Annotated in this window: 31 protein-coding genes; 15 read left to right on the top strand and 16 right to left on the bottom strand. The window is 72.6% G+C overall.

Annotation, left to right across the window (positions count from 1 at the left end):
• From ACGFZ2_RS31595 to ACGFZ2_RS31580, 4 genes are all read left to right on the top strand, one after another.
• Nucleotides 1-1,611 (top strand): condensation domain-containing protein (locus ACGFZ2_RS31595; protein ID WP_393460060.1); only part of this gene is annotated, 1,611 nt, incomplete at its 5' end.
• Between the two features lie 116 nt (nt 1,612-1,727).
• Nucleotides 1,728-5,474: an amino acid adenylation domain-containing protein gene (locus ACGFZ2_RS31590; RefSeq protein WP_393460057.1), complete on the top strand. Its 3,747-nt coding sequence runs from the start codon at nt 1,728-1,730 to the stop codon at nt 5,472-5,474.
• A gap of 307 nt (nt 5,475-5,781) precedes the next feature.
• Nucleotides 5,782-9,543 carry a S8 family serine peptidase gene (locus tag ACGFZ2_RS31585; protein ID WP_393460072.1) on the top strand — a complete coding sequence of 1,254 codons (3,762 nt, stop codon included), beginning with the start codon at nt 5,782-5,784 and terminating at the stop codon, nt 9,541-9,543.
• 137 nt (nt 9,544-9,680) lie between these two features.
• Nucleotides 9,681-10,661 (top strand): transcriptional regulator TrmB, encoded by a 981-nt coding sequence (locus tag ACGFZ2_RS31580; RefSeq protein ID WP_393460054.1) that lies wholly within the window; start codon nt 9,681-9,683, stop codon nt 10,659-10,661.
• 290 nt (nt 10,662-10,951) lie between these two features.
• Here ACGFZ2_RS31580 and ACGFZ2_RS31575 read toward each other — a convergent pair whose 3' ends face one another.
• From ACGFZ2_RS31575 to ACGFZ2_RS31565, 3 genes are read right to left on the bottom strand one after another with little or no spacing between them, the layout of a single operon-like run.
• Nucleotides 10,952-11,668, bottom strand: a complete 717-nt coding sequence (locus ACGFZ2_RS31575; protein WP_393460051.1) for an HAD-IA family hydrolase — start codon at nt 11,666-11,668, stop codon at nt 10,952-10,954.
• A gap of 37 nt (nt 11,669-11,705) precedes the next feature.
• On the bottom strand, nt 11,706-12,839 hold the full coding sequence (locus ACGFZ2_RS31570; protein ID WP_393460048.1) for a Gfo/Idh/MocA family protein: 1,134 nt from the start codon (nt 12,837-12,839) through the stop codon (nt 11,706-11,708).
• The gene (locus ACGFZ2_RS31565) at nt 12,836-13,999 is read right to left on the bottom strand and encodes a DegT/DnrJ/EryC1/StrS family aminotransferase (protein WP_393460045.1); all 1,164 of its coding nucleotides are present in this window, start codon (nt 13,997-13,999) and stop codon (nt 12,836-12,838) included. The genes ACGFZ2_RS31570 and ACGFZ2_RS31565 overlap by 4 nt, the downstream gene beginning before the upstream one ends.
• A gap of 334 nt (nt 14,000-14,333) precedes the next feature.
• Here ACGFZ2_RS31565 and ACGFZ2_RS31560 point away from each other — a divergent pair, with 334 nt between their 5' ends.
• From ACGFZ2_RS31560 to ACGFZ2_RS31545, 4 genes are all read left to right on the top strand, one after another.
• A complete protein-coding gene (locus ACGFZ2_RS31560) occupies nt 14,334-14,765 on the top strand; it encodes a type II 3-dehydroquinate dehydratase (protein WP_393460042.1) in 432 nt (143 codons plus the stop codon).
• A 91-nt stretch (nt 14,766-14,856) separates the two neighbouring features.
• Nucleotides 14,857-15,210: a DoxX family protein gene (locus ACGFZ2_RS31555; RefSeq protein WP_393460039.1), complete on the top strand. Its 354-nt coding sequence runs from the start codon at nt 14,857-14,859 to the stop codon at nt 15,208-15,210.
• 114 nt (nt 15,211-15,324) lie between these two features.
• Nucleotides 15,325-16,233, top strand: coding sequence for an ROK family protein (locus ACGFZ2_RS31550; RefSeq protein ID WP_393460070.1), 909 nt, complete (start codon nt 15,325-15,327; stop codon nt 16,231-16,233).
• A 12-nt stretch (nt 16,234-16,245) separates the two neighbouring features.
• Nucleotides 16,246-16,806, top strand: a complete 561-nt coding sequence (locus ACGFZ2_RS31545) for an NADPH-dependent FMN reductase (RefSeq protein WP_393460036.1) — start codon at nt 16,246-16,248, stop codon at nt 16,804-16,806.
• Nucleotides 16,807-17,036: 230 nt separating this feature from the next.
• On the opposite strand, the gene ACGFZ2_RS31540 is transcribed toward ACGFZ2_RS31545, so the two are convergent.
• The 5 genes from ACGFZ2_RS31540 to ACGFZ2_RS31520 are packed head-to-tail and all read right to left on the bottom strand — an operon-like array spanning nt 17,037 to nt 23,821.
• Nucleotides 17,037-18,533 (bottom strand): MFS transporter, encoded by a 1,497-nt coding sequence (locus ACGFZ2_RS31540; RefSeq protein WP_393460033.1) that lies wholly within the window; start codon nt 18,531-18,533, stop codon nt 17,037-17,039.
• Nucleotides 18,530-20,341, bottom strand: a complete 1,812-nt coding sequence (locus ACGFZ2_RS31535; protein WP_393460030.1) for an IucA/IucC family protein — start codon at nt 20,339-20,341, stop codon at nt 18,530-18,532. The genes ACGFZ2_RS31540 and ACGFZ2_RS31535 overlap by 4 nt, the downstream gene beginning before the upstream one ends.
• Nucleotides 20,338-20,943 carry a GNAT family N-acetyltransferase gene (locus ACGFZ2_RS31530; protein ID WP_393270423.1) on the bottom strand — a complete coding sequence of 202 codons (606 nt, stop codon included), beginning with the start codon at nt 20,941-20,943 and terminating at the stop codon, nt 20,338-20,340. The genes ACGFZ2_RS31535 and ACGFZ2_RS31530 overlap by 4 nt, the downstream gene beginning before the upstream one ends.
• On the bottom strand, nt 20,940-22,238 hold the full coding sequence (locus tag ACGFZ2_RS31525; protein WP_393460028.1) for a lysine N(6)-hydroxylase/L-ornithine N(5)-oxygenase family protein: 1,299 nt from the start codon (nt 22,236-22,238) through the stop codon (nt 20,940-20,942). Before ACGFZ2_RS31525 ends, ACGFZ2_RS31530 begins: the two co-directional genes overlap by 4 nt.
• 26 nt (nt 22,239-22,264) lie before the next feature.
• Nucleotides 22,265-23,821, bottom strand: coding sequence for a pyridoxal phosphate-dependent decarboxylase family protein (locus ACGFZ2_RS31520; RefSeq protein WP_393460026.1), 1,557 nt, complete (start codon nt 23,819-23,821; stop codon nt 22,265-22,267).
• Nucleotides 23,822-24,190: 369 nt separating this feature from the next.
• Here ACGFZ2_RS31520 and ACGFZ2_RS31515 point away from each other — a divergent pair, with 369 nt between their 5' ends.
• Entirely contained in the window at nt 24,191-26,305 is a 2,115-nt protein-coding gene (locus ACGFZ2_RS31515) for a penicillin acylase family protein (protein WP_393460023.1), read from the top strand.
• Here the strand turns inward: ACGFZ2_RS31515 and ACGFZ2_RS31510 are convergent.
• Together ACGFZ2_RS31510 and ACGFZ2_RS31505 are read right to left on the bottom strand one after the other, a co-directional pair.
• Nucleotides 26,226-27,002, bottom strand: coding sequence for an ABC transporter permease (locus tag ACGFZ2_RS31510; RefSeq protein ID WP_393460020.1), 777 nt, complete (start codon nt 27,000-27,002; stop codon nt 26,226-26,228). The genes ACGFZ2_RS31515 and ACGFZ2_RS31510 overlap by 80 nt on opposite strands.
• A 187-nt stretch (nt 27,003-27,189) precedes the next feature.
• Nucleotides 27,190-28,428: a S8 family peptidase gene (locus tag ACGFZ2_RS31505; RefSeq protein WP_393460017.1), complete on the bottom strand. Its 1,239-nt coding sequence runs from the start codon at nt 28,426-28,428 to the stop codon at nt 27,190-27,192.
• A 626-nt stretch (nt 28,429-29,054) separates the two neighbouring features.
• Between ACGFZ2_RS31505 and ACGFZ2_RS31500 the strand changes: the two genes are divergently transcribed.
• Entirely contained in the window at nt 29,055-29,906 is an 852-nt protein-coding gene (locus ACGFZ2_RS31500) for a hypothetical protein (RefSeq protein WP_393460014.1), read from the top strand.
• Between the two features lie 212 nt (nt 29,907-30,118).
• Here ACGFZ2_RS31500 and ACGFZ2_RS31495 read toward each other — a convergent pair whose 3' ends face one another.
• Entirely contained in the window at nt 30,119-31,756 is a 1,638-nt protein-coding gene (locus ACGFZ2_RS31495) for an MDR family MFS transporter (RefSeq protein ID WP_393460011.1), read from the bottom strand.
• Nucleotides 31,753-32,232: a MarR family winged helix-turn-helix transcriptional regulator gene (locus ACGFZ2_RS31490; protein ID WP_393460009.1), complete on the bottom strand. Its 480-nt coding sequence runs from the start codon at nt 32,230-32,232 to the stop codon at nt 31,753-31,755. The genes ACGFZ2_RS31495 and ACGFZ2_RS31490 overlap by 4 nt, the downstream gene beginning before the upstream one ends.
• A gap of 97 nt (nt 32,233-32,329) precedes the next feature.
• On the opposite strand from ACGFZ2_RS31490, the gene ACGFZ2_RS31485 reads away from it, so the two are divergent.
• Entirely contained in the window at nt 32,330-32,953 is a 624-nt protein-coding gene (locus ACGFZ2_RS31485) for a TetR/AcrR family transcriptional regulator (protein ID WP_393460006.1), read from the top strand.
• Nucleotides 32,954-33,057: 104 nt separating this feature from the next.
• Here the strand turns inward: ACGFZ2_RS31485 and ACGFZ2_RS31480 are convergent, their stop codons facing one another.
• Nucleotides 33,058-34,329 carry a WD40/YVTN/BNR-like repeat-containing protein gene (locus tag ACGFZ2_RS31480; protein ID WP_393460003.1) on the bottom strand — a complete coding sequence of 424 codons (1,272 nt, stop codon included), beginning with the start codon at nt 34,327-34,329 and terminating at the stop codon, nt 33,058-33,060.
• Nucleotides 34,322-34,867: an RNA polymerase sigma factor gene (locus ACGFZ2_RS31475; RefSeq protein WP_393460000.1), complete on the bottom strand. Its 546-nt coding sequence runs from the start codon at nt 34,865-34,867 to the stop codon at nt 34,322-34,324. The genes ACGFZ2_RS31480 and ACGFZ2_RS31475 overlap by 8 nt, the downstream gene beginning before the upstream one ends.
• 238 nt (nt 34,868-35,105) lie before the next feature.
• On the opposite strand from ACGFZ2_RS31475, the gene ACGFZ2_RS31470 reads away from it, so the two are divergent.
• Together ACGFZ2_RS31470 and ACGFZ2_RS31465 are read left to right on the top strand one after the other, a co-directional pair.
• Nucleotides 35,106-35,321, top strand: a complete 216-nt coding sequence (locus ACGFZ2_RS31470) for a transposase (protein ID WP_393459997.1) — start codon at nt 35,106-35,108, stop codon at nt 35,319-35,321.
• A 1,100-nt stretch (nt 35,322-36,421) separates the two neighbouring features.
• A complete protein-coding gene (locus ACGFZ2_RS31465; protein WP_393459995.1) occupies nt 36,422-37,795 on the top strand; it encodes a cation:proton antiporter in 1,374 nt (457 codons plus the stop codon).
• On the opposite strand, the gene ACGFZ2_RS31460 is transcribed toward ACGFZ2_RS31465, so the two are convergent.
• Both ACGFZ2_RS31460 and ACGFZ2_RS31455 read right to left on the bottom strand, forming a co-directional pair.
• A complete protein-coding gene (locus ACGFZ2_RS31460) occupies nt 37,783-38,778 on the bottom strand; it encodes a prenyltransferase (protein WP_393459992.1) in 996 nt (331 codons plus the stop codon). The genes ACGFZ2_RS31465 and ACGFZ2_RS31460 overlap by 13 nt on opposite strands.
• A 582-nt stretch (nt 38,779-39,360) precedes the next feature.
• The gene (locus tag ACGFZ2_RS31455; RefSeq protein WP_393459989.1) at nt 39,361-40,044 is read right to left on the bottom strand and encodes an MFS transporter; all 684 of its coding nucleotides are present in this window, start codon (nt 40,042-40,044) and stop codon (nt 39,361-39,363) included.
• A gap of 451 nt (nt 40,045-40,495) precedes the next feature.
• On the opposite strand from ACGFZ2_RS31455, the gene ACGFZ2_RS31450 reads away from it, so the two are divergent.
• Together ACGFZ2_RS31450 and ACGFZ2_RS31445 are read left to right on the top strand one after the other, a co-directional pair.
• Entirely contained in the window at nt 40,496-41,428 is a 933-nt protein-coding gene (locus tag ACGFZ2_RS31450) for an ABC transporter ATP-binding protein (RefSeq protein ID WP_393459986.1), read from the top strand.
• A complete protein-coding gene (locus ACGFZ2_RS31445; protein WP_393459983.1) occupies nt 41,425-42,255 on the top strand; it encodes an ABC transporter permease in 831 nt (276 codons plus the stop codon). The genes ACGFZ2_RS31450 and ACGFZ2_RS31445 overlap by 4 nt, the downstream gene beginning before the upstream one ends.
• Nucleotides 42,256-42,634 lie beyond the last annotated feature (379 nt).

Here is a 42,634-nt window from a genome sequence, read left to right as displayed (position 1 = left end):
ATCGACCGACGGGCACTGCCCGAACCCGGCTCGCAGCGCCCCGACCTGGACGTGGCGTACGTGGAGCCGACGACGAACGAGGAACGGCTCGTCGCGGGGGTGTTCGCGGCGGTGCTCGGGCTGGACCGGGTGGGCGTACGGGACGGCTTCTTCCATCTCGGTGGCACGTCGTTGCAGTCGGCGGCGGTGGCCGCGGGCATCGACGAGGCCGCGGACGTCGTCGTGCCCGTGTCGCAGATCCACCGCACGCCCACCCCGCACGGGCTGGCCCGCTGGCTGGCCACCGCTCCCCGTCGTCCCAGGGTCGAGCCGGCGCCGGCCGTCACCGGCCGCTCCGGCCCCGCCAAGCCCGTTCCGCTGACCCTGTCGGTCGCCAAGTGCGTCTGGCTTCCCTTCGAACTGGTCTGCCCGACCACCTGGTGGATCGAGGGCGAGCTGGACCTGCGCGCGCTGATGGCCGCGCTCGGCGACGTGCACCGCCGACACGAGGCACTGCACGCCCGCTACCGACGCGTCGACCCGCCCGTCGCACTCATCCCGCCAAACCCCGGCATGCCACAACTGCGACTGCTCACCGACGCCACCAGCGAACAGGAAGCCCTGGACCAACTCGCCGAAGCAGTGCAACAACCACTCGACTACACCCAGGGCCGCAACTGGCGAGCCGCCCTCATCCGCGAGAAATCCACCAACCGGACCCTGTTCGGCATCGGCATCCACCACATCGCCTTCGACGGCTGGTCACACTCGCTGCTGGTGCGCGACCTCGGCCACGCCTACGCCGCCCGGCTCGCCGGGGCGGCCCCGGTGTGGGCGGGGCCGGCGACCACACTGCGGCAGTCCTACGACGAATACACCCGGCTGCGTGACGCCGCCGACCTCGAAGCCCAGCGAGCGTACTGGCGCGAACAGCTCCGCGGCCTCCCCCGCCAGGGCCACGGCCAACCTCAGGCGCCCCTGGAACAGGCCCTCGCGTGGGGCCCGAAGGCCGGACACATCGTCACCGTCACCCCCGAGGTCATGCGCCGCTGGGACGACGCCGCCCGGCAACACCGGTTCAGCCGCTCCAGCTACTTCGTCGCCGCGTACGCCTCCGCGCTGCGCGCCATCCACCAGCAGGACGACATCGGCCTGCTGATGATCGTCGCCCGGCGCGGAAGTCGCATCCTCGACTCCGCCTTCACCACCCGGATCAACTCGAACTGCGTCCGGGTCCGGTTCGACGGGCCGGAGTCGGGCCTGCTCCAGCACGTCCAGCAGACCGTCGACGAGCTGATGGCCGCCCAGGACATCCCGTTCTCGGAGACCGCCGCCGACCCGGCCGTCGGCCTGCCCGGCGAGGTGGTCGCCAGCGTGCCCGGCTTCGCCTACCAGGACAACGTGGTGCTTCCGCTGGAACTGCCCGGCTGCCGCACCGAGGAGGTCGTCGAGCCGTACGCCCGGGAGGTGATGAGCGGCCTCACCGTCGAGGCGATCCCCCGGGACGACGACGCCCTCCTGCGCATCACCATCCGCACCGACCTGATCCCGTTCACCATCGCCGAGCAACTGGGCGCCCACATGCTGCGCTTCCTCGAAGCCGGCCCCACGGTGCCCCACACCACCGCCTGAAGGTTCGCCCGTACCCCTCATGCCGTGGACGCGGACGGCCGCGCCGACGGAGTTCCTGGTTCCTGACCCGGCCGTTTCCCGTGCGGGTGACGCCGGTCCTGATCGGAGGTTGGCCCATGTCTGTCGAGTTCCTTCCCGCGCGGGCACAGGCCGCGGATGTCGGCGGGACCGGAACCGACTTCGAGGTCCTCGACCTGGTGGGTGACCTGCGTCGGCCGGCGGTGTGGCCGGCTCGGGCGGCGTCGGTGTTCCGGGCGCTGTCCCCGTCGTTGCCTGGCGGGGCGGCCGGTGAGGTGGTGGTGGCGGGGCTCGTGGCGGTTCTGGCGCGGTGGACCGGTCAGGGCGAGGTGGTGGTGGGCCTGTCGTCGGGTGGTGTGTTGCGGGTGGGCGTGGCGGGTGATCCGGGGTTCGGGGTGTTGGTGTCGCGGGTGGGTGCGGCGTTGGCGGCCGGGCCGGTCGCGGTCGATGCCGGCCTGGTGGGTCCGGTGGTCGTCGGGTTGGTGGACGCTCCGGTGGCCGAGACGGGACCGACGGCCGTGGACGTGGATGTGGTGGTGACCGTCGCCGGGGACGGGTCGGCGGTGCGGGTGGACTACGCGGCGGACGGATTCTCGACCCAGTGGGCGCAGGGTCTGCTGGACCAGGTGGTCCTGGTGACGTCTGCCGGGCTGGCCGCCCCCGAGGATGCACTGTCGGGGTTGCCGCTGGTGGGCGACGCGCAGCGGGAACGGTTGCTGGAGTGGGGCCGGGGCCCGGCGCGACAGGTGCCGGGCCAACCGATCCACGAACTGGTGCTGGAATGGGCGCGGCGCACCCCGGACGCGGCAGCGGGCGTCGCCGACGGCGAGGTGTTGACATACGGCGAGCTGGACCGCCGCTCAGAAGCGCTGGCCCGACATCTACGGTCCCTGGGCGTGCAGACCGGTGACGTGGTGTCGCTGGCCCTGGACCGCAGCCTCTGGACCTTGATCGCCACCATGGGCGTAATGCGAGCCGGCGCGGCATACACACCGATGGACGTGTCCTGGCCGACAGAACGAATGCGCATGCTGCTCGGCGACCACGGCGCACGGATCGTGCTCACCGTCAGCGCCGTCGCCCCCCACGTCCCCGCCGAGAACGGCGTGACAGTGGTCGCCCTCGACGACGACTCGCCCACAGTCGAAGCAACCCAACCGGTCGACCTACCGGTGGTGGACACCTCCGCGCCGGCGTTCGTCATCTACACGTCGGGGTCGACCGGGAAGCCGAAGGGCGTGGTGTTGACCCATGCGATGTTGACGAACTTCCTCAGCTGGATGCGCGAGGAGTGCGAGGTCGGCCCGGACAGCCGGATGCTGCACTGCTGCGCCCCCGTCTTCGACGTGGCCCTCGGCGAGATCTACACCGCGCTGACCTCCGGCGCCCGCGTCGTGGTCTGTTCCCGCGACGACCTGCTCGACGCCCGCCGGTTGACGGAGCTGATCGCCAAGGAGCAGACCAGCCACGCGTTCTGCCCGCCCACCAACCTCGCCGCGGTCGACCCCGCCGACTGCCCGAGCCTGTCCTGCGTGACCCTCGCCGGGGAACCCATCCCGCCCCACATGGCCCAACGCTGGCTGGCCGCCGGCACCCGGCTGATCAACGCCTACGGCCCGGCCGAAGCGTCCGTCGCCTGCACCTGGTACGACGCATCCTCCGGCTGGGGCGGCGCGTACGTGCCGATCGGACGCCCTATGCCCAACCGGCAGATCCGCGTCGTCGACGCGCAGTTGAACCTCGTCCCGATGGGCGTCCCCGGCGAAATCCTCATCGCCGGGAAGGGCGTAGCCGACAGCTACCTCAACCGCCCCGAGCTGACCGCACAACGCTTCGTCACCGACCCGCACGGCGGCGGCCTCGCCTACCGCACCGGCGACCTGGGCCGATGGAACGCCACCGGGGCACTGGAGATCCTCGGCCGCATGGACCACCAGGTCAAGATCAACGGCATCCGCATCGAACTCGGCGAGATCGAAGCCGTCCTCGAACAGCACCCCGACGTCGGCACGGCCGTGGTCGTCCGTCGGGAAGATCAGGGTGTCGCCCGGTTGGCGGGCTATGTGACCGGACGGGACGGCCGGACGCCGATCGTGAGCGAACTACGCGCACACGCCGCGATCGCCCTGCCCTCGTACATGGTCCCGGCCGTGATCATGGTCCTCGACAGGTTCCCCGTCGGCGGCACCGGGAAGATCGACCGCCGAGCGCTACCGGAGCCCGGCTCCCAACGCCCCGACCTCGGCGTGGACTACGTCGAACCCGCGACCGACGAGGAACGGCTGGTCACGGGCGTATTCGCCACCGTGCTGGGCATCGAGGGCATCGGCACCCACGACAGCTTCTTCGACCTCGGCGGCACCTCCCTCCAATCCGCCGCCCTCGCCACCGCCATCGACGAAGCCGCCGGCGTGGTGGTACCCGTCTCCCAGATCCACCGCACCCCCACCCCGCACGCCCTGGCCCACTGGCTCACCACCGCACCCCGCCGCTCCCAGACCCAGCCGGAGCCGCCCGTCGCCGGACGCCCCGACCCGTCCGGGCCCGTCCCGCTGACCCTCTCGGTCTCCAAGTTCGCCTGGCTCCCCTTCGAACTGGTCTGCCCGACCACCTGGTGGATCGAGGGCGAGCTGGACCTGCGCGCGCTGATGGCCGCGCTCGGCGACGTGCACCGCCGGCACGAGGCGCTACACGCCCGCTACCGACGCGTCGACCCCCCGGTCGCCGTCATCCCGCCGAACCCCGGCATGCCCCAGCTCCGGCTCCTCACCGACGCCACCAGCGAACAGGAAGCCCTGGACCAACTCGCCGAAGCGGTGCAACAACCACTCGACTACACCCAGGGCCGCAACTGGCGAGCCGCCCTCATCCGCGAGAAGTCCACCAACCGGATCCTGTTCGGCGTCGGCATCCACCACATCGCCTTCGACGGCTGGTCACACGCCCTCCTCGTCCGCGACCTCAGCCACGCCTACACCGCCCGGCTTTCCGGCGAGGCCCCGATCTGGGAACGGTCCGCGCCCACCCTGCGCCAGTTCCACGACGAGTACACCCGGCTGCGCGACGCCGCCGACCTCGAAGCCCAGCGGGCCTACTGGCGCGGGCAACTGCGCGGACTCTCCCGCCAGGGCGAGGGCCGGTCCCAGGCGCTCCTGGATCAAACCCCGGCCTGGGGCCCGAAGACCGGGCACACCGTCACCGTCACCCCCGCCGTGCTGGAACGCTGGGACCGCGCCGCCCGCGAACGCCGGTTCAGCCGCTCCGCCTACTTCGCCGCCGCCTACGCCGTCGCGCTGCGCGCCATCCACCAGCAGGACGACATCGGCCTGGTGGTGATCGTCGCCCAACGCGGCAGCCGCATCCTCGACTCCACCTTCACGAGCAGGATCAACACCAACTGCCTCCGGGTCCGGTTCGACGAGCCGGGGAAGGATCTGGTGCGGGCCGTCCAGCAGACGCTGGACGAGCTGATGGCCGCCCAGGACATTCCCTTCCTGGAGAGCGCCGCCGACCCGGCCGTCGGCCTGTCCCGCGAGGTGGCCAACAGCCTGCCCGCCTTCGCCTACCAGGACAACGTCGTCCTTCCGCTGGAACTGCCCGCCTGCCGCACCGAGGAGGTCGTCGAGCCGTACGCCCGGGAGTGGTCGGGCGCCTGCCTCGTCGAGGTGCTTCCCGGCGAAGAGGACGTCCTCCTGCGCGTCACCGTCCGCACCGACCTGGTCCCGCCCCCTGTCGCCGAGGTGTTGGCCGCGTCCATGCTGCGCTTCCTCGAAGCCGGACCCCAGGTCGACGACGACCCGACACACCGAGCGGGCCGTCACGACCTTCGCACATCTCACCTGTGAGGGAAGCCAGCATTGTCGCCCGGATGGCCGATCGCCAACGGCGTGGCCGAAGAAGCCTGCCGGCATCTCATCAAAGACCGGATGGACATCACCGGCGTCCGCTGGGGGCCTGGCCGGTGCCGAAGCCGTCCTCAACCTGCGGGCGCTGAACAGCAACATCTCGCCGCGATCACAACGTGGCCGGCGCAATGATCGGAAAAGTGGCGAAGTAGCGCCAAGGCGCAGAACCGCCAGCCGTGATCCGTTTTCCGCGAGACGATGCGCTGCCACGATCCGTGCAGACCACGCATTCGCGGAAGGAAATCCCATGTCTGTCCACCACCGATGGGCCCGGTTCGGCCGGGCCGTGGGTGTCGTCGCCTTGACGGTGGGCGTTGCCGCCGCCGCGGCGCCCGCCGCCGCGGCGGCGCCGCAGCGGCCGATCGTCGGCTCGGCGTCCGGCACGGCGACCCCGGCCGGCACACCGGTCACACTGATCACCGGCGACCTCGCCGTGTACTCCGTCGACGCCACGGGCCGCCCGTCGGCGTCGCTCGTCCCGGGCCCGAACGCCGACCCGGACGGCTACATCACGCGCGTCTTCCGCGGTGACGTCTACGTCGTCCCAGCCCGCGCGGTCCCGATGATCTCCGAGGGAATTCTCGACGAGCAGCTGTTCAACGTCAGCGCGCTGGTACGCCAGGGCTACGACGACCGGTCGGCCGCGGCCCTGCCGTTGCTCGCCACCTACGGGGGCGCGGTGACGCGTACCCGCCAAGCGCCGCAGGCCCCGCAGGGCGCGACCGTCGAGGCGACCCTACCGGTCGCGGACGCCGTCGCCCTGTCGGCGGACAAGGACCGCGCCGCGGAGTTCTGGCGCGACCTGACCGACGGTGACGGGCCGGCCATCGCGAAGCTGTGGCTGGACGAGCGGGTCAGCGTGGCGATGGCCGAGAGTGCCGCGCAGATCCACGCCCCGCAGGCGTGGGCGGCGGGCTTCGACGGGACGGGCACCACGGTGGCCGTCCTCGACTCCGGCTACGACGGCAAGCACCCGGACCTCGCCGGGCAGGTGGCCGGCGCGAAGAACTTCACCACCGACTCCGGTGGCGCCGACGTGGACCTGCACGGGCACGGCACACATGTCGCGTCAACGGTCGCGGGCACCGGCGCTGCCTCCGGCGGTGTCGAGAAGGGCGTCGCGCCCGGCGCGAAGCTGCTCATCGGCAAGGTGCTCAACGGTTACGGCCAGGGCCAGGAATCCTGGATCATCAACGGCATGCAGTGGGCCGTCGACCAGAAGGCCGACGTGATCAGCATGAGCCTCGGCGGCAGCGTCGGCACCGACTGCACCGATCCGATCGGCGTCGCCGCGCAGGCGCTCGCGCAGCAGAGCGCCTCGCTGTTCGTGGTCGCCGCCGGCAACGCGGGCCCCACGCTCCAGACGATCAGCGCGCCCGCGTGCGCGAAGGACGTTCTCACCGTGGGCGCGGTGGACTCCGCGGGACAGACCGCATGGTTCACCAGCCGTGGCCCGGTCGCCGGCACCCACACCGTCAAGCCCGAGATCGCCGCGCCGGGTGTGGAGATCCTCGCGGCCGAGTCCGGCACCGGCGGGTACACCCGGATGTCGGGCACGTCGATGGCGACCCCGCACGTCGCCGCGGTTGCCGCGTTGCTGAAGCAGAAGCACCCCGGCTGGACGGCGCAGCAGCGCAAGGCGGCGCTGATCTCGGCGGCGACGCCGAGCACCACGGGCCGGGTGCACGAGGTGGGCGCCGGTGTCGTCGACGCGCTGCGCCCGTTGACCGCGACGGTCGTCGGCCCCGGTGTCGTCGACGCGGGATCGTACGCCTGGCCGCACCTGCACCAGCCGAAGACCACGACGACGGTCACGCTCACCAACACCGGTGACGAGGCGGTCGCGTTCGACCTCGCGATCGCCGGAGCGACCGCCGAGAACGGAGCGCCGCTGCCGAAGCGGACGTTCGCTGCCGGGATCGGCACGGTCACCGTCCCGGCGCACGGCACGGCCGAGGTGCCCGTCGTCCTCGACCCGGCCGTCAATCTGAGGGCCGCCGAGTACGGCGCGATCGGGGCCCGGCTCGTCGCCACCGCAGCCGACGGCAGCACCGTCGTCACGGCGATCGCGGCGTACCTGGAGCCGCACGCGGTCACGGTGAAGCTGAAGCTGATCGACCGCCGCGGCGAGGCGCCGGCCACTCCGTCGTTCGTGGACGTCGTGGACGCGGACCGGCTGACCGCCCTGCGGTTCGCGTCGTTCACGACCGAGCCGACGCTGCGGCTGCGCGAGGGCCGCTACTCGATCAACGCCGTGATCGCCAGCCGTGACGCGGGCACCACCGGGGCGGACGGTCTGGTCCACTCGGTGACGTTCATGGGCGACCCCGAGTTGGTGGTCAACAACGATGACGTCGATCGGACCATCACCTACGACGCCCGGACGGCGATCCGGCAGAAGGTCACCGCCGAGCGGCCGATCGAGGCGCAAAGTGCCGCGCTGGAGTACGGCCGCTGGTGGGACACCGCGTACATCAGCGGCGGCTACACCGGCGGGAAGTCCGTCGACGAGGTCTACGTCGGCCGGACCACGCCGGTCACCGACGGCGGCTTCCAGCTGGGCAGCTACTACCGGCTGTACGCGCCCGAACTGGTCCTGCGCACTACCGGCGGGATCGCTCTCAACCCCGTCTACATCGGGCCGAGCCGGCTCCAGGCCGGCGTGCCGACCCGTTTCGACGGGTCCGGAACCGCCGAGCTGGTCGACGCCGGAGCAGGCAGTGAGGCGGAGTTGGCCACGGCGACCGGGAAGATCGCGCTGGTGCACTCGACCGATGTCGCGAAGGTCCTCACCGCCGCCGCGGCCGCAGACGTCAAGGCCGTCCTCTTCGGGCGGGACGCGCCGGGCCGCTGGTCCGCGGTCGCCGCGTCGGCGATCCCGGGTCTGACGGTCACCGCCATGGAGGAGTCCGCCCTGCGGACTGCGCTGGCCGCCGGACCGGTGACGCTGGCCTGGGACGCGGTCGTCACGAGCCCCTACGTCTACAACGTGGCGTTCGCGGACGAGCGGATGACCCAGCCGGACGTGCCGCTGCAGGTCAGAGAGAAGAAAATGGCCCGGGTCGACGAGCGGATCCATTCCACCCGCACCGACCGGGTCATCGTCGACGGAATCCAGTTCTTCCCGGCGAACTACCCCAGCGCCGTGTCGCTCGTCTCCGACACCTTCGCCGTTCCGGTCGAACGGGCCTCGTTCGTGACCGCCGGTGTGCAGACCCAGCGCCTCATGGCCGGGGCGAGCGTCCGGGACGAGACGATGTTCGCCGCGCCGCGGACCGCCGAGGCGGGGTCCGTCCGGTCGGAGGACTGGTACCGCGGCCCGATGCGCTCGACCGGCATCCGGCGGGCGGACCTGTCGCCGGAGCGCATCGCCGAGAGGCAGGAGGGCCAGATCGGCGCGGCGATGCTGGTGTGGGGTGACTCCGACCCCGACCATTACGGCATCGGCGGCTTCGGCGACGTCGGCAACGCGGAGCTGTTCGCCGACGGCGTCAGCCTCGGGCGGAGCGCCTGGCCGCAGGGGATCTGGGACGTGCCGGACGCCGACGCGGCCTACCGGCTGCGGGTGACGACCACGCGGTTCAACCCCGGGCCGCCCAGCCATCCGAACTGGAGCCTCTTCTACGGCACCGAGACGGAGTTCCGGTTCCGGTCGCAGCGGCCGTCCGACAACGGCCTCTACGCCCTGCCGATCCTGGTCCCGTCCTACGGCATCGCCGTCGACACGCGGAACCTGACCCCGGCGACCGCCGGGTTCGAGATCGGCTTCGGCGGCGCCGGTCAGCGCGACTACGACGCCGGGCAGATCACGGCGGCGCAGGCGTGGGTCTCCTTCGACGACGGGACGACGTGGCAGGAGGTGACCGTCACCCGGAAGGGGGCCGGATTCGTTACCACCGTGGACCAGTCGGCGGCCGCCGGTAAGAACGTCTCCCTGCGCGTCGACCTCACCGACGAGCACGGCAACGGCGTGCGCCAGACGATCATCCGGGCCTACGGCGTGCGGTGATGTGGTTGGCGGGGCTCCGGGACGCAGCTCGTCCCGGGGCCCCTTCCGGCCACCCGGACGGCACCCGGGACTGTTCAAGATCCATGAGCATGGCCCATACTCTCCGCGTCGTCTCGGGCGGAGGGAGGCAGCCACCGATGCTGGGCGCGTTGGGCCTCGGCCCCGAGGACGAGGCGGTCTACGGCCTGCTGGTCCGGCGCGCGCAGGCCGGCCCGGACGAGTTGGCCGCCGCCCTGCGGATGCCCACCGCGGCGGTCGAGGCGGCGCTGTCCCACCTTTTGGCCTGCGGCCTGGTGAAATCCGGACCGGACGGCGCGTTCTCGGTGGCGCCGCCCGCGGTGGCGCTCGGCGCGCTCATCAGCGAGCAGCGCAACGCGCTCCGCAGCGCCGAACTGGCGCTCGTCACGCTCGCCGAGGAGTACCGCGGGGCGGTCGCGGGGCGCACCATCGACGAACTGATCGAGGTGGTCACCGGCGTCGACGCGGTCCGCCACCGGTTCGCCCAGGTGCAGCAGGCCGCCCGCACCGAGGTACGCAGCTTCGTCACACTGCCCTTCATCGCCGTACCGCCGGGCAGCAACGCGGTGGAGTCGACAGCGGTGAACCAGGGGGTACGTTTCCGGGTCGTGGTGGACCGCCCGGCGCTCGCCGAACCCGGGGTGGTCGCCGAGACCCTCGAGTCCCTGCGCAGCGGCGTCCAGGTGCGGGTCGTCGAGTCGTTGCCGATCAAGCTCATCCTGGCCGACGCGGAACTGGCCCTGGTGCCGTTGACCGCCACGCCAGGCGGCGAGCCCGCGGCGGTGCTGCTGCACCGCACCGGGCTGCTGGCCGCGATGGACGCGCTTTTCGAGGTCGTGTGGCGGCACGCCCACCCACTCGAACCGACCGACCTCGGGGGCGTGACCGAAGCCGCCGGAGACGGCACCGACGGCCCGACCGACCTGGACCGCAGGATCCTGGCGCTGCTGCTGGCCGGGCTCACCGACCAGGTCGTCGCCGCCCAGCTCGACCTGTCGCTGCGTACCCTGCAACGGCGCCTGCGCCACCTGATGGACCTGGCGGGTGTGGAGACCCGGATGCAGCTCGGCTGGCACGCCGCCCGCCACGGTTGGGCGTAGGGCGCCGCACATCCCGTGCCGCCTGGCCGCTGTCATCGACTTCGGCGCACTCGGTGTCGGCGATCCGGCGCCGGACGTGGCTCCGGCGCTATGCCAACCCGCAGGGGTCGGCCGCCACCTACGGGACATGGCCACGCGATGGATCCCGAAGGCTCAGCCCCTCGGGCTACCCGACCAACACAAAGATCGTCTAGCCGGACGTGTAACGAAGCATCTGTGCGCAGTCCGTCACATGCGTCAACTGGAGCCCGACGCCCGGCGGCTGGCTCGAAGTGCCGCCCAGCGCGACGTCAGGGAACGAGCGCCGCCGGGCAGTGTTCGAGCAGGTCGCCCGGCGCGTGCGCGACCAGGTCCGGCCCCGCCGCCAGCAACCCACTCACATCCCCGCCGTGCCATGTCGTGGCCACCGTGGTGGCCCCCGCCTCGCGCCCGCTCAGCAGGTCGATCACCGCGTCCCCGACCATCATGGCCTGGTTCGCCGGCACGTCCATCAGCCCCAGCGCCTGGAGCACGATGTCCGGCGCCGGCTTCGGGCGGGCCACCTCGTCGGACCCGATCACGTGGTCGAACAGGCCCAGCACCCCGAGAGTGTCGAGCAGCGAGCGCGCCCGCGGCCCGCTCTTGCCGGTGGCGATGGCCATCCTGATGCCCCGGGCGTGCAGCGTCTCCAGCGTCTCCCGTACGCCGGGGAACAGCGGCACGAGGTGCGCCATCCGGTAGCTCTCCCGGACGAAGGGCTCCTCCATCTCCAGCGGCAGCCCCATGAGCCGCATGATGTCCGGGAAGTACCGGCCCATGTGCCGGTTGTACTCCTCGAACGGCGCCGGCCCGGCGCCCACCACCTCGGCGTACGCGATGCTGAACGCCTCCCGCATCACGGCCGAGCTGTCGACCACGACGCCGTCGAGGTCGAACACGACCGCGCGGATCGGCCCCCGGGCCGGCGCCGGGCGGGCCACGTCGACAAGAGCCGGTGTCGCGTCGACAGTGGGCGGTGACTGGGTCATGGCTGCTCCCCGGGGCGAGTGAGGTCGCCGGTGGTTCTCACCGGCCGCTGTCGCCCGCGAGGGCGTGCTGCCGCTCCGGCGTGGTGGGCCGGGCGGAGTCGTAGATCCGTTCGATGATGTCGATGGTGCGGCGCGCCTCGGCGACGGCCGCGCCCCGGCTGGCGGGGTCGGCGAGCAGGCCGGGGAGGGCGTCGAGCTGGCGGGCGTACTCGGTGCCGATCGGCTCGGCGGGCAGCGGCAGCCGGACGGTCTCGCCGTCGCGGGTGCGGGTCAGCACCGGCTCCGGGTCCCGGTTCGGGCTGAAGCCGAACGTGCAGCGCAGGGTCGCCGAGCCGGCCGCGCCGTGCACCGTGATCGTCGTACGGTCCAGCGCCTCGTGGGAGGCCCAGCACGCGTGCAGGGTGACGGACGCGCCGGTGTCGGTGAGCAGGAAGCCGCGGGCGGTGTCCTCGACGTCGCCGGGGGTACGGCCGGCGGTGTCGGCGTCGCTGCGCCAGGCGGCGTGGGCCGCGCTGTCGTTGACGAAGTCGTCGGAGACGCTGCCGACGGCGTGGGTGATCCGGGTCGGGCCGAGCATCGGCAGCACCGTGTCGAGCAGGTGCCAGCCGAGGTCCACCAGCGCGCCACCGCCGGAGAGGTCGCGCCGGGTGAACCAGCCGCCGGCGTCGGGCACGCCCCGGGCGCGAACCCAGGCCACGTCGACGTGCCGGATCGGCCCCAGCTCGCCGGCCGCGTCGGCCAGCGCCCGGACGTCGGCCCGGTAGCGGGCGGCGCTGCCGGCGAGCAGCACCGAGCCGCCCGCGCGCTCCGCGTCCGCGAGCAGGGTCGCCTCGGCGGAGGTCAGGCAGACCGGCTTCTCCAGGAACACCGGTACGCCCCGGCGCAGCAGCCGGGCGGCGACGGCGGCGTGCAGGTGGTTGGGCACGGCGACGACCACCAGGTCGACCGCGCCGGCCGGCAGCTCGTCGACGTCGGCGTACGCGGCGGGGACGTCGTGGCTGTCGCGGGCCCGGTCACGGACGCCGGGCTCCGGGTCGACCACGGCGGTCACCGTGAACCCCGGGTGCGCGGCGAGCCGGGGCAGCCAGATCTCCCGCCCGGCCCACCCGAGGCCGGCGACCGCGACCCGCACCAGGCGGTCGGTCGCGGCGGCCGGGGGCAGGCCGGTCATCCGGCGAGGATGTCGGCGAGTACGGCGGCGATCTCGTGCATCTGCTGCTCCGTGCCGAGCAGGGTGCGGTGGTGCAGCCAGATGCAGTCGGAGTGGATCTGCTCGACGTTGGGGCAGCGGGCCGCGATAGCCTCGACCGACTCGTCGGGGGCGCCGGCCTTCCAGAAGCCCTCACAGCGGTAGATCGCGCGGAACGCCACGAACGCCGGGATGCCCCGGGCGATCAGCTCGTCCACCACGGCGCGGCGGTGCTCCAGGGTGATCCCGGGGACGCGGAACATCGCCATGTAGTGCGGGTTGCGGTCGGTGCGCGGGTCGGTGGCCTGCGGGACGACGCCGGGGATCTCGGCGAGCAGGCTCGCCAGCAGCGGCCAGCGCTGCTCGCGCACCGCGATCTGCTCGTCGAGCCGGCCCAGCTGGGCGCGCAGGACGGCGGCGGTGAACTCGCCCATCCGGTAGTTCGAGCCGGTGGTGCTGTGCAGGTAGTCCCGGTCGGTGCGGGGCCGGCCGCAGCTGTGCACGAGGAACGCCCGCTCGCGCAACTCCTCGTCGGGGAAGAGGATCGCGCCGCCCTCGCCGGCGGTCATCAGCTTCCCGTTCTGGAAGCTGAACGCGGCCACCGAGCCGAGCTCCCCGGCCCGCTTGCCCTGCCACTGCGCGCCCTGGGCGTGCGCGGCGTCCTGGAGCAGCGCCACCCCGGCGTCGGCGGCGACCTTGCTCAGCGCGTCCATGTCGGCGAACTGGCCGGCCATGTGCACCGGCATGATCACCTTGGTACGCGGGGTGATGGCGGCCTCGACGGCGGCCGGGTCGACGCAGTAGGTGTCCAGGTCGACGTCGACCGGCACCGCGACCGCGCCGAGGCGCTGCGCGGCCAGCGAGGACGAGATGAACGTGAAGGCGGGGACGATCACCTCGGTGCCGGGGCCGGCGCCGAGCACCTCCAGGGCGACCTCGAGGGCGTGGGTCCCGTTGGTGACGGCCAGCGCGTGCGGCGTGCCGTGGTAGGCGCCGAACTCCTGCTCGAAGGAGTCGACCTCGCTGCCGCCCATCCGCCACCACTGGCCCTGCTCGAGGGCGCGGATCAGTCCGGCGCGCTCCTCGTCACCGAACTGCGGCCACTCGGGGAACTCCGACACCGTCGAGGGCTGACCACTCATGACTTCCCACTTCCCAACTCGGGCAGACCAGGGGCTTCGCCGGACATCGGGCAGACGACCCGGGACCGCCGGTACGCGGTCCGGGCACACCGGGGCGCCGGATGGCCGGTTCGAGGTAGGTGACGCCCCCGTGGAGCCGGCGGCATCGCCTCAGCAGGAGGGACGGTAACCGAACCGGGCGCCGGGTCACCGCCCCTAACAGCCCCTACGCACCCCTTAGTCCACCCGCCCCGGGGCCGCCGCCGGGTCGCCCGACGCCGGCCGCGTAGTAAGACTGCGGAGGACCAGTCATCGGGTCCTGTCGGGACAGGGCCGCGCCCCCGCGAGGTGAAGCGTGTCGGACGTGCTGCTGCTGAACGGCCCGAACCTGGGCATCCTCGGCAGGCGGGAGCCGGAGATCTACGGCACCGACACCCTCGACGACATCGAGCGGGCGGTCGGCGAGGAGGTCGCCGCGCGGGGCTGGCGGGTGGTGGCCGAGCAGCACGACTGCGAGGGGGCCCTGATCCGCGCGATCCAGAACCGGTACGACACCGTCGGCGCCATCGTCAACCCGGGCGCGCTGATGATCGCCGGCTGGAGCCTGCGCGACGCGCTGGCCAACTATCCGCGGCCCTTCGTCGAGGTGCACCTGTCCAACGTCTGGGCCCGGGAGAGCTTCCGGCACGACTCGGTCATCGCCCCGTTGGCCAGCGGCGTCATCGTCGGGCTCGGGTCGCTGGGCTACCGGCTGGCCGCCCGCGCCCTCGTCGCGACCGTCCGGTGAGGATTCGGCGCGCCGCCCTCCGCCGCCGACCGCGCCGATCCGGCGCCGGTACGGTCGTCCGCATCCTGCCACCTCACCGTAAGGACCTCACGTGCACATTCCCGTCATCGTCCTGACCGCCATCCTCGCCGCGGTCTTCCTGGGCACCGCCGTGCCGAAGCTGACCGGGCAGGCGCAGATGCGCGAGCGGATGGACCACCTGGGCGTCTCCCCCGGCCTGACCCGCGTGCTCGGGGTGCTGGAGCTCGCCGCGGTCACCGGTCTGCTGCTCGGGCTGCTCTGGGCGCCGCTGGGCATCGCGGCGGCCGTCGGCCTCGCCCTGCAGATGGTCGGCGCGGTGGTCTACCACGTCCGCGCGAAGGACCCGGCCCCCATGACCCTGACGCCGGTGATCTTCGCCGTCGCCGCGGTGGCGCTGGTGGTCCTCCACGTGCTCAAGGGCTGAGCCGTCGTGCCCGACCCGCAGCGTCCCACCGTCGGGCTCGACCCGCAGCGTCCCGCCGCCGGGCTCGACCCGCAGCGTCCCGCCGCCGGGACCGACCGGCAGGGCTCCGTCGGGGTGCTCGGCGTCGACGTCGGCGGCACGAAGGTGGCGCTGCGCGCCGAGGCGGCCGGCCGGCCGGCGTACGACCGGACCTTCCGCTGGCCGCACGGCGCAAACGCGGCGGCGGACCTGGCCGCGCTGGCCGCCGAGGTGACCCGGCTGCGCGACGCGTGGGGGCCGGTCGGCGCGGTCGGGGTGGCGATGCCGGCGACCACGGACACGGCGGGCGCCGTCACGACGTGGCCCGGCCGGCCGAGCTGGGCCGGCCTGGACCTCGCCGGCGCGCTGCGTCGGCTCTTCCCCGGCGCGGCGACGGCCGTGGCCGACGACGGTGACCTCGCCGCGCTGGCGGAGGCCCGGCACGCCGGCCGCGACGACGTGGTCTACCTGGGCGTCGGCACCGGCATCGGCGGCGGCGTGGTGCTGGCGGGACGGTCCGTGCCCGGCCGCTCCTCGGCCGAGGTCGGGCACATGGTGGTGGATCTCGACGGCCAGCGCTGCGACTGCGGCCGGCGTGGCTGCCTCCAGTCCGTGGCCGCCGGCCCGGCCACCCTCCGCCGGGCAGCCGACGGTCGGGGGGCCGAGGTGAGCTTCGACGACCTGCGCGACGCGCTGCGCGAGGGCCGCGACTGGGCGGTCGACGCGGTCGACGTGAGCTGCCGCGCCCTGGCGGCGGCGGTGGTCAGCCTCGGCGAGCTGCTGGACCCCGCGGTGGCGATCGTCGGCGGCGGCTTCGCCGCCGGGCTGCCCGGCTTCGTCCCACTCGTGGCCGAGCACGCCCGGTCGGCGGGCCGGGCGGGCCGGCCGACGCCGCCGGTGCTCCCGGCCGCCCTCGGTGCGCTGTCGTCCCTGCACGGCGCGGTGGAGCTGGCCCGGGGCCTGAGCGCCGTGCCGGCCCCCGCCAGCCCCGTCCCCACCCCGTAGAGGAGATCAACCATGGTCAGGATCGGTGTCATCGTCGGCAGTACGCGGCCCGGACGCAAGGCCGACGTCGTGGCGCGCTGGGTGCGGGACCTCGCCGCCAAGCGGGCCGACCTCACCGTCGAGCTGGTCGACATCGCCGACTACCGCCTGCCGCACTTCGACGAGGTGCTGCCGCCGTCGATGGCGCCGTCGACGCGTCCGGCCGTGCGCCGGTGGGCGACGACGGTGGCCGGGTTCGACGGCTTCGTCTTCGTCACCCCGGAGTACAACCACTCGATCCCGGGCGCGCTGAAGGACGCCGTCGACTTCCTCTTCCAGGAGTGGCAGCACAAGTCCGCCGGTCTCGTCAGCTACGGCGTGCACGGCGGCACCCGTGCGGCGGAGCACCTACGGCTGGTGCTCGGGCAGCTCGGGGTGGCCGACGTCCGGTCGCAGGTCGCGCTCTCCCTGGCGACCGACTTCGTGAACTTCCGCGACTTCCGGCCGGCGGCCCACCACGAGGAGGCCGTCAGCACCATGCTGGACCAGGTCGTCGCCTGGGCCGGCGCGCTCCGCATGCTCCGCCGACCCTGACGCCGGCACCCGCCGACGTAACGCCGGCACCGCCGGCTTGACCTCGACGCCGCCGACCCCGGTGCCGACGCCGACCCTGACCCCGACGCCACCGGCTGACGCCGACGCCGCCGGCCTGACGCCGACGCCGACCCTGACCCCGACGCCACCGGCTGACGCCGACGCCGCCGGCCTGACGCCGACGCCGCCGTGCGTGGCGGCGTCGGCCCGGTCGGCAGGAGGACGCGGGCTCAGCCGGCCCGCTCGGCCCGGCGCAGCAGCGTGGCGGCGACGCAGCCGCCGGCGAAGACGGCCACCGCGCCCACCGTCTGGCCGGTCTCCAGGGCGGAACGGAACGCGTCGGCGACAAGCCCGCGTTCCGCCTCGCTCCCGGCGGCCGCCAGGGCGGCGGGGAACGACCCGGCGCCGGCCAGCGCGGCGGGCAGCAGGGCGGCGAACCGGGCGTTCAGGATCGCGCCGAGCACGGCGACGCCGAGGCTGCTGCCGACCTCCGTCATGGTGCCGTCCACCCCCGCCCCGGCCCCGGCCTTCTCCGGCGGGATCGCGCTCATCACCGCCTCGACGATGGCCGGGTTCGCCACGGCGCAGCCGGCGCCCATCACGAGCAGCCCCGGCAACAGCACCCCGTAGCCGTCCGTCGGGGCGTGGGTGACGAGGGCGAGTCCGGCGGCGAGCAGCGTCATCCCGAGCGCGATCGACCGGGGCAGCCCGAGCCGGCGGATCACCCGGGCGGCGACGCCGACCACGTTGAGCAGGACGATGGAGAGCGCGAACGGCACCATCCGCAGCCCCGCCTCCCAGGCCGGGTAGCCGCGCACGAACTGCAGGTGCTGGGTCAGCAGGAACAGCGCGCCGGTGGCGCCGAAGGTGATCAGGACGACCCCGGAGACCGCGCCCACGAAGCGCCGGTTGCGGAAGAAGTGCATGTCCAGCATCGGGTCGGCGACCCGCCGCTCCCAGGCCACGAAGGTGGCGAGGAGGAGCACTCCCGCGCCGGCCGCGCCCAGCACCGGGGCGGCCGTCCAGCCGCGCTCCGGCCCCGCGATGATCGCGTAGACCACCGCGGTCAGGCCCGCCGTGGAGAGCAGCACCCCGCCCAGGTCGAGGCGCCCGCCGGTCGCACGGCGCGACTCCGGCACCAGCGCCCACGCCGCCACCAGGCAGACCAGCACGATCGGGACGTTGACCAGGAAGATCGCCCCCCAGGGCAGGTGGGCGAGGACGAGCCCGCCGAAGGGCGGCCCGGCCGCGAACCCCAGCGCGCTCGCCGCGGCCCAGAGCCCGATCGCGCGGGACCGCTCGGCGTCGTCGAAGACCTGCATCGCCACCGCGAGGGTGGCGGTGACCAGGAATGCGCCGCCGATCCCCATCCCGGCCCGGGCGGCGATCAGCTGGCCGCCGGTCTGCGCGAGCCCCGCGGCCAGCGACCCGAGCCCGAACAGCACGAGACCGGCCAGCAGCATCCGGCGGCGGCCGTACCGGTCGGCGGCGCTGCCCGCCGTGAGCAGCAGGCCGCACTGGACCAGGGCGTACGCGTTGATCATCCACTGGACGTCGGCGGTGCTGGCGGACAGCTCGGTCGTGAGCACCGGGATGGCCACGGTCAGCACCGTGTTGTCGAGCACCACGGTGACCTGGGCGAGGCAGAGCACGCCGAGGATCAGCCACCGGCCCCGCACCCGGCCGACCGCTGTCCCGCCGGCGGGCGCGACAGTCGTGGCGGTCACCGGGTCGGCGCGAAGCGGGCGATGGGGTTGGCCAGGGTGCCGACCAGTTGCAGCGCGGCCGACGGGTCGGCGAGGTCGACCATCTGCCGGTTGTTGCGCAGCTGGAGCCGGTTGAGGCAGGACAGCGCGAACTCCGGGGCGAACAGGTCGTAGCGCCGCAGCCGCTCAGCCAGGTGCGGGACGCTGTCGGCGTAGTCGGCCGCGCACCGGGCGACGGTGCGCCAGAAGGCGTCCTCGTCCAGCACGCCCTCGGTGACCAGGATCGCGTTGAGGTAGCGCAGGAAGCAGTCGAAGACGTCGGTGAAGATCGACAGCAGCCTCATGTCCTCGGGCACGTCGGCCCGCACCCGCCCCACCTGCGGGGGCAGGTCGGCGTCCGGGTCCATCACCACGATCTCCTCGGCGATGTCCTTGAAGATGGCCCGCTCGACCGTCCCGCCGTCCAGGACGAGGATGACGTTCTCGCCGTGCGGCATGAAGGCCAGGTCGTGGGCGTAGAAGCTGTGCAGCAGCGGGGTGAGGTAGGCGTCGAGGTAGCGGCGTAGCCACACCTGCGGCGCCAGCCCGGACTGCGCGATCAGCGCGGCGGCGAACGACCGGCCGTCGCGGTCGGTGTGCAGCAGGGACGCCATGGTGGCCAGTCGCCGGCCCGGCTCCAGGCCGGGCACCGGGCTCTCCCGCCACAGCGCGGCCAGCATCTTCCGGTACGGGGAGTACCGGTCTGTCGCCGCCTCGTACTCCAGGTGCCGGTACCCGATGGCGGCCCGCTCGCGGATGATCGTCAACCCGGTGCGCTTGAGGATCTCGTCGCCGTCGATCAGGTCGGCGAGCCAGTCGTTGATCGCCGGGGTGGCCTCCATGTACGCGGCGGACAGCCCCCGCAGGAAGCCCATGTTCAGCACGGACAGCGCGGTCTTGACGTAGTGCCGGGTCGGGTCGGTGACGTTGAAGAAGGTGCGGATGGACTGCTGGGCGAGGTACTCGTCCGGGCCGGGGCCGAGGCACACCAGCCGGCGCTGCGCCACCTCGGCGGCGAACGTGACGGAGATCCGGTTCCACCACTGCCACGGATGCACGGGGATGAGCAGGTAGTCGGCCGGGTCGAGGCCGAGCCCGGTCAGGGTGCCCGCGAAGGCGGCGAGGGTGTCGTCGCCGAGTTCGGCGCGGAGCAGGGTGTCGTAGTCGAGGTCGGCGGCGCAGGTGAAGGTCGTCCGGTCCCGGTGCCCGGCCAGCCAGACCAGCCGGACCGGGCGGGCGGCCTCCGGCGCGTACGCGCGGTATTCGTCGATGCCGAAGCCGATCCGGCCGTTGTTCGCCACGAAGCCCGGGTGGCCCTCGGTCATCTCGGTCTCGATGGTCTGGAAGTCGGCGCGGGCGAGGTCGGCGGCGCGCACCGCCGGCTTGTCGAGCTTGTACGCGGTGCTGGCGAGGGTGGAGCTGATCTCCTCCAGGTAGACGGGGAGGATCTCGTCGCGCAGGCCCAGCGCGCCGCGCAGGTCGAGGCAGAAGTCGAGGGCGTCCAGCGGCAGCTCGGTGTCGCCGCGGTGGCGGGTGATGCTGTCGGCGTCGATCCGCCAGTGGTCCAGGGCCAGCAGGCTCGCGGTGAACCGGTAGACCACGTCGCCGTCGTCGCCGCGCACCTCGTACCGGCGCTCCCCCGCCGCCGGGCCGTCCGCGTCGGCGGGGACCGGCTCGGGTGCGAGCAGCCGTTCGTGGGCGAACTCGGCCAGGGCCTTGCGGACCAACAGCCGGTTGGCGCGGGCCCAGCTCGCCGGCGTCAGGTGGGCCACGGATGCGGAGGGGTTCACGTGCGCAGGTCTCCTCGGGTTGCGGCGGGGTGGGTGTCGGTCGCGCCGGTCGCGGCCTCGAACTGGGCACGGGTGCAGACGCTGAGCAGCGCGTCCTTCTCGGGCTTGGCGATCGGGCCGACGACGGTGAAGCCGACGGCCGCGTTGAGCCGGTGCACCGCCGTGTTGCGCACGTCGGGCTCCACGACGACCCGCCGGGTCGCCGGGTCGGCGAACAGCCACGCCAGCACGGTGGTGATCACCGCGCGGGTGAAGCCGTGCACGGGCGCGTCGGTGGGGGCGCAGAGGAAGTGCATGCCGACATCGCCGTCGACCGTGTCGTACAGGCCGACGAGTTCGACGCGGGCGGGGTCGTACCGCTCGGCGAGGAAGGCGGGTCGCCCCTCGTGCAGACCAAGGAACGCGGCGTGGTGCGGGTGCGCGGCGATCCGCCGGTATTCCTGCGCGACCCGGGCCACGTCGGCGTCCTGCATCAGCCAGAACGCCGCCTTCGGGTGGGTCACCCAGCGGTGCAGCAGCGCGGCGTCGGCGTCCGGGTCGAGCGTACGCAGCGCGAACTCGCCGAGCCGGTCGTCGACGCGGCGGTGGACGACCTCGGTCACGACGCGGCTCCGGCCGGCACGCCGAACTCCTGGAAGGTGATGCTCTTCTCGACCGGGTAGTGCTCGCGGCCGAGCAGCTCCCGGATGATCCACGAGTTGCGGTACGGGCCCATGCCCAGGTCGGGTGAGGTGATGCTGTGCGTGTGGGTGCCGGCGTTCTGCAGGAAGATGCCCCGGCCGGTGTGGTCGATGCTGTAGTTGCGGGCCACGTCGAAGCGGCCGTGGCCGTCCCAGCGGATGCGGTCGCGCACCGGCTCCAGGAACTCCGGGACCCGGTAGTGGTAGCCGGTGGCGAGCACGAGACCCTCGGTGTCCAGGGTGAAGTCGCGGTCCTGCTCGACGTTGCGCAGCCCCAGCGTGTACGTCCCGCTCGGCTCGTCGTACGCGGCGGTGGTCAGCGCGGTGTTGGTCAGCAGCCGGGTGCGTACCGGGCCGCCGATGCTCTTGGCGTAGAGCAGGTCGTAGATGTCGTTGACGAGGTCGGCGTTGATGCCCTTGAACAGCCCCTTCTGCGCGGACTCCAGCCGGTAGCGGGTCGCCTCCGGCAGGGCGTGGAAGTAGTCCACGTAGTCCGGCGAGGTCATCTCCAGGGTCAGCTTGGTGTATTCGAGCGGGAAGAACCGGGGCGACCGGGTGACCCAGTTGAGCTGGTAGCCGCAGGCGTCGATGTCGCCGAGCAGGTCGTGGTAGATCTCGGCCGCGCTCTGCCCGCTGCCGACGACGGTGATGCTGCGCTTGGCGCGCAGCACCGCCCGGTGCTCCAGGTACTGCGAGTTGTGGATCGCGTCGCCGCCGAGCCCCCGGCAGGCGTCGGGCACGTGCGGCGGGGTGCCGGTGCCGAGCACGAGGTGCCGGGCGCGGTGGGTGACCCGCTCCCCCGTGGCGGTCACGGTGGCCCGCACGACGTAGTGCTCGTCGGCCGGGTCGAACTCGACGGACGTGACCCGCTGTCCGAACCGGACGCCGCGGAGCTTGCCGGCGGCCCAGCGGCAGTAGCCGTCGTACTCACTGCGCAGCGGGAAGAAGCTCTCCCGGATGTAGAACGGGTAGAGCCGCCCCGACTCCTTCAGATAGGCCAGGAAGGAGTACGGGGAGGTCGGGTCGGCGAGGGTGACCAGGTCGGCGATGAACGGCGTCTGGAGGCGGGTCGACTCCAGCAGCATCCCGGGATGCCAGCTGAAGGTGTCCCGCGCCTCCAGGAAGAGGCCGTCGAGGTCCTCGATCGGTTCGGTCAGGCAGGCCAGGCCCAGGTTGTACGGGCCCAGCCCGACGGCGATGAAGTCGTGCGTCGACATGCGTTCTCTCCAGCGGGGACGGGTCGTCAGCCGACGGGGCAGGTCAGCGCGGCGGTCGCCCTGGTGTGCGCGTACCAGCCGGCGTGGTCGGCGACGAGGTCGAGGACGTGGGCGATGTCGTCCAGCGTGGTCTCGGGGTTGAGCAGGGTGAACTTGAGGTGGTGCGCGCCGTCGACCCTGGTCCCGGCGACCAGCCCGGCGCCGGAGGCCGCCAGCGCCTCACGGGCGTACAGGTTGGCGTCGTCGACGAGGTCGCGGCCGGGGCCGGTCGGCAGGTAGCGGAAGACCACGGTGCTGAGCTGCGACCGCGTGACCACCTCGAAGCGGGGGTCCTCGGTGAGCAGTTGCCAGGCGTCGGCGGCCCGGTCCACCACCTCGTCGAAGAGCGCGCCGATGGCGTCCGGTCCCATGATCCGCAGGGTCAGCCAGAGCTTCAGCGCGTCGAAGCGGCGGGTGGTCTGGATGCTCTTGTCGACCTGGTTGGGAATGCGCTGCTCGACCATCCGGGCGGGATTGAGGTAGTCGGCGTGCCAGGTGGCGTGCCGCAGCACCCGCCGGTCGCGCACCAGCAGGGCGCTGGAGCTGACCGGCTGGAAGAACGACTTGTGGTAGTCGACGGTGACCGAGTCGGCCCGTTCGATGCCGTCGAGCAGGTGCCGCCGGGTCGGCGACACCAGCAGCCCGCAGCCGTACGCGGCGTCGACGTGCAGCCAGACGCCGGCCGCCGCGCAGACGTCGGCGATCTGCGGCAGCGGGTCGATGGTGCCGAAGTCGGTGGTGCCGGCGGTGGCCACCACCGCCATCACCACCAGCCCCTCGCCGCGGCAGCGGTCGATCTCGCGGGCCAGCTCGTCCGTGCGCATCCGCCGGTCGGTGTCGGTGGGCACGGTGACCACCGCGTCCGCGCCGAGGCCGAGCAGCCTGGCCGCCTTCTGCACGCTGAAGTGCCCGGCCGCCGAGGTGACGACGCGCAGTCGGGACAGCAGCTCCAGGCGGGACGGCTGCCCGGTCTCCCGGCCGGTCACCTGGGCGCGGGTCTCCTCGCGGGCCAGCAGCATCGCCTGGAGGTTGGACTGCGTGCCGCCGCTGGTGAAGACGCCGTCGGCGGCTGGCCCCAGGCCGATCCGCTCGGCCGTCCAGTCGACCAGCCGGCGCTCGATCAGGGTGCCCCCGGCGCTCTGGTCCCAGGTGTCCAGGGAGGAGTTGACGGCGCTGAGCACGGCCTCGGCGAGCAGCGCGGGAATCACCACCGGGCAGTTGAGGTGTGCCAGGTAGCGGGGGTGGTGGAAGAAGACGGCGTCGCGCAGGTAGACGTCCTGGAGTTCGTCGAGCGCGGCGCCGGTGTCGCCGAGCGGCCGGTCCAGGTCGATGCCGGCGATCCGGGGCGCGAGCTCGTCCGGTGTCACGCCTGTGAACGGCCGGTCCGCGCCGGCCACCCGGGTCGCCACCCGGTCGATGCCGGCAGCCAGCACGCGCCGGTAGTCCTCGACCGAGCCGGCGGTGAACAGGTGGGCGCGGGCGCCGTTCGTCCCGGGGGTCACCCCGGTCGACGGCGCCTGGACGGTGGATCCGGGCAGGCTCATGCGGGTCCTCAGCGGTCGGGAGTGGACACGGCGGCGGGGGACCTGGACGTCGCCTTCCGCCGCGATCCGATGATCGAGCGAACTTAGGTTACCCTAACCTAAGTTCGTGTCAACGATGTTGCCGTGTCGCATCGATTTCGCTCAGTTCGACGTCCGTCGCCGACGTCCGCTCCCCTGGCACCGCCCGGCGGGGCGCCGGAACCGGCGCCGGTGCGCCATGCCCACCGCGACGCCGAGTCCCACCAGGGGCGCCAGGCTGAAGGTCCACCACCGGCAGCCGGGCCGGCCGGCCAGCCCAGTTAGGGGAGGGTAACCTAAGTTGATGGCCCTGTGGCAGGCGGCACGGCCGCCCATCCGACCCGCGCCGCGATGACCGGCGTCTATCGCGACCGGTGGGGCGTCCCGCACCTGCGCGCCGACACCGTCGACGGCCTCGCCCGCCTCCAGGGGCGGGTGGCCGCCGTCGACCGGGCCTGGCAGATCGAGGTCGAGCGGTGGCGCTCGGAGGGTCGCCTCGCCGAGCACGTCGGCCCCGCGGAGCTGGGCTGGGACAGGTTCGCCCGCCGCGCCCGTCTCGACGACACCGCGCGGCGCTGCTTCGATCGGCTCGCCCCCGACACCAGGCGGTGGGTCACCGCCTATGTGGACGGGGTCAACGAGGGGCTCGCCGAGGGCGCCGCGGCGACGCCCGAGTTCGCGGCGGTCGGCTGCGCGCCGGGCCGGTGGCGGCCGTGGTCGCCGCTCGGCGTCTTCCTCGTCCAGCACGTGCTCTTCTCCACCTTCCCCAACAAGCTGTGGCACGCCCACGTCGCCGGCGCCCTCGGCCCGGCGGCGACCGGCCTGTTCGCCGTCGAGGGGCCCGGCGGGTCGGGCAGCAACGCCTGGGCGGTGCCCGGCGACCCGGTCACCGGCCGGGCGCCGGTCGTCGCCGGCGACCCCCACCGCATCCTCGAACTGCCCGGCGTCTACCAGCAGGTGCGCCTCGCCTGCCCCGAGTTCGACGTGCTCGGCCTCGCGTTCCCCGGCGTCCCGGGCCTGCCCCACTTCGGGCACGCGGGCGAGGTGGCCTGGGCGGTCACCAACGCGATGGCCGACTACCAGGACCTCTACCGGGAACAGGTGCGCCGCGACGGCGACCGGGTGCTGGTCCGCGAGACGGACGGCTGGGCGCCGGCGCACCGCCACGTCGAGCGGATCGAGGTACGCGGCGGCGAGCCGGAGTCCGTCGAGGTGATCGAGACGCCGCGCGGGCCGGTCGTCGACCACGACCGGGACACCGGCGAGGCGATCAGCCTGCGCACCCCGAGCCGGGTCGAGGGGCGTCTCGGCTTCGACGCGCTGCTGCCGCTGCTGCGGGCGACGAACGCCGACGACGTCGCCGACGCGCTGCGGGACTGGGTCGAGCCGGTCAACAGCGTCCTCGTCGCGGACCGGCACGGGACGGTGGTCCACCTGGTCGCGGGGCTCGTCCCGATCCGCGACGACCGGTGCCGGCGGGAGCCGGTGCCCGGCTGGGATCCGCGGTACCGGTGGCACGGCGGCTACGCGCCACCGCGCCGCACCGCCGTCGACGGGACAGCGGTCTGCGCCAACGACCGGCGCCCCGACACCGCCGACCTCGGCGCCGACTTCGCCCCGCCACACCGCGCCCGCCGCATCCGCGCCCTGCTGGCCGGCGGTGCCGGCCCGGCGGCAGTGCACATGGACACCCGGCTGGAGGCCGCGGCCCTGCGCGGCGCGCTCGACCGGCTGGACCCCGACGGCCTCGGCGAGCCGGCGCGGCGCCTGCGGGACCGGTTGCTCGCCTGGGACGGGCGGATGGGGGCCGACAGCACGGACGCCGGCGCCTTCGCCGCCTGGCGCGCGGCCCTGGTCCGCCGGCTGCACGACCACCCGTGCCTGCGCCCGCTGCGCGCCCCGAGCGCGTTCGACCCGCTGTTCACGCCGTGGACCGACCCGCTGGCGCGCATCGGCCACGCCCTCGACGGGGTGGTCGCCGGGCTGCACCGCCTGGGCGGGGACGTCGGCCCGGTGGCGGCCGGGGCGCTGGCGGAGGTCGCGGCGGGCGACCCGCCCGGGCCGTGGGGCCGACGGCACGTGCTGCACCCGGTCCACCTCGGCGTGGCGCCGGCGGTCGACGTGGCCGTACGCGCGATGCGGGAACGGGTCGCGCTGGCCGGCGACACCGACTGCGTGCTGTCCACCTCCAGCGTCCCGGGCGTCTCCGACGCGTGCTGGCGCGGCCCGGTGGCCCGCTACGTGTGGGACCTGACCGACCGCGCGGACAGCCGCTGGGTCGTGCCGTTCGGCGCCTCCGGAAGGCCCGGTGACCCGCACTTCGACGACCAACTTCCGCTGTGGGCCGGCGGCGAGCTGGTCCCGGTGGTCACCGACTGGCGGGAACTCACCCCGGAACCAGGAGCACAGGCAGCAGCTCCGCCCGGGCCGGACGCAACCGGCCCCGGGCCACGAGTTCGACGGTGATGACGACCGCGACCGCCTCCACCGCGAGGAGCCCGACCAGCACGACCAGCTGCGTGATCCCGGCCGTGAGTGGACTGGCGCCGCCCAGCAGCATTCCGACGAACGCGCCCGGCAGCGTCACCAGGCCCACCGTGCGGGTCTGGTCCAGCGCCGGCACCAGCGCCTGCCCGGCCACCGGACGGCACACGAGCAGGACGGCGTCCCGTGCCGGCAGCCCCAACGCCAGGGCGGCCTCCACCTCTCCCGCACGGGCGGTCAGTTCGTCCAGCACCCGCCGGCCCGCCAGCGACGTCGCGGTCATCGCCCCGCCGATGAGGATTCCGGCCACCGGGATGACGGCGATTCCCCGCATCGGCACGAGCCCCGCCGACAGCAGCCCCGCCACCACGGCCATGCTCCCCGCCGCGATCGGCACACCCGCCCACCAGTTCCACCGGCCGGTGATCCGCCGGCCGGAGGTGGCCGCCGCCACCGCACACATCAGCACGACGAAGGCCGCCGTCGCCCACAGCGACACCACGATCGCGGTGATCAGCAGCGACACGGCCGCCAACTGGATCGCGGCGCGGGCCGCGGCGACCAGCACCTGCCGGCCGTGCCCGAGCGCACCGGCCCGGACCACGACGGCCGCCACCACGGCCAGGGCGACCAGGGCGGCGGCCAACTCCGGGCCGACCACGAGCATCGTCGAGGACATCCGGCAAGTCTGCCGGCGCGCGGACGGCCGCGGGGCGGCGGCCTCGCACCGACCGGCGCCCGGATCTGGGCGGACGACCCCGCCGGCGGCGAAGAGCGGCCCGGACACGGGCCGGCCCCGGGGCGGGACGCCTCGGGGCCGGTGCGACCGTTCCCGCCGGAGCCGTCAGGCCACCGGCGTCGGAGGGTCAGAAGGTCGGAGCGAGGTAGAGCAGGCGGTTCGGCGAGCCGCTGCCCGGGTTGGTGATCACGTTGGTCGTGGCCTGGCTGACCAGGTACGAGTGGACCTGGGCGGGCGTCCAGCCCGGGTTGACGCTGAGCACCCGGGCGGCCGCGCCGGCGACGTGCGGCGAGGCCATCGAGGTGCCGCTGATGGACGAGGTGGCGGTGTCGCTGGTGGACCAGGCCGACAGGACACCCACACCGGGGGCGAAGATGTCGGTGCAGGTGCCCCAGTTGGAGAACGAGGCCCGCGCGTCGTTGCTCTGCGAGGCGTTGACGGTGAGCGCCGTCGGGACCGAGGCCGGCGAGTAGTTGCAGGCGTTGGCGTTCGAGTTGCCGGAGGCCACGGCGTAGGTGATGCCGTCGGCGATGGAGTTCGCCACGGCGGTGTTCAGGGAGCTGTTGTAGGAGCCGCCGAGGCTCATGTTCGCCACCGCGGCCTGGCCCGCCTGGTGGTTCGACGTCACCCAGTTGATGCCGGCGATGACCTGCGCCCAGGTGCCGCTGCCCTGGCAGTTCAGCACCCGCACGGCCACCAGCCGGACGTTCTTCGCGACGCCGTAGGTGTTGCCGCCGACGGTGCCCGCGACGTGCGTGCCGTGGCCGTTGCAGTCGGCGGCCGGCAGCGCGTTGTCGATCGCGTCGTAGCCGTCGACGGCCTGGCCGGCGAAGTCGACGTGGGTGGTCCGGATGCCGGTGTCGATGATGTACGCGGTGACGCCGGTGCCGCTGCTGTTGTAGGTGTACGTGCGGCTGAGCGGCAGGGCCCGCTGGTCGATGCGGTCCAGGCCCCACGGCGGGTTGCTCTGGGTGGCGGTCGTCGTCACGGTGTGGTTCTGCTCGACGTAGTCGACGGCGGGGTGCGCGGCGAGGCGCTTGGCGGCCCGCTCCGACAGCCGCACCTCGAAGCCGTTGAGGGCGTCGCCGTAGACGTGCCCGACCGTCCCGCCGAAGCGCGCGGCCAGCGAGCCGGCGCTGCTGCGCACCTCGGCCTGCCGGGTGCCGGCGCGACCGCCGACGCTGCTGTCCTTGAGCACCACGATGTAGCTGTCGGCCACGGCCGTCGCGCCGCCGGCGCTGCGGATCTCGCCGGTGCCGGGGGCGGCTGCCGCCGGGGCGCCGATCATGGTGGTGACCATGGCGGCGCTGGCGAACACGCCGACCGCGCCGGCGAGGGTACGCCGTCGAGTGCGAGGGAGTGTCATCTCCCGGTCCTCCTACTGTCGTGGCCTTCGGGTGGCTCGTGGCGCACCCGGCAGGCGGTGGACGATGAGGAAACCTTAGCCATCATATTCATGTTCGTATATTTTCTTGGTGTTCACGATGTGAGGACGATGTTGAAGAACCGCACGTGAAAGGCTTGCGCGAACAAGGATCCAACTGAGACAGGCCGGCATCCATGGCCGTCCGGGCCGCCGACCGGGCGACCCGTCACGGCGACGGCGGCGACGACACCCCCGCGCCCGACGCGGGCGGCGCCGCGGACCGACCGAAGCGCCCGGCCGCGCGGCGCCGCCCACATCGCGGACCGACGGAATGAGTGATCCTCGTCACGGGGGCGGCGCGCCCGGCGCGGCGTCCGCACTTGAGCGGCGCGAGGAGCGGAATCCCGCTGCACGGCCCGGATCCGCCTCCCCGACGCTGCCGGGCCGCCGCCACCCCCCTCGACTCAGGGCTGCCGCCTCCTACACGGAGGGTGATGGCCGGTTTCTCGGCTGCCATGACCCGGACCTCGACTGGATCGCCGGCAACTGTCGAGATTTGGAGCGCTCACTACCCTGTTGCATGATCCCCGTGCCTGGGCACACATCGACAGCGATAAGGGCTTCAGATGACCGACAGTCACCCTCCGTATGGAGGGCAGCCGGATCCGAACGTCACCCCGTGGAGCGGGCCGCCGGCCCCTCAGGGTGGGTACCCCGGATACGGCCAGCCAGGGCAGCCACCGCAGTTCGGGGCCCCGGTCCCGCCGCCGCAGAAGTCGAACAAAGGCCTGATCATCGGCCTGTCCGCCGCCGCCGTGGTGGTCCTGCTCGTGCTCTGCGGCGCCGGCGTCGGGTTCGTCCTCGTCAACGACGACGACGTTCCCACCCCGGTCGCGTCCGCCACCCCGAGCGGGTCCAGCGAGCCCGGCACCGACGCCACCCCCACCCCGGGGCAGTCCGAGTCGCAGGATCCCGGCAACAGCAACAACGCGGTGACCGCCCGCTACTCCAGCGACCTGGGCGACGTCTGCGAGGGCAGCCAGATCCTCAACGCGGCGCCCTACAACGGCGGGGCCGGTGCCAAGGCGTACGTCTTCTCGAACAACCCCGACCGGCTGACGTTCTGGTCGTCGAAGTCGATCGCCTCGAACAAGCCGTACTACGCCAAGAGCGCCGACTTCGAGTCGGTCTCCGTGGTCGGCTGCCTGAAGTTCGTGGAGGGCAGCGAGGGCACGCCGCGCCAGTGCCAGTACAAGGACAGCTCCGACAAGCAGGTCACCATCGACTACGTCTCGTCGCGCTACGAGCTGACCTTCTACGCGGCGAAGACCGGCGAGAAGATCGGCGACGGCGGCACCGTGAGCGCCCCGGCGAACCGGTGCCCGAGCTTCATCTCGTACAACAAGAACACCATGAAGGCGTACGCGTCGCCGGACTCCGGCACCATCGAGGCGGCCCTGGACAAGTTCCTGTCCTGAGGCGGCTCGTTCGACATCGGGGAGGGACGGTCACCGTCCCTCCCCGATGTGTTTCCCGCGTCCGCCCCACCCGTCGCGGAACAGGCTGCCTCGCCCTCGACCACGCGACCGTCCTGCGGGTGCGGGCCCGGCGCCGACTCCACCTCCCCGCCGACGAACGGGGCCGCCGCCGTAGGAAGACGGCGGCGGCCCCGGCGGGCGTGGGGCGGACCTCAGCGGCGGGCCGACGCCTCCTTCGCCACGGCGTCCACGTCCACCTGGTCGAAGGCGGGAGCGCCGTCGACGGCGTCGGCGGCGACGGCCGCCGAGGTGGCGGCGTCCGGCAGGTCCAGGCTGGTGCGGAGGGTGACCGGCTTGAGCAGGGCCGCCGCGAGGACGCCGACGACGGCGATGGCCGCGGAGATCAGGAAGATGTGTCCGGTGGCGTCGCCGTACGCGGCCCGGACGATCTGCTGGACCACGGCCGGCATGGCGTCGATGTTGAGGCTGCCGGTCCCCCCGCCGGAGGTGGGGATGCCCGCGGTGGCGAGGTCCGTGGTGATCTGCTCGGTGACCCGGCGGGCGAGGACCGCGCCGAGCACCGACACCCCGATGGTGCCGCCGAGGGAGCGGAAGAACGCCACGGTGGAGCTGGCCGCGCCGATGTCCTTGAGGGAGACGGTGTTCTGCACGGCGAGGACGAGGTTCTGCATGGTCATCCCGACCCCGACGCCCACGATGAACATGGCCGCGCCGACCAGCACCAGCGACGTCTCGTGGTCGATGGTGCCGAGCACGGCGAACCCGGCCACGAGCACGACCGCCCCGACGAGGATGTAGGGCTTGACCTTCCCGGTCCGGGTGATCAGGCGACCGGCGACGATCGACGAGCCGAGGACACCGGCCATCATCGGGATGGTGAGCAGCCCGGCCTCCGTCGGGCTGTAGCCGCGGCCGATCTGGAAGTACTGGCCGAGGAAGACGGCGCCGCCGAACATGGCCATGCCGACCGCGAGGCTGCCGAGGATGGCGAGGGCGGTGGTGCGCTGGCGGACCAGGTCGAGCGGGACCACCGGCTCGTCAGCCCGCGCCTCCACCCAGACGGCCAGGGCCAGCAGCAGGGCCGAGCCGCCCACCATCGCCGCGCTCTGCCAGGAGACCCAGGCGAACGAGTCGTCGACGAAGGAGATCCAGATGAGCAGCACGCTGACCCCGGCGGCGATCAGGGTGGCGCCCAGGTAGTCGATCTTCACGTTGTCGCGGCGGACCGTGGGCAGGCGCAGGGTGACCTGGAGGAGGATCAGCGCGATGACGGCGACGGGGACCCCGACGAAGAAGCACCAGCGCCAGCCGAGCCAGGACGTGTCGACGATGAGCCCGCCCAGCAGCGGGCCGCCGACCGTCGCCACGGCCATGACGCCGCCGAGGTAGCCGTTGTACCGGCCGCGCTCCCGCGGCGGGATCATCGCCGCGATGGCGACCTGGACGAGCGCCTGGAGGCCGCCGACGCCGATGCCCTGGAACGCACGCGCGGCGATGAGCTGGCCGGCGGTCTGGGCGAGGCCGGCGACCACCGAGCCGGCCAGGAAGACGACGATGGCGACCTGCACCAGGAGCTTCTTGTTGAACAGGTCGGCGAGCTTGCCCCAGATCGGGGTGGTCGCGGTCGCGGTGAGCAGGGTGGCGGTGACCACCCACGTGTACTGGGTCTGCGACCCGTTCAGCGCGCCGATGATCTTCGGCAGCGCCGTCGAGACGACGGTGCCGCTGAGCATGGCGACGAAGAGCACCAGCAGCAGGCCGCTGAGCGCCTCCAGCGTCTGCCGATGCGTCATCGGCGTGTCGCCGGTCGTCGTGGTGGGTGCGCTCATCGCGCGGCCTCCAGGTTGTCGTGGTGTCCGAGGGCGGTCTCGATGTCGCGGGTGAACCGGCCGAGCGCCCCGCTCAGCGCCGCGATCTCGTCGGGCGTCCAGTCGGCGAGCGCCCGGTCGAGCACCCCGCCGTACCAGTCGAAGATCTCGGCCAGGGCGGCCCGGCCGTCAGGGGTGACGGCCAGGACCCGGGCCCGCATGTCGGTCGGGTCGGCGCCCCGCTCGACCAGGCCGAGCCCGACGAGCGAGGCGATCGCGCGGCTCACGGTCGACGGGTCCAGCCCGGTGCGGGCGGCGAGTTCCCGCGCGTGGCAGCCGGCGGGAAGCCGGTTGATCTGCATGAGCATGCCGACCAGGCCGAGCGGCACGAGCGGCCGCACGTCGGCCCGGCGCCGCCGGATCAGCCGTACGGTCCGGACCAGTTCGTGCAGCCTGGTGCCGAGTTGACGAGCGGTGCCGTCCACCGTTTCCCCCACATCGCAGATGGTTGCCGCATACAAGCATCTGCCGATCTTGCCCAATGAGCAAGTTTGCGCAATGAGAAACGAGTCACGTCGGCACTAGGCTGACGGCATGGACGAGGCCACCGGACTACGGGAGCGGAAGAAGGCGGCAACCCGCCTCGCCCTGCACGAGGCGGCCCTGCGCCTGGCCTCCGAGCACGGGCTCGACCGCGTCACCGTCGAGGCGATCGCCGACGCCGCGAACGTGTCCCGCCGGACGTTCTCCAACTACTTCTCCAGCAAGGAGGAGGCGATCTTCCACGGCGACGCCGTACGACTGCGCCGACTGCTGGAGCTGGTCCGCCAGCAACCGCCCGACGCGCCGCCGTGGCGCGCGCTGAGCCGGGCCGCCGAGCACCTCGCCGAGGAGGTGTACGGCAACACGCCCCCCTCGTGGCTGGTCCGCCGCCGCCAGCTGCGGGGGCACCCGGGACTCGTCGCCCAGCAGATCGCGGCGTACACCACCATCGAGCGCGAACTCGCCGACGAGTTCGTCCACCGGCTGGTCGGTCCCGACCCGGAGCTGCGGGCCCGGGTCCTGGCGGCGACCTTCCTGGCCACCCTGCGCGTCGCCGTCCAGCACTGGATCGAGCACCCCGACGGGCCGCTGCGCGACACCCTCCGGGCCGCGCTCGCGGGGGCGGCCTCCGCGCCGGCTGTCGAGGCTGCCGTTCCCCCACCTGACACCACCTGAGCCCGCAACGGACGGTGCGTACGCATCCGTGGATCTCGCCGCACCACCGCTGCCCGGTTCCGCCTCGCTCCCGCCGGGCGGTGCCGGCCCGGCGGGAGCCCGCGTCAGGGCAGGTCGGGCGCGCCCAGGAAGGACCAGGTGTTCCCGTCGGCGGACCACCACGTGCCCGGGGTGTGCGGCCAGCCGCGCTGCGCGTATCCGCCCGGTACCGGTACGGCCGCCGCGCCGGGCGCGGGCTCCACCGGGGACAGGCGCTGCCCCCCGTCGCCGCTGCTGAACATCAGCGGCCTGTCGTCGGCGACGAAACCGGCCTGGATGACCAGCGTTCCGTCGGACCGGACGGAGGCGCGAAGCTGCCGGTCACCGACGGCTGCGCTGCCGGCGGTGCGTTGCCAGGTCCGGCCGCCGTCACCACTGCGATGGACGACCAGTGTGCCGTCGATGCTGCCGACGGCGTAGACGGTGCGGCCGTCCCACGTGGCCACGTCGAGCGCGACGTCGTGGCCGGCGGTGAGCGGCCCGGCGAAGACGTGTCGCTGCCAGGTACGGCCTCCGTCGCGGCTCACCGTGATCGCGCTGCCCCGGCCGACGAGCCGGCCGTCGATCGTGTCCACGGCCGCGTAGCCGCTGCCCCAGATGCCCGCCTCGGGCGGCACGTCTTCCGCGAGCGCGGGCAACTCCAGCCCCGTGCTCTGCGCCACCTGCACGACGTCACCCGTGGCCGGGTCCGCCGCCACGATCCGGTCGGCACGCGGGCCGAGCATGTGGTTGAGCACGCGCCATCCGTCGGGCACCTGGACGGCCGTGTCCGCCGTCACCTCCCGCCACCGTTCGCCGCCGTCGACGCTCGCGAGCCAGCCCTGCCGGTCTCCGGCTCCGACGTCGATCTGGTACGACGCGATCAGCGTGCGCTGCCCGGCCGTGGCGAGGGCGACCAGCGCGTTGCCGGACAGTGGAAGCTCGCGGCTGCGCCAGGTCGCCCCACGGTCGGCGGTGCCCGACACCATCAGCACGCAGTCGTCCTCCCGGCAGTTCTTCCAGCGGAAGTAGAAGTGGTCGAGGTCCCCCGCGACCACCGGACCCGGGCGAGGGGTCCGGGCCGCACCGGGGACGGGGCTGGTGGAAGGCGCTGGCGTCGGGATGAAGCCGGGCGTCGGGGTCCCGCCGAGGCCGGGAACGGACACCTGGGGGTCCGCGCGGTGCAGACTGGCGGAGGCGATCCCGGCGACAGCGACCAGCGCGAGCGTGGTCAGCGAGGCCGCGGCCACGCGGGTGTGCCGTCGACAGCGTGCCGCCCGGCGCCGCACCTCGGTGAAGTCCGGTCTGAAGGCCGCCTGGGCGGCCCGGTCGAGCCCGGCAAAGTCCAGGTCAGGCATGGAGAGAACCTCTCTCGTTCACGATCGCTGGTCGAACGGTGGTGCTGTCAGCGGTGTCGTCGAGGCCGACGGCGAGGGCACGACGGGCCCGGACGAGGCGGGTCTTGACCGCCTCCACGGAGCAGCCCAGGGCCTCCGCCACGTCGGCCACCGCCATGTCCGCGATGTGGTACAGCACGACGGCCTCACGGGCCGGGCGCGGCAGCCGCTGGAGTGCGGTGACGAGGGCGACGTGGTCGGGCGACATGCCTGCGGTCCCCCGCTGTCCACCGTCGAGCTGGCCGGAGCGCGCCAGCCGGGCGAAGACCATCCGGCGTCGGTGCCGGCTCCGGGCGATGTTGAGGGCCACCGTACGCAGCCACGCCTCCGGATGCTCCACCTGGCCGAACCGACCCGGCCGGGCCAGCGCCCGCACGAAGGCGTCCTGCACTACGTCCTGAGCCTCCGCGTAGTCACCGGTGATCGCGAACAACTGCGACACCAGGCGCGACGCCGCGGCGGCGTACAACTCCCGGATCTGCTCCTGGATCTCCGACACATCGTCTCCTCCTGCTCAGCCTCTGCACCCCTTGAGACCAACCAGCAGCCGCCCCGGTGACACCTCCGCTCGGCGAATCGCCGCTCGCTCGCGCACCGCAGCGACCGGCGAAGCGTCGCGGGGCAGCGACGGGTCACTGTCCAGGTTCTGGGTCAGACGGAAGTCAGGGCAGGGATCCTGCCCGCCGTGTCGGCGGCGGTGCTGATGCTCTCCGGCCGTGTCGGATGGGGCAGAAGGAATGTGCGCCGACTTCGAGTGCGAGCTGGTCGAGCTCAACGGTGAGGCTGAACATGCGCACCTGCTGGTCAACTTCCCACCCACGGTCGCCCTCACCCGGCGCTGCTCCGACGTCAGCACCGACAGACGGGTCGGGGAGATTTTGCCGCACGGCAATCGGAGGGCAGAGTCAGACCCTGAATACGCTGCAGAGTCCCGACGACCGAGAATGGCATAGGAAAGATAATCGGGTCAAGGGTCGCCGGGCCCGACAATCGACATTCGTCTGATTGCCCCGCCGGCAGGCACCCCTCGACACAATCCCCGAACCGCGGTCCCCCGCTTTGGCCACGCCCCACACGCCAACCCCACAGGCACATCCGTGATCTCGGCCCCGACCCAGCGGTGATCAATTTCCTGCGAAGCCGATGCCCCGATGGGCATCGAAGTCGCGGGATTTCCTGCGGGCCCAATTCTCGTTGCCGCGCCTTCGTCACCCGCCCCGCCGACCGCCCACGGGAAACTCGCCTGGCACCACGCATCAACGCGAGCCCGCGCCGCACCGGCCGAGTTCGCCGTCGGCCCGGCTGGCCGAGCGAGGAACCCACCAGCACTTCAAGGCCGATCCGCAGCCACCCGACCAGTGGCAGCCACCAGGATCTTCACGGCCCTCGGAACACCGACCTGCCCCGCCGCGCCTCCACCCGCCACGGCCCACGGTCCACGCCGCCGACGGCCAGATACTCTCCACGATTGCTGAACCAAGCGACGAATCATTGACGTATCCGCTTGCGTAACACGATTATCTGACGCAGTCGCGTTGTCGGCGAACCGTCGCCCCGAAAGGACGACAGATGAAGCCAGAGGACTTCCGCGACCTGATGCGTGAACTCTCCCGTGGTTGCCATTCTCGCCCCGGCGGGTCGCGCTGGTCGGCGACGGGCAACGACCTGCTCGCCAGTGGAAATGCGCTCCTGCCGCGGCCACTTCTCGGCGGCACGCGAACGGCGGACGCGACGTCCGGCGCCGCGCCGAGTTGCGCGAATTCCTCGCTCGACCTGCCGCATGGCGGCGGTGCGACGCGCACGTCCACACTCTGGCAATACCAGTTCTCGCGCGTACGGCCGCGAACCTCGCCGTCCGGAGGCTGTCCTGGCCGGCCGACGGCGCGCGCGCCACCGCGGACCTCGACGTGGTGCCCCACCCGTCCGGCCGGCGATCACCTCATGGTCATCGGCGAACTGCGCGGCTCCCGCCGGTGCCGGCGTCGACCACCGCGGTACGGCCTGCGTCAGTTCTTCCTGCCCGCACCCCAAGCCTGCGACCGCCGAGGTGACGATGCCGTCGAATCTCGCCCTGTCCCTGCACTTCTTCCTCCAACTCGCGGTAGTGCTGTTCACCTGCTGGTCGGTCGGACTCCTCCTCCGCCGACTGGGTCAGCCACAGGTCGTCGCCGACATGGTCGCGGGTTTCCTGCTGGGACCGACGCTGCTCGGTCTCCTGCTGCCCGCCCTGCAAGGCTGGCTGTTCCCGACCACGCTGCATCTGGGCGCCGGCGACGCCGGTAGCCGCATCGCCCACCCTTCGCTGATCGTGCTCTACGTGGCCGGTCAACTCGGTCTGGTCCTCTACATGTTCGTCGTCGGGATGTCGTTCCGCACCGACGTGCTGACCGGACACCTCCGTTCGGCGTTCGGGTCGTCCGTCGCCGGCGTCATCGCACCGATCGCCACCGGCGCGGTGCTGGGCTGGATGCTGGCCAGCGACCGAACCTTCTTCGACGAGAAGATTTCCGCATGGCAGGCGGCCCTCTTCGTCGGCACGGCAATGGCGATCACCGCCTTTCCGATGTTGGCGCGCATCATCCACGAGAACAATCTCGGCGGCAGCCCCACCGGGACGGTGGCGCTGGCGTGCGCCGCCGTCGACGACACCGTCGCCTGGGTCCTGCTGGCCGTGGTGGTCTCCTCGGCCCAGGGTGACGCGTCGGTCGCGCTGCTCGCCCTCGGCGGTGGTCTGGTCTACGTCCTCGTGGTCCTGACCGTGGGTCGCGCCCTGACCGCCAGGCTCGCCCGCTGGGCCATGGACGACAACGGACTGCGTCCCGCCGGGCTCATCACCACGATGATCATCCTGCTGCTCTGTGCCGCGTACACCGAGGCGGTCGGGATCTACGCGGTGGTGGGGGCCTTCCTGTTCGGCGTCGCCATACCCCGTGGCCGCTTCACCGAGGCCCTGCGGGCGTGCATCGAGCCGGTCACGGTCCGGCTGCTGCTACCGACCTTCTTCGTCTACTCCGGCCTGGCCACGCAGTTCAGCGTGTTGACGGATCCCGGTGTGCTGCTGGTCCTGGTGATCGTGGTCCTGGTGGCCTTCCTGAGCAAGGGTGTGGCGTGCACCATCGGTGCCCGCACGGCCGGCCTACCGTGGGGCTCCGCGGCCTCGGTCGGTGCCCTGATGAACGCACGCGGACTGATGGAACTCGTCCTGCTGAACATCGGCCTGGAGAAGGGACTGGTGACGCCGGCGCTGTACACCGTCCTGGCCCTGATGACCGTCATCACCACCCTGGCGGCCACACCGCTGTACTACTTCATCCAACGTCGGTCGGGATCACCGACCCCACCGGTCTCCGACGGCGACATCGTGGCGGAGACGGAAGTCGGTCACCCGACCGGGGCGCCACGGGAGCCGTCCGCTCAACCTCGTTGAGCCGGCTCCGGACGCGCACGCGGGGCGTGGTCCTGCCCGCGCTCGGAGTGTCGGCGCGCCAACCAGAGACGGTGGGCGAACAGCATCCCGTAGCCGGCGAGAACCGCGCCGAGCACGGCCAGCGCACCACCGTCCGCGGAGCGGCGCGCCGCATCCAGGATCACGCCCAGCATCGCCGCCGCGACGATCAGGGACACGTGGTTCGAGGCCCAGAACACCACCGGTGTCATGCGCCGGGGGTCGAGGTCACGCATCGCGCCGCCCCGGAGCTGCCCGACGAGCCAGGCCGACAGCGGCGCGGTGGTGGCCATCGCCGCCCAGACCAGCCACGGCACCCAGCCGAGCAACGCGAAGACGGTGAGCGTCGCGTACCCGACCAGCTGCGCACCGACGATCACCCGCACCGCCGGTCGGTAACCGATGATGACGGGCAGCGTGCGCTTGCCGACCATCGCGTCCGATCGGCGGTCGCCCAGATTCATCACCATCATCCGCGCGACCTGCAGCACCGCGGTGGGCGCCAACACGGCCAACAGCAGCATCGGTACGGTGCCGGTCTGGAGCACCACCGCGACGGCCGGCCACAGGCCGTTGAGTATCGCGGCGACCGTCATCTCCCCCGCGCCCCGGTAGTTCAGCCGCAACGGTGGCGCCGTGTAGAACCAGGCCAGCAGCACGGCTGCGGCGGCGAGCACGCGCGCCTGCCAGGACGGCATGACAGCCACCATCAACGCCGACACTCCGAACAGGACGACTCCGGCGCGCAGCGACACCACGGGTGCGACCACCCCGTCGACGAGGGCCCGGCTGCCGCCCGTCCACGGCGTGAAGTAGACGTTCGCCCGGTCGGCCGCCAGGTCGAAATACTCGTTGCAGTAGTGCGTCATGACGTGGACCGTCCACGCGAACAGTTGCGCGACGGCGTACCACGTGAGATCGAGCGGATGGCCCTGGTGTACCGACACCGCCACGGCGAGACCCACCGGCAGGAGGTTGTACAGCAGGAAGCGGAGTCGGGCCAGTCGGACGAAACCCCGCCACGGAGTTTCGCCCTGCCCTGCCGGCGGCCCGGCCGCAGGCCGGCGAGGTCCCGCCACCGACTGCGATTCCGACAACGCGTCCATCGTGTAGCGCCTCCCCCGTGTTCAGACCGCGACCACAACCTTCGTCTCCGCCAACGACAATCGCCACGATCTGTCGGGTAAGCGTCCATCGCCACGGCGGCACGACGCCCGACCGGCTCGTCCGTTGCGGTGGTATGGCGACCGGCGTGCCGTGGGCGGCATTCGGGGAGTTCGGTCAGGTGCCAGCGCTCCCCCGCCCACCGGCTGCCGCAGGTGGATCAGCGGCGGATCAGGCGTCGACACGCTGGCCAGGCGGTCCTTGAAAAGCTGCCGATCCACGTGGGTCGCGGGTTGAAGTGGCGGTCCTCGCCCAAAGAGAGCACGGACAGCCTTGTGCGGACTGCTCGCCGGCCGAGGCCAGTACGCAGCGTCAGCTTGGGGAATTCCACAACGCCGGGAGTCCGGGCCAGTCCGACCACTGGCCACGGCGGTCCCGGATCGTCAGCGCCCCGGGCCACCGGTCCGGGTTGTGCCGGGGCGCGGCGTTGTGGCAGCAGGGGTGGCCGGCGGGTTGGGCCGGGACGAACGCACGACCCACATGGCGATGCCGCTCGCTATGGTGCTGAACAGCGCGACCGTGGCCACCAGCACCTCGGCCAGGAACACCGTCCGCCAACTCAGCGCCTGCGCCAGCATGCCGCTCGCGACGGGTCCGATCAGGAGAGCGGCGCCGAGCGCGAGGCCGAGCGCCAGCCGGGCCCGGGAGCGCCAGCGGACCAATTGACCGGACAGGGCGAGGGCGACACCGGCCACGGTTCCGGCCCCCAGCCCGACGATCACCCGCCCGACCGCCAACAGTGCCGGCCCCGGCGTGAACGCGCTCACGACGCAGCCGACGATAAGGAGTGCCAGCGCAGGCAACGCGATTGCAGTAGGCCACCGCCGGCCGAGCAGGTAGCCGGGCGCGACCAGGGCCACCGCTGCCACCACGTACTGTGCGACCACGGTCGTTGTCATGCCCGCGGTGGACAGTCCGAGGTCGCGCGTGATCGCGCTGACCAGCGGCCCGAAGGGCGCGGTGAGGAGTCCGGCGGCGAGCAACGCACTGAGCGTTGGGCCAGCAAGCGACCAGAGCGGGCGAACGATCGATGGTCGGGCCTGTGCGGGGTATCCGGGCGGGATCACGCGGTGAGTGTATGGACCCGACCCTCGGTCGCCAATAGCTCGCACAGAGCCCGGCGGGGCCGCTCGGCCGTCGGCGGCAGCGTCCCGGCCCGTCCATGAGTGTCCGCCGTGATCGTCACCCAGTTTGTCACTCACCGACTCCGGGCCGCTCCGAGCAAACGCCCACCATCCAAGACTTGCGGTGGAGGGGTCTGGTGGAGGGGTCGTTCTGGGCAGTCGCCATACCGCTCTGCGGTCTGCTGGGTTGTCTGGTTCCGTGCGCCGTCCCAGAGCTCCTGCACAGGACGTGACAGCAGGCAGAACTCGTTGCCCTCAGGATCATTTTCACCCACCCGCGGCGAAATCGCGGGCTCGGTGTGCGGAACGCACGGACGGCGTGTGCATACCGCATGGCCGGGGCATGACACGGCGTGGATTGGCTCTGTCGCCGGTCAGCGGCAGCCTCGGAGGCATGGACGACGTCGTAATCGAAGTGGACAGCCTGCGCCGCAACTACGGGCAGTTCGAGGCGGTCCGGGGGGTGTCGCTGCGGGTCCACCGTGGTGAGCTGTTCGCCCTGCTCGGCACCAACGGAGCGGGAAAGACCACCACGATCGAGGTGTTGGAGGGGCTGCAGCCGGCCACCTCCGGCCGGGTCCGGGTGCTCGGGCTGGACCCGGTGCGGGACCGGGCCGCGCTGCGCCCACAGACGGGGGTGATGCTCCAGCACGGCGGATTCACCGGCTCGCTGACGGTTCGGGAAACGGTGGAGATCTGGCGCTCGCTCACCGTCCGGCCGTACAGCTCCCAGCAGGTGCTGGAACTGGTCGAGCTGACCCACCGGAGGGACGTGGCGGTCGAGCAGCTCTCCGGGGGCGAGGGGCGGCGGCTGGAGCTGGCCCTGGCCGTGCTCGGCCGGCCGCAGGTGCTCTTCCTCGACGAGCCGACCACCGGCATGGACCCGGCCTCCCGGCGGCGCACCTGGAACGTCGTGCGGGAACTCCAGCAGAACGGCACGACGGTGCTGCTCACCACGCACTATCTGGAAGAGGCGGAGGTGCTCGCCGACCGGGTGGCGATCATGCGCCGTGGGCACATCGTAGCGACGGGAGCCCCGCACGACATCGTCCGCACCCTGCCCGCCCGGATCACCTTCCGGCTGCCGAAGGCGGACGTGCCCCCCGGCCTGCCGCACGCCACGCGCTCGGTCGAGGGCGACCGGGTCACGTACGAGTCGCGTCAGCTCCAGGCCGACCTGACCCGGCTGCTCGACTGGGCCAACACGAGCGACGTCCAACTTTCCGCGCTGTCAGCGCGACCGGCCACCCTGGAGGATGTCTTCCTGGACATCGCCGCCGACCACGATCCGACCAACCAGCACGCGGATCCGGAGACCGCCCGATGAGCGAGACGATGACGACGCGGACCTCGACCACCGCACCCGGCGACCGGGCCACCCGGCCGTTCTGGCAGGTGACCGCGCTGCTGAAGATGGAACTGTTGGCCCTGCGCCGCAACTGGACGGCCACTGCCATGTCTGTGTGCACCCCCCTGATCATCGCCATCCTGCTCGTCAGCGGCTACGCAGGTCAGACAGTGCCCGGCGTCCGCAGGGTCGTCAGCGTCACCACCCTGGTCATGGTCTTCCTGGTGCACCATCACCTGACGACCGTGTACGCCTCGCGCCGCCAGGAACTGGTGCTCAAGCGCCTGCGCGCCGGGCTTGCCTCGGACCGCACCATCCTGCTCGGCACGGCCAGCAGCACCATCCTGATGTTCCTCGCCCAGTTCGTCGTGCTGGCCTGCTACGCCGTCGCGGTGCTCGGTCTGCCGGGGCCGACGAACCCGCTGGTCATCGCGGTGGCCCTGCTGCTGGGGTCCGCGATCATGGCGGCGTTCTCGGCCGCGCTTTCTGCGGTCACCCGCACGTCCGAAGCGGCCATGCTGACCACCCTGCCGACCATGGTGATCTTCCTGGCAACGCCAGGTGCGATGCTGCCGCTCGGCGCGCTGCCGGAGTCGCTGGAGCGGGTGCTCTGGTTCCTGCCCAGCGGGCCGTTCACCGAGGTGATGCGGGTCGGCTGGCTCGCCCACACCGACGAGGGCCAGGCGCTGACTCTCGCCGAGACCTTCGTCGCGGTGCTGCCGTCCCTCGGTGTGCTGTTGGCCTGGCTGGTGGTGTCGCTTCTCGTGGCACGCCGGTACTTCCGCTGGGAGCCCCGGCACAGATGATCGAGGGTCCCGGCATCGTGCGCGCTCCACTCGCGAAGCGCGTCCACGGCGAGCAGCAACCAGGCGGGCGCCTGCCCGCATACGACAACCAGGGGACCGAGCTGTGCCACGAACCGGACGACCATCGGGCGACCCACGCGGCGCCCGACTTCGACACAGACCCTAGCGGCGCTGGCCACCTGGCCCAGGAAGGATGACCGTGGAGAGGGGTCAGACGTTGAAGCGGAGCTAAGAGCCGCTCGCCCGCCACCAGCGGTAACAGCCCTCGGCACTTGTTCACAGGGTGTTTTCGGCTGTCATCGTTGGTTGCTGGTCGACGACGTTTCACGCTGTCTTGTGCCCCGCGCCCAGGCGACTCCTTGGCCCCAGGCAACGATCA

The sequence above is a fragment of the Micromonospora sp. NPDC048063 genome, from assembly GCF_043202855.1.
Lineage (GTDB): Bacteria > Actinomycetota > Actinomycetes > Mycobacteriales > Micromonosporaceae > Micromonospora.
This window is presented reverse-complemented; position numbering and strand designations above follow the sequence as displayed.

Excerpts from the sequence above, each read along its gene's own strand:
- ACGFZ2_RS31590 (WP_393460057.1), top strand. The coding sequence starts at position 1,728 with ATGTCTGTCGAGTTCCTTCCCGCGCGGGCACAGGCCGCGGATGTCGGC.
- ACGFZ2_RS31585 (WP_393460072.1), top strand. The coding sequence starts at position 5,782 with ATGTCTGTCCACCACCGATGGGCCCGGTTCGGCCGGGCCGTGGGTGTC.
- ACGFZ2_RS31580 (WP_393460054.1), top strand. The coding sequence starts at position 9,681 with ATGCTGGGCGCGTTGGGCCTCGGCCCCGAGGACGAGGCGGTCTACGGC.
- ACGFZ2_RS31575 (WP_393460051.1), bottom strand. The coding sequence starts at position 11,668 with ATGACCCAGTCACCGCCCACTGTCGACGCGACACCGGCTCTTGTCGAC.
- ACGFZ2_RS31570 (WP_393460048.1), bottom strand. The coding sequence starts at position 12,839 with ATGACCGGCCTGCCCCCGGCCGCCGCGACCGACCGCCTGGTGCGGGTC.
- ACGFZ2_RS31565 (WP_393460045.1), bottom strand. The coding sequence starts at position 13,999 with ATGAGTGGTCAGCCCTCGACGGTGTCGGAGTTCCCCGAGTGGCCGCAG.
- ACGFZ2_RS31545 (WP_393460036.1), top strand. The coding sequence starts at position 16,246 with ATGGTCAGGATCGGTGTCATCGTCGGCAGTACGCGGCCCGGACGCAAG.
- ACGFZ2_RS31525 (WP_393460028.1), bottom strand. The coding sequence starts at position 22,238 with ATGTCGACGCACGACTTCATCGCCGTCGGGCTGGGCCCGTACAACCTG.
- ACGFZ2_RS31520 (WP_393460026.1), bottom strand. The coding sequence starts at position 23,821 with ATGAGCCTGCCCGGATCCACCGTCCAGGCGCCGTCGACCGGGGTGACC.
- ACGFZ2_RS31515 (WP_393460023.1), top strand. The coding sequence starts at position 24,191 with ATGACCGGCGTCTATCGCGACCGGTGGGGCGTCCCGCACCTGCGCGCC.
- ACGFZ2_RS31510 (WP_393460020.1), bottom strand. The coding sequence starts at position 27,002 with ATGTCCTCGACGATGCTCGTGGTCGGCCCGGAGTTGGCCGCCGCCCTG.
- ACGFZ2_RS31505 (WP_393460017.1), bottom strand. The coding sequence starts at position 28,428 with ATGACACTCCCTCGCACTCGACGGCGTACCCTCGCCGGCGCGGTCGGC.
- ACGFZ2_RS31500 (WP_393460014.1), top strand. The coding sequence starts at position 29,055 with ATGACCGACAGTCACCCTCCGTATGGAGGGCAGCCGGATCCGAACGTC.
- ACGFZ2_RS31495 (WP_393460011.1), bottom strand. The coding sequence starts at position 31,756 with ATGAGCGCACCCACCACGACGACCGGCGACACGCCGATGACGCATCGG.
- ACGFZ2_RS31485 (WP_393460006.1), top strand. The coding sequence starts at position 32,330 with ATGGACGAGGCCACCGGACTACGGGAGCGGAAGAAGGCGGCAACCCGC.
- ACGFZ2_RS31480 (WP_393460003.1), bottom strand. The coding sequence starts at position 34,329 with ATGCCTGACCTGGACTTTGCCGGGCTCGACCGGGCCGCCCAGGCGGCC.
- ACGFZ2_RS31470 (WP_393459997.1), top strand. The coding sequence starts at position 35,106 with ATGTGCGCCGACTTCGAGTGCGAGCTGGTCGAGCTCAACGGTGAGGCT.
- ACGFZ2_RS31465 (WP_393459995.1), top strand. The coding sequence starts at position 36,422 with ATGCCGTCGAATCTCGCCCTGTCCCTGCACTTCTTCCTCCAACTCGCG.
- ACGFZ2_RS31450 (WP_393459986.1), top strand. The coding sequence starts at position 40,496 with ATGGACGACGTCGTAATCGAAGTGGACAGCCTGCGCCGCAACTACGGG.
- ACGFZ2_RS31445 (WP_393459983.1), top strand. The coding sequence starts at position 41,425 with ATGAGCGAGACGATGACGACGCGGACCTCGACCACCGCACCCGGCGAC.